The sequence below is a fragment of the Cetobacterium sp. genome (assembly GCF_977044495.1).
Genome location: NZ_CDRRQU010000016.1, coordinates 1 through 50545, shown reverse-complemented (window position 1 = coordinate 50545; position 50545 = coordinate 1). Strand labels below are relative to the sequence as shown.

Annotated in this window: 43 protein-coding genes and 7 tRNA genes; 11 read left to right on the top strand and 39 right to left on the bottom strand. The window is 31.4% G+C overall.

All coding sequences use genetic code 11. From position 1 onward, the window contains the following. Positions 1–254: 254 nt before the first annotated feature. The 9 genes from pyrE to ACWI69_RS05595 form a co-directional block, all read right to left on the bottom strand. On the bottom strand, positions 255–878 hold the full coding sequence (gene pyrE / locus ACWI69_RS05635; RefSeq protein ID WP_448820866.1) for an orotate phosphoribosyltransferase: 624 nt from the start codon (positions 876–878) through the stop codon (positions 255–257). Next, the gene (locus tag ACWI69_RS05630) at positions 871–2076 is read right to left on the bottom strand and encodes a dihydroorotase (RefSeq protein ID WP_448820865.1); all 1206 of its coding nucleotides are present in this window, start codon (positions 2074–2076) and stop codon (positions 871–873) included. Before ACWI69_RS05630 ends, pyrE begins: the two co-directional genes overlap by 8 nt. Then, positions 2067–2795 carry an orotidine-5'-phosphate decarboxylase gene (pyrF, locus tag ACWI69_RS05625; RefSeq protein WP_448820864.1) on the bottom strand — a complete coding sequence of 243 codons (729 nt, stop codon included), beginning with the start codon at positions 2793–2795 and terminating at the stop codon, positions 2067–2069. The genes ACWI69_RS05630 and pyrF overlap by 10 nt, the downstream gene beginning before the upstream one ends. Positions 2796–2818: 23 nt before the next feature. Continuing rightward, positions 2819–3736 (bottom strand): dihydroorotate dehydrogenase, encoded by a 918-nt coding sequence (locus ACWI69_RS05620; RefSeq protein ID WP_448820863.1) that lies wholly within the window; start codon positions 3734–3736, stop codon positions 2819–2821. Between the two features lie 13 nt (positions 3737–3749). Beyond that, positions 3750–4553 (bottom strand): dihydroorotate dehydrogenase electron transfer subunit, encoded by an 804-nt coding sequence (locus ACWI69_RS05615; RefSeq protein ID WP_448820862.1) that lies wholly within the window; start codon positions 4551–4553, stop codon positions 3750–3752. Between the two features lie 30 nt (positions 4554–4583). Next, positions 4584–5648, bottom strand: a complete 1065-nt coding sequence (gene pyrB, locus ACWI69_RS05610; protein ID WP_448820861.1) for an aspartate carbamoyltransferase — start codon at positions 5646–5648, stop codon at positions 4584–4586. A gap of 209 nt (positions 5649–5857) precedes the next feature. Continuing rightward, positions 5858–6985 carry an aminotransferase class V-fold PLP-dependent enzyme gene (locus tag ACWI69_RS05605; RefSeq protein ID WP_448820860.1) on the bottom strand — a complete coding sequence of 376 codons (1128 nt, stop codon included), beginning with the start codon at positions 6983–6985 and terminating at the stop codon, positions 5858–5860. 52 nt (positions 6986–7037) lie between these two features. After that, positions 7038–8669 (bottom strand): Na/Pi cotransporter family protein, encoded by a 1632-nt coding sequence (locus tag ACWI69_RS05600; RefSeq protein ID WP_448820859.1) that lies wholly within the window; start codon positions 8667–8669, stop codon positions 7038–7040. 223 nt (positions 8670–8892) lie between these two features. After that, entirely contained in the window at positions 8893–10089 is a 1197-nt protein-coding gene (locus tag ACWI69_RS05595; protein ID WP_448820858.1) for a dicarboxylate/amino acid:cation symporter, read from the bottom strand. 176 nt (positions 10090–10265) lie between these two features. On the opposite strand from ACWI69_RS05595, the gene hflX reads away from it, so the two are divergent. The 5 genes from hflX to ACWI69_RS05570 all read left to right on the top strand — a co-directional run bounded on the left by hflX (position 10266) and on the right by ACWI69_RS05570 (position 12488). Continuing rightward, positions 10266–12059, top strand: coding sequence for a GTPase HflX (gene hflX, locus ACWI69_RS05590; RefSeq protein ID WP_448820857.1), 1794 nt, complete (start codon positions 10266–10268; stop codon positions 12057–12059). 100 nt (positions 12060–12159) lie between these two features. Further along, positions 12160–12235: transfer RNA gene (locus ACWI69_RS05585), tRNA-Gly, on the top strand. Between the two features lie 20 nt (positions 12236–12255). Beyond that, positions 12256–12330 (top strand) — tRNA-Glu (locus tag ACWI69_RS05580). A 2-nt stretch (positions 12331–12332) separates the two neighbouring features. After that, positions 12333–12408: transfer RNA gene (locus ACWI69_RS05575), tRNA-Ala, on the top strand. A 3-nt stretch (positions 12409–12411) separates the two neighbouring features. Then, positions 12412–12488 (top strand) — tRNA-Met (locus ACWI69_RS05570). A gap of 36 nt (positions 12489–12524) precedes the next feature. On the opposite strand, the gene ACWI69_RS05565 is transcribed toward ACWI69_RS05570, so the two are convergent. From ACWI69_RS05565 to ACWI69_RS05525, 9 genes are all read right to left on the bottom strand, one after another. Beyond that, entirely contained in the window at positions 12525–15131 is a 2607-nt protein-coding gene (locus tag ACWI69_RS05565) for a cation-translocating P-type ATPase (protein ID WP_448820856.1), read from the bottom strand. A 256-nt stretch (positions 15132–15387) separates the two neighbouring features. Further along, positions 15388–18594, bottom strand: a complete 3207-nt coding sequence (gene carB, locus ACWI69_RS05560; RefSeq protein ID WP_448820855.1) for a carbamoyl-phosphate synthase large subunit — start codon at positions 18592–18594, stop codon at positions 15388–15390. Between the two features lie 40 nt (positions 18595–18634). Beyond that, entirely contained in the window at positions 18635–19687 is a 1053-nt protein-coding gene (locus ACWI69_RS05555; protein WP_448820854.1) for a carbamoyl phosphate synthase small subunit, read from the bottom strand. A gap of 9 nt (positions 19688–19696) precedes the next feature. Continuing rightward, the gene (locus tag ACWI69_RS05550) at positions 19697–19879 is read right to left on the bottom strand and encodes a hypothetical protein (protein ID WP_448820853.1); all 183 of its coding nucleotides are present in this window, start codon (positions 19877–19879) and stop codon (positions 19697–19699) included. Between the two features lie 144 nt (positions 19880–20023). Further along, entirely contained in the window at positions 20024–21532 is a 1509-nt protein-coding gene (locus ACWI69_RS05545) for a SpoIIE family protein phosphatase (protein ID WP_448820871.1), read from the bottom strand. A 3-nt stretch (positions 21533–21535) separates the two neighbouring features. Then, positions 21536–22468 carry a hypothetical protein gene (locus ACWI69_RS05540; RefSeq protein ID WP_448820852.1) on the bottom strand — a complete coding sequence of 311 codons (933 nt, stop codon included), beginning with the start codon at positions 22466–22468 and terminating at the stop codon, positions 21536–21538. Positions 22469–22472: 4 nt separating this feature from the next. Beyond that, complete coding sequence (gene uvrC / locus ACWI69_RS05535; RefSeq protein ID WP_448820870.1) at positions 22473–24239, bottom strand: excinuclease ABC subunit UvrC; 1767 nt, start codon at positions 24237–24239, stop codon at positions 22473–22475. Positions 24240–24248: 9 nt separating this feature from the next. After that, entirely contained in the window at positions 24249–25118 is an 870-nt protein-coding gene (gene rapZ, locus ACWI69_RS05530; protein ID WP_448820851.1) for an RNase adapter RapZ, read from the bottom strand. Between the two features lie 108 nt (positions 25119–25226). Then, the gene (locus ACWI69_RS05525) at positions 25227–25610 is read right to left on the bottom strand and encodes a GrdX family protein (RefSeq protein WP_448820850.1); all 384 of its coding nucleotides are present in this window, start codon (positions 25608–25610) and stop codon (positions 25227–25229) included. Between the two features lie 190 nt (positions 25611–25800). Here ACWI69_RS05525 and ACWI69_RS05520 point away from each other — a divergent pair, with 190 nt between their 5' ends. The 6 genes from ACWI69_RS05520 to clpB all read left to right on the top strand — a co-directional run bounded on the left by ACWI69_RS05520 (position 25801) and on the right by clpB (position 33214). After that, a complete protein-coding gene (locus tag ACWI69_RS05520; protein ID WP_448820849.1) occupies positions 25801–27321 on the top strand; it encodes an ABC transporter ATP-binding protein in 1521 nt (506 codons plus the stop codon). Continuing rightward, positions 27314–28363: an ABC transporter permease gene (locus ACWI69_RS05515; protein WP_448820848.1), complete on the top strand. Its 1050-nt coding sequence runs from the start codon at positions 27314–27316 to the stop codon at positions 28361–28363. The genes ACWI69_RS05520 and ACWI69_RS05515 overlap by 8 nt, the downstream gene beginning before the upstream one ends. Before the next feature lies 1 nt (position 28364). Further along, positions 28365–29246 carry an ABC transporter permease gene (locus tag ACWI69_RS05510; protein WP_448820847.1) on the top strand — a complete coding sequence of 294 codons (882 nt, stop codon included), beginning with the start codon at positions 28365–28367 and terminating at the stop codon, positions 29244–29246. Between the two features lie 21 nt (positions 29247–29267). Then, positions 29268–30176, top strand: a complete 909-nt coding sequence (locus tag ACWI69_RS05505) for a DUF1385 domain-containing protein (protein ID WP_448820846.1) — start codon at positions 29268–29270, stop codon at positions 30174–30176. Between the two features lie 131 nt (positions 30177–30307). Further along, positions 30308–30610 carry a cysteine-rich small domain-containing protein gene (locus tag ACWI69_RS05500; protein ID WP_448820845.1) on the top strand — a complete coding sequence of 101 codons (303 nt, stop codon included), beginning with the start codon at positions 30308–30310 and terminating at the stop codon, positions 30608–30610. Between the two features lie 33 nt (positions 30611–30643). Further along, positions 30644–33214 (top strand): ATP-dependent chaperone ClpB, encoded by a 2571-nt coding sequence (gene clpB / locus ACWI69_RS05495; protein WP_448820844.1) that lies wholly within the window; start codon positions 30644–30646, stop codon positions 33212–33214. Between the two features lie 31 nt (positions 33215–33245). Here clpB and ACWI69_RS05490 read toward each other — a convergent pair whose 3' ends face one another. The 21 genes from ACWI69_RS05490 to ACWI69_RS05390 form a co-directional block, all read right to left on the bottom strand. Beyond that, positions 33246–33554 carry a cell division protein SepF gene (locus ACWI69_RS05490; RefSeq protein WP_448820843.1) on the bottom strand — a complete coding sequence of 103 codons (309 nt, stop codon included), beginning with the start codon at positions 33552–33554 and terminating at the stop codon, positions 33246–33248. A 36-nt stretch (positions 33555–33590) separates the two neighbouring features. Next, complete coding sequence (locus tag ACWI69_RS05485) at positions 33591–34532, bottom strand: DHH family phosphoesterase (protein WP_448820842.1); 942 nt, start codon at positions 34530–34532, stop codon at positions 33591–33593. A 12-nt stretch (positions 34533–34544) separates the two neighbouring features. Continuing rightward, a complete protein-coding gene (locus ACWI69_RS05480; RefSeq protein ID WP_448820841.1) occupies positions 34545–35438 on the bottom strand; it encodes a YitT family protein in 894 nt (297 codons plus the stop codon). Positions 35439–35454: 16 nt separating this feature from the next. After that, entirely contained in the window at positions 35455–37377 is a 1923-nt protein-coding gene (gene hprK / locus ACWI69_RS05475; RefSeq protein ID WP_448820840.1) for an HPr(Ser) kinase/phosphatase, read from the bottom strand. Positions 37378–37388: 11 nt separating this feature from the next. Next, on the bottom strand, positions 37389–37577 hold the full coding sequence (locus ACWI69_RS05470; RefSeq protein WP_448820839.1) for a hypothetical protein: 189 nt from the start codon (positions 37575–37577) through the stop codon (positions 37389–37391). Beyond that, positions 37577–38812, bottom strand: a complete 1236-nt coding sequence (locus ACWI69_RS05465) for a bifunctional folylpolyglutamate synthase/dihydrofolate synthase (protein ID WP_448820838.1) — start codon at positions 38810–38812, stop codon at positions 37577–37579. The genes ACWI69_RS05470 and ACWI69_RS05465 overlap by 1 nt, the downstream gene beginning before the upstream one ends. Positions 38813–38834: 22 nt before the next feature. After that, complete coding sequence (locus ACWI69_RS05460; protein WP_448820837.1) at positions 38835–39530, bottom strand: 5'-methylthioadenosine/adenosylhomocysteine nucleosidase; 696 nt, start codon at positions 39528–39530, stop codon at positions 38835–38837. A gap of 9 nt (positions 39531–39539) precedes the next feature. After that, on the bottom strand, positions 39540–40415 hold the full coding sequence (locus ACWI69_RS05455) for a lysophospholipid acyltransferase family protein (protein WP_448820836.1): 876 nt from the start codon (positions 40413–40415) through the stop codon (positions 39540–39542). 100 nt (positions 40416–40515) lie between these two features. Beyond that, positions 40516–41700 carry a L,D-transpeptidase family protein gene (locus ACWI69_RS05450; protein WP_448820835.1) on the bottom strand — a complete coding sequence of 395 codons (1185 nt, stop codon included), beginning with the start codon at positions 41698–41700 and terminating at the stop codon, positions 40516–40518. Positions 41701–41710: 10 nt separating this feature from the next. Beyond that, on the bottom strand, positions 41711–43156 hold the full coding sequence (gatB, locus tag ACWI69_RS05445) for an Asp-tRNA(Asn)/Glu-tRNA(Gln) amidotransferase subunit GatB (RefSeq protein WP_448820834.1): 1446 nt from the start codon (positions 43154–43156) through the stop codon (positions 41711–41713). Then, on the bottom strand, positions 43156–44601 hold the full coding sequence (gene gatA, locus ACWI69_RS05440) for an Asp-tRNA(Asn)/Glu-tRNA(Gln) amidotransferase subunit GatA (protein WP_448820833.1): 1446 nt from the start codon (positions 44599–44601) through the stop codon (positions 43156–43158). Before gatA ends, gatB begins: the two co-directional genes overlap by 1 nt. Positions 44602–44622: 21 nt before the next feature. Beyond that, a complete protein-coding gene (gene gatC / locus ACWI69_RS05435) occupies positions 44623–44913 on the bottom strand; it encodes an Asp-tRNA(Asn)/Glu-tRNA(Gln) amidotransferase subunit GatC (RefSeq protein ID WP_448820832.1) in 291 nt (96 codons plus the stop codon). A gap of 19 nt (positions 44914–44932) precedes the next feature. Further along, the gene (locus ACWI69_RS05430; RefSeq protein WP_448820869.1) at positions 44933–45637 is read right to left on the bottom strand and encodes a pseudouridine synthase; all 705 of its coding nucleotides are present in this window, start codon (positions 45635–45637) and stop codon (positions 44933–44935) included. Then, a complete protein-coding gene (gene scpB, locus ACWI69_RS05425; protein WP_448820868.1) occupies positions 45624–46157 on the bottom strand; it encodes an SMC-Scp complex subunit ScpB in 534 nt (177 codons plus the stop codon). Before scpB ends, ACWI69_RS05430 begins: the two co-directional genes overlap by 14 nt. A 14-nt stretch (positions 46158–46171) precedes the next feature. Continuing rightward, a complete protein-coding gene (locus ACWI69_RS05420; RefSeq protein ID WP_448820831.1) occupies positions 46172–47668 on the bottom strand; it encodes a hypothetical protein in 1497 nt (498 codons plus the stop codon). Between the two features lie 11 nt (positions 47669–47679). Continuing rightward, positions 47680–48726: a rod shape-determining protein MreB gene (gene mreB, locus ACWI69_RS05415; protein WP_448820830.1), complete on the bottom strand. Its 1047-nt coding sequence runs from the start codon at positions 48724–48726 to the stop codon at positions 47680–47682. 22 nt (positions 48727–48748) lie between these two features. Beyond that, the gene (locus ACWI69_RS05410; protein ID WP_448820867.1) at positions 48749–49327 is read right to left on the bottom strand and encodes a Maf family protein; all 579 of its coding nucleotides are present in this window, start codon (positions 49325–49327) and stop codon (positions 48749–48751) included. Then, on the bottom strand, positions 49257–50147 hold the full coding sequence (locus tag ACWI69_RS05405) for a hypothetical protein (RefSeq protein ID WP_448820829.1): 891 nt from the start codon (positions 50145–50147) through the stop codon (positions 49257–49259). Before ACWI69_RS05405 ends, ACWI69_RS05410 begins: the two co-directional genes overlap by 71 nt. Before the next feature lie 127 nt (positions 50148–50274). Continuing rightward, positions 50275–50357: transfer RNA gene (locus ACWI69_RS05400), tRNA-Leu, on the bottom strand. Between the two features lie 2 nt (positions 50358–50359). Then, positions 50360–50435, bottom strand: a tRNA-Thr gene (locus ACWI69_RS05395). Positions 50436–50460: 25 nt separating this feature from the next. Next, positions 50461–50537: transfer RNA gene (locus ACWI69_RS05390), tRNA-Asp, on the bottom strand. Between the last annotated feature and the right edge of the window lie 8 nt (positions 50538–50545).

Sequence of the window (50545 nt, the reverse complement as noted above, 5' to 3'; positions counted from 1 at the left end):
TCAGAAACAATTCTTTTTCTTGCCATAAAAAAACCTCCTAGATTTTAATGATATTACATCATTAATCTAGAAGGTCTGCAATTATTATTTACACAAAATTATTTATACTCCCAGAGGATGCAACAGAACTTGTGTTAAAACAAGCTAAGGTAATGTGTGAAGAGAGTGTAATGTAGGAATAAAAGCCAGCGACTCACATCTTTAACCGCTCAATAGAAATATGTGCCTCATCGCTGGCTCCTCCCACCTACCTCTTATCTTCCCCAAGTATCAGGATTTTTATTCCACTTTAAAGCTATTTCCGCCTCTGCTGAATCTATGTAGTTTTCCTCTGTCGCAACATTGATTAAGGAAGCAAAATTTGAAAGTGCTGTCCAAGGGATATGATCTTGTTCAAAATTCTTATATGCCTTTTCAAACTCATATGAGAATATTGCTAGCACTTCAACATCTATAGCTCCCGCTTCTCTTGCAGCTGCTACAGCTTTTATTGAACTTCCACCTGTCGATATTAGATCCTCTATTATTATTACCTTTTTCCCTTCAAATTCAGCTCCCTCAATTTGTCTTCCTGCACCGTGAGCTTTCTTCTCTCCTCTGATATAAGCCATTGGTATATTCATCTCTTGAGCTATAAAGGCTGCCCATGGAATCCCTGCTGTTGCTGTTCCAGCTACAATATCAAACTCTTTTTCTTTTAAAATTTCTATAAAAGCATCTACTACAACTTGTCTCTCTTTAGGAAATCCTATCATTTTTCTATTATCACAATAGATTGGACTTTTTATTCCAGACACAAAAGTGAATGGATCCTTTACACTTAATCTAACTGCCTCTGTTCCCAACAATGATTTTGCTATATTTTTTTCTCTAGACATTTTTATATTTCACTCCTTCACCAATTTTTTCTATAAAATTTTCACCATTATAAACAATATGACCTCTCACCATAGTCAATAGTACTTTTCCCCCTCCTACTATTCCACTATAGGGTGTCCATCCACATTTTGATACTACATTCTCATTTTTTATAGTCTCTTTATTATTCAAATCTACTACAACCAAATCAGCGTCATATCCAACTTCAATCTTTCCTTTTCCAATAATTCCAAATATTTTAGCTGGATTTTCTGACATGACTCTCTGTAAAGTTTTCATATCTATTTTTTTATTCAACTCTTTCAACATAAGTTCTAAGGAGTTTTCCACTCCCGGTATACCATATGTGGTTTTAGAACTTTTCTCCTCTAAAGTATGCGGTGCGTGATCAGTTCCTATTGTATCAATAGTTCCGTCCTTTAATCCTAACCACAGAGCTTCATTATCCTCTTTACCTTTTAATTCTGGCTTCATTATAAGCAGTGAATTTGCCATACTTGAATCTAAAAATAGGTGATGTGGTGCTACTTCTCCATATATTTTTAACCCCTCTTTTTTTGCAGCTCTTAGCTTTTCAACTTCACTCTTTTTAGAAAGATGGCATAGATATAGTGGCTTTTTAAATTTTCTAGCTAAATCTATAGCTCTATCCACCATATCCTCCTCTGCGTGAACTGATATTATTTTAGATTCTTTAAATAAATTTTCCAGAACTTTTTCCTCTTCAACTAACATATCACCTGTTGACATATTCAGAAATATTTTAGTTGAAGCTACTCGATCTCTTACTTTTCTTATCTCTTCACTATTATCTAATCTACTTCCCCCAAAGTGAAATCCGTAGTCCACATAGCTTCTATTTTTAGAATTACTCTCCTTAGTATCTAAAATCTCTTTTGTCGTTGTGTTTGGAACTGTATTTGGCATATCTATAAATGTTGTTACTCCACCTTTAGCACACGCTTTACTTCCAGTTTCAAAATCTTCTTTATGAGATAGCCCCGGATCTCTCATATGTGTATGTACGTCCATCACTCCCGGTAAAACCCAATTTCCACCTACATCTATAATCTCATCTATATCTAACTCTTCTACCTCTGAACAACTGTAAATTTTGACTATTTTTTCTTTTTCTATTAAAATATCTTTTATATCCTCTTCCCCATGATATAAAATTCTACAGTTTTTTAACAACATAGGCTTCCCTCTTTTACTCCCTCCTCTATTTCAGCTAATACTTTTTTAGCTGCTTCTACAGGGTTCTCATTTTTAGTTATTGGTCTTCCCACAACTAGATAATCACATCCGCTTAATATAGCATCTTTAGGAGTCATTATTCTCTCTTGATCATTAGCGACTGACCACTTAGGTCTAACTCCCGGACACACAGTTTTAAAATTTTCTCCACATAACTCTTTTATAGCTTTTGCTTCCCATGGTGAACACACAATCCCATCCATTCCAGCTTCCTTTGTCAATTTAGCTAAATTTAAAGCTAACTCTTTTAATGTTAATTCACTTTTAAAAGTTTCTTTTAATCCCTCTTCTGAAAAACTTGTTAAAACTGTTACTGCAATTGATAGTATTTCTGGATTTATCTCTTTTACTCTCTTTACAACTGATTCCATCATAGTTCTTCCGCCACTCGCGTGTACATTGAACATAAATACATTCTGTTTAGCTGCAAATAGTGATGCCATTGTAGTTGTGTTTGGAATATCATGAAACTTTAAATCTAAAAATACTTTTTTACCTTTTTGAGTAAGATACTCTACCATCTCTCCCTTTGAGTTTAAAAACAGCTCCAAGCCTACTTTATAAAAAGAAACTGTTTCTCCTAAAATTTCAACTATATTTTTAGCGTCTTCCATATTTGAGTAATCTAATGCTATTATTAATCTATCTTTAATATTCATTTTTCCTCCATTATTCTTATCTATTAGTTGTGTGCTGTCCCTACAATCTCTTGTATATTTTCCACTCCATTCTCTTCACAAAACTTCTCTAGCCCACCTTTTATTTCAACTGGTAAAATTGGATTTGAGAATAATCCCGTTCCCAATGACACCATAGTTGCTCCTGCCATCATAAACTCTATTGCATCCTCAGTGGAAGAGATTCCTCCCATTCCAACTATTGGTATATTTACATTTTTATATACTTGGTAAACCATTCTTAATGCTACTGGCTTTACTGCAGGTCCAGAAAATCCTCCAAAAGTATTTCCTAATACAGGTTTTCTCTTTTTGATATCTATTGCCATTCCCAGAAGAGTATTTATTAACGATACTGCATCTGCACCATTCTCTTCTACAACTTTTGCTATATGAACTATATCAGTTACATTTGGTGATAACTTCACAATCAAAGGTTTTGTTGTTACTTCTCTAACAGCCTTTGTTACAGCTCCAGCTACTTCTGGCTTAGCACCAAATGCCATTCCTCCATCTTTTACATTTGGACATGATATATTTAACTCTATCATATCAACTTCAGGAATATTCTCCACTCTTTTAGCTATTTCGACATATTCCTCAATAACTTTACCATTTATATTAACTATTATTGGAGATTCAATACCAGATGCTTTTATATTTTTTACAATTACATTTTCAAAGTAATCAATTCCCGGATTCTCAAGTCCAACACAGTTTAACATTCCCCCTGGAGTCTCTGCTATTCTAGTTCCATAGTTCCCATCTCTAGCTTCCATTGTTATTCCCTTTACTACAATTCCCCCTAAAACATTTGGGTCAAAGTAATCTTTATATTCCAATCCAAAACCAAAACATCCTGATGATGTCACCATTGGATTTTTAAACTCTTTTCCTAAAAAATTTGTTTTCAATCTATTCATCTTTTCCACTCCCTTAGTTTCCACAGCTACACCCTATATTTTCTTTAGGATCTATATCCAATATTATTTTTGAATCAAAAACTGGTCCATCATGGCAAACTTTTTTCATTCCATCCAATGTTTTTATTGAACATCCAACACACGCTTTAACTCCACACGCCATTCTCTCCTCTAAAGATACTTCACAAAACACATTTTCTTTTAATGCTACCTCTGCTACCGCTTCCATCATTTTATGTGGTCCACAAGTTTGAACCATATCTATTTTTTCATCAGATAAAACTCTACTTAAAACAGATATTACATTCCCTTTTTCACCTAGAGATCCATCATCTGTTGTTATATATGTTTTTATTCCTTCTAAATTCAAATTTTCTAATATATTTAGAGCTTCTTTTTCTCTTCCACCAGCTATAAATATAACTTCATTTTGTTTTTTTAACTCATCTATTAGTAATTTTGTTGGTGCAATTCCCATTCCTCCACCAACAATAACACACTTTTTATCCTTTACATCTGTTGTAAACCCTGCTCCTAAAGGTCCTTGTATATTTAAGATTTCTCCAGCTTCAAGTGTAGCAAACTCCTTTGTTCCTCCACCTTTTACCTCATAATAAAACTCTAAAATCTTTTCATCTTTATCCACATAATGAAGACTGATTGGTCTTCTTAAAATTCTTATCTCGTTTTTCAATTTTAACATAAAAAATTGTCCAGCTTTCGAGTGTTGAGAAGCTTTCTCAGATTTTACCTTTATCAAGTAGTAGTTTTCTCCAATTTTACAATTCTCCAATACCTTACAGTCCTCTAAAAACATCTTTTCCTCCCAAATCTATCTTAAAATATTTTATTTTTTTATCTCTCTATTACAGTAGTAACAATATTCCTGTTCTTTATCTACAACATACTTGTTTTCTGTTTCCTCAAATTTTGTTATACACTTTTCATTGTTACAAATAACCTCTTTTGATTTCTTAATATCTTTTTCTATTACGTTACTTTTCTCTATTTTTACTAATCCCAATGCTATTGAAAAAATCGCCTCTCTTGTTGGGACTCCATTTGCTGCTTGCTCAAAATATTTAGCGTGCTTTGTTTCATCTAAATCTATTTTTATTTCATCTACCCTAGGCAATGGATGTAAAATTATCATGTTCTCTTTACATCTATCTACAATACTTTCTTTATCTATGATGTAAACTCCAGCTACTTTCTCATAATCCTCTTGACTATCAAATCTTTCTTTTTGTATTCTTGTCATATACAGTATATCTATCTCTTTTAAAATATCTTTATAGTCATTTAAAATATGGTATTTTATTTCTTTTTTCTCAAGCTCTCTTATAATATATTCTGGTATTTGGATTACTTCTGGTGCTATAAAGTAGAATTCGCATTTAAACATCTCTAAAGCTTTTGTCAATGAATGAACTGTTCTTCCATACTTTAAATCTCCCACAAAAGCTATCTTCTTTCCCTCTATACTCCCAAACTCTTTTTCAATTGTATATAAATCTAAAAGAGTTTGACTTGGGTGTTCGTTTGTTCCATCTCCAGCATTTATAACAGGTACTTTTGCTATATCTGCCGCAAATCTAGCTGCTCCATCTCTATTGTGTCTCATAACAATTACATCTGAGTATGCTTCTGTCATCTTTATTGTATCTCTTAACGATTCACCTTTTTTTAAAGAGGTTGCATCTGGAGAATCAAATCCTAAAACTTTGGCTCCTAATCTATAAGCTGCTGATGTAAATGACAATCTTGTTCTCGTTGAAGGTTCGAAAAATAAGCTTCCAACTATTTTGTTTTCCAAAAGTTTTTCATTTTTTTTCTCTAACTCTTTTGCTACTCTTAAAACCTCTAAAATATCTTCTTTTGTAAAATCTTTCATTGAAATAAAATCCCTCATTTTTCCTCCTCAATAATTTTAGTTAAAAAAAAAGGAATAGAAATTACAAATTAATGTAACTTCTATTCCATATATTAAAATTAAAAGATAAAAATAATGAAAATAATGTTTTTTTCTTTTTTTCTTTTTTCAATCCAAAAATACTTAACAGTTTTTTCACTCTCTATCCTCCTTATTTTTTTACACTTTTGAAAGTATATCACACCTCTTTAAATTTGTAAAGCTATATTTTTTAACACAGATAGTACAAACTCAATCTCTTTATATGTATTGAAATATCCAAAAGAAAATCTTACCGCTCCCTGTTCATAAGTTCCAATAGTTTTATGAGCTAGAGGTGCACAGTGAAAGCCAGACCTCACAAAAATACCAAACTCTTCATCTAAAATTTGAGCTAAATCCCCACTATCAACTCCATCTATATTTAAACTTATGACAGGCCCTTGCTCATTTGTTAAACTTTTATAAACTTTTATTTTTTCTATATCTTTTAAACCACTTAAAAATCTTTCACTCAATCTATTTTCGTGCTCTCTTATTTTATCTAGTCCAATTTCATTTATAAAGTCTATTCCAGCTCCTAAGCTCATTATTCCCGGAGTATTTAACGTTCCTGCCTCCAAAAGTTCTGGCATCTCTTTTGGTTGTCTTAAAAGTTTTGAAAAACTTCCTGTTCCTCCTTCTAAAAGTGGTCTAATTTCCACTCCATCTTTTAAACAAATTGCCCCTATTCCCTGTATTCCAAAAAGTGATTTATGTCCTGTTAAACACAATATATCAATATTATATTTTTCCATATCTATATATGAATATCCTGCACTTTGAGAAGCGTCCAATATAAATAAAAGACTATATTTTTTACATATTTTTCCAATGACATCTATATCTTGTACTGTTCCATTCACATTGGATATATGGTTAATTACAACAGCTTTTGTCTCTGAAGTTATATTTTTTTCTATTTCATCATACGTATTAACAAAAGTTAATTTTACCTCTTTCTCATCTCGCATATAAAATAGCGGTCTTAAAACAGAGTTATGTTCAAAATTAGTTGTTATCACGTGTGATTTTTCAGGAATTCCTCCCTTTATTGCAAAGTTTAAAGCTTCTGTTGCATTCGCTGTAAATGCTATATTTAAACTGTTTTTTACATTAAAAAATTGTGCTATTTTCTCTCTCACTTCATAGATTTTTCTTCCAGTCTCTACAGCTTTTCTATGCCCTGCTCTTCCTGGGTTTGCATTGTACTCTCTTACACTTAAATCTAAAGCCCTTAAAACTCTTTCTGGTTTCGGCGAACTTGTTGCTGAGTTATCAAAATAATATGTCTTCATACATTTCTCCTCTTAAAAAATAATAAAGAGAGGATTCCTCCTCTCTCTTATCTTAGTTTATTTTTGCAAAAACTTCAACTATATTGTACAGATGATCTTTTATCCTTCTATAGTTGTTTAAGATATCCATATATCCTGTACTTAGCATAGCTGGCATTATATTTTCTGAAACGTGTTCTAAGTGTTCCGCTCTTGCTCTTTTATATTCTTCCTTTATAAAATTACATTTTTTTATTGTCGCCATAAATAAATCTCTATCTCTTAGTTCATAAGCTCTATTTATATCATCAAACAACTCTTCAACATTATTGTGTAATTCATTCAACGTGGCTCTCTTATATTCGCTCAACTCAATTCCATTGTCCTGCATTTTTTTCATTGTCTTTGCAATTCTCAGCAAGTAGTCACTCACAGTTTCATATTCATCACAAGTTTGCAGATTTTCTCTAGTATCTTCAGCATTTGTATAATCCAACGTTTTACTTAAAATATGGAAATTTACATCCGATATCTCTTTTTGGAATAAATCTAATGTGTCTTCTAGCTTCTCTATTTTTCCAACTTGATTATCTATCTTCTCTCTTCCCGCAAGAACATTGTCCAGTTTGGTAAATATATCTTTTATATGAGTTCCCATAATTAAAATCTCTTTTTGTGTCTGTTCAACTACTACTGATGGTGTATCCGCCATCAAAATATCCAAATGTGTTACTCTCTCCTTTGCAATTGGAGAATCTGACTTTACAACTTTACATAAAAAGTCAGCTAAATATCCTATAAATGGTATAAATAAACACACGTTAAGAATATTAAACATTGTGTGAGCTGTCGCGATAGCTGCTGTCAAATTATTATCAGGATCTAAAATATGTTCTAAGAATCCTAAGTAAAATCTAAATATTGTTGTCGCCCATAAAACTCCCACAATATTAATTATTGTATGTGCATAGGCTGCTCTTTTCGCATTTGCTGTGGCATTTAATGATGCTAATAAAGCTGTTATTGTTGTTCCTACGTTCTCTCCTAAAACTAGTGCTACCGCAGTTGGATAGTCAATTAGTCCCTGTACAGCTAACGTTATTGTAATTCCCAATGTTGCGGAAGAGGATTGTACAACTGCTGTAAGTAAAGCACCAACTGCTGCTGCTTTTAATACTCCAAAATATGTATTTGCTGTAAATGCGTGAAAAAGAGAGACGAACTCTGGCAGTGATCTCAGTGGTTTTAGACCATCACTCATCAATTCTAATCCAAAGAATATAAGCCCCAATCCCATAATTGCCATTGCTCTTGTCCTTGCCTTTTCGCTTGTAAAGAACATTGTTGAAATTGCTGCTGCTCCAGCCATTGGAAGCCCGTATATTCCTATTTTCAAAACTAGTATCCATCCAGTTATTGTCGTTCCTATATTTGCTCCTAGTATTACCCCTAGTGCTTGTTTTAAAGTCAATAGCGACGCGTTAACAAAACCTATCGTCATTACAGTACTTACAGATGAAGATTGAACTAGTGCTGTTACAAATACTCCCATTCCTATTGCCATAAAACGGTTTGTTGTCAGCATAGCAAGAATTTTTTTCAATCTCTCTCCTGCCATTTTTTGCATTCCTTTAGACATGTTCTCCATTCCATATAAAAACAGACCCAGTCCTCCTAGAACCTTAAAAAAGATATCTAAGTACATTTTTCCTCCTAAACTTCTACTTTTTTATTTTAATTTTTTGCTTAAATAGTCAATCTGATAAATTCTAACACGTATTTTAATAAATGTAAAATAAAAAACCATTTTTTAACTTAAAATTTACACGTTTTTTACATACAAAAAAATTTTTATAATATAAAAAAGAGGTGTTTTTTTCAACACCCCTTCTAACTCATACTTTTACTGAAAATTTCTTTTTTAGATACTAAATATTATCGAAAATTTCTTTTGAGTTTTTCTCAAGTTTGAATCCTGCAATTTTATTTACAATAATAGCTATCGCTCCATCTCCAGTTACATTACAAGCGGTTCCAAAACTATCTTGTGCCAAATAAAGAGCTATCATTATAGATGTCAATGTTGGTGGGAATCCTAGCATTGTTTCAATAATTCCCAATGCGGCCATAACTGCTCCTCCAGGAACTCCCGGTGCAGCAACCATTGTAACTCCAAGCATCAATATAAATCCAAACATTGTTCCAAAAGCGATAGTCATTCCATTTAGCATCATTATTGCCATAGCACAACTTACCAAAGTTATTGTACTCCCTGAAAGATGTATTGTTGCACAAAGAGGCACAACAAACTCTGCAATCCCCATATTTACACCATTTTCTTTAGTTTGATTCAGTGTTACAGGTATAGTAGCAGCTGAGGACTGTGTTCCAATAGCAGTAAAATATGCCGGTAACATAGTCTTTAATAGTTTAATTGGGTTTGCTCCTGCCATTCCTCCAGCAATAAAGTAAAGTATTAATAAAACTGTCAGATGTAGTAAAATAATTACACCAAACACTTTAGAGAATACTGTCAATATTGTTGCAACTTGCCCAGCATAAGTCATATTTGCAAATATTCCAGCTATGTGCAATGGTAAAAATGGAATAATTATACTTTTAATAATTGCTTCTACAACTTTTTGAAACTCATTCATTACGTTTCTCATTGCATTCCCTTTTACGATTGCAATTCCTATTCCGATAATAAAAGCTATTAACAGTGCTGTCATTACATCCATTATCGGTGGCATATTTATTGTTAAATACCCTGATAACAACGCGTGCTCTGGATTATCCGCTGTTTCTAACATTGAACCTGTTTTTAAAAGCATCTTAAATACTCCTGTATTTACAAAATATGTAAATGAGCCAGCTAAAACTGTCGATATGTACGCTATTCCTGTTGTAATTCCCAATAGTTTACCCGCTCCAGTTCCTAATTCACCAATTCCCGGTGCCACAAATCCAACTATGATAAGTGGTATTGAAAATTTTAAAAAGTTTCCAAAAATACCATTAAATGTAGCTAATGACCTTATTGGTACCTCCATACCTAACATACCTACTCCAATACCAATTATAATTGCTAAAATCAGTTTTGGTAAAAGACCTATTTTTCTCATTTTTTCCTCCCAATTCTTAACCTTGTTTATAAAGTAATCAATAACATAATTAATACTACATTTTCACCAGATTTGCAACTGTTTTTTGCATAAATGCCATTAAATTTGTATTTTTCATATATATGTAGTAAAATTAGTGTGAAAATTTAATTATATTAAAATCAAGGATGTGAAATATGATAAAAGGTAATGTTGAAGGAGTTAGAGATTCTATTTTAGCAGAATTAAACACTATTTATAGTATGACTGTTGAGAAAGGAAAACTTGTTAGCCCTGAAATTGTTGCACTTATGGCTGATATAACTAGGATGATAAATCGTGAAATTAGTGTTTCAATTGATAGAAAAGGAAAAGTATTGGAGGTTGCTATTGGAGACAGTAACAGTGTTGAACTCCCTATTTTAGCAATCTCTAGTAAGAAATTGAGTGGAGTTAAGGTTATTCATACTCATCCCAATGGATATTCTAAACTTTCTATGATTGATATTTCAGCTCTATTAAAATTAAAATTGGATGCTATATTAGCTATCGGTGTTGGAGAAACAGAGATAACGGGAATAAATATAGGATATTGTAAAATAGAAAATCAAGAACTTACTTACGAAGAGATTGAGAATTTATCTCTAGATAAAATTATGCCAATAGATTATTTGGACAAAGTTTTAGAAATTGAATCCGACCTCAGAAAAAGTGATGTTGTTGAGGATGATAGTGAATATGCTATTGTTGTTGGTGTCGACTCTGAGGAAAGTTTAGATGAACTAGAGGAATTAGCTAGAGCTTGCGACGTTAGTGTTGCTGGTCGAATTTTTCAAAAAATAAAAAAAATTGATAATATTTTCTATATCGGTAGCGGTAAAGTCAGAGAGTTAGCTCTGTTAAGACAAATTAAAAATGCTAATTTAATAATTTTTGACGAGGAGTTAAGTGGGGTTCAAATCAAAAATTTAGAGGCCGTTACAGGTTGTAAGGTTATTGATAGAACAATACTTATCCTTGAAATTTTTGCTAGAAGAGCAAGGACTAGAGAAGCTAAAATACAAGTCGAATTGGCTCAACTTAAATATAGAAGTCAAAGACTTATTGGTCTAGGAAGTATTATGTCTAGGACAGGAGGAGGTATCGGTACCAAAGGTCCCGGAGAAAAAAAACTGGAAATTGATAGACGAAGAATCAAAGATGAAATTTTTGCTCTTAAGCAAGAGTTGGAAAAAATCAAAAAGATACGAGCTCTTCAAAGAACTAAAAGAGAGGGATCAGGTATACCTAGAGTCTCTCTGGTTGGATATACCAATGTCGGAAAATCAACCCTTAGAAATCTCCTTGTAGAAATGTATCCAAGTGACAATACAGTAAAAAAGGAAGCTGTGTTTGCCGAAAATATGCTTTTTGCCACTTTAGATGCAACTACTAGAACTATGATTCTTCCGGACAAAAGAATCACTGCTTTAACTGACACTGTAGGTTTTGTTAGAAAACTTCCTCATGATTTAATTGAGGCTTTTAAATCTACACTGGAAGAAGTTATTTTTTCTGATTTACTTGTCCACCTAGTTGATGCTTCAAGTGATACTGTTGTTCAACAAATTAAATCTGTTGAAAATGTTTTAACAGAATTAGGAGCAATTGATAAACCAACTATACTTGCTCTAAATAAATGTGATATAGCTACTGAAGAACAAATCAGGAGATTAAAAGAATTGTATAACTATATGGATATTGTCGAAATCAGTGCTAAAAATGAGATCAATATTGATTTACTGATGGATAAAATCACAACTTCTCTGCCTAGAACTATGAAAAAAGTAGAACTTTTAATTCCATATTCAGATAGCTCTGTCAATGCCTATCTACATAGAAATGCTGTTATCGAAAGTGAATCTTATGAGGCTGATGGAACACTAATCGTTGCTACTGTCAGTGATGAAATCTACAATAAATGTGTCAACTTTATTATAAAAGAAATTTAAACCATATATTTCAAATAAAAAGCCAAAACCATTGGCTTTTTATTTTTTAAAAAATTGCATTGACATTTTTTTTAGATTATGATACTATACTTTTGTGATTGCGGGAGTAGCTCAGTTGGTAGAGCGTCAGCCTTCCAAGCTGAATGTCGCGAGTTCGACCCTCGTCTCCCGCTCCAACAAAATAATTGGTACACCTGCCCCGTTCGTTCAGTGGTAAGGACAATAGATTTTCACTCTATAAACAGGGGTTCGATTCCCCTACGGGGTACCATTGGGGATATAGCTCAGTTGGGAGAGCGACGCACTTGCACTGCGTAGGTCAGCGGTTCGACTCCGCTTATCTCCACCATTTGCCTAGATAGCTCAGTTGGCTAGAGCACTCGGTTCATACCCGAGCGGTCGAAGGTTCGAATCCTTTTCTAGGCACCATTTGAATTTTAACACCCTTATTAAAAGGGTGTTTTTTTATCCACCATATTTTATATATTTTGATACTTGAATTATCAATGTTGGTATAAATGCCAATACTGTTATTTCTCCAAAGTTCATAATACTTAAATCTGATATTGCAAACATTTCATGAAATGATGGAATCAATAGAACTATATACAGTAATATGGCTCCCATTAAAAACGCATATATACTAAACATATTACTTGTTATCCCCAGTCTTATCACAGAACCATTTCCTCTACAATTAAATCCATGAAACAACCTTCCTAAACATAGTGTTGAAAACGCCATAGTACTCCCCAAACCAATATTTTCCTTCGTATATCCTAAATAAAATGCTATCATTGTTACGGTTGCAATCAATATCCCCTCCATTAAAATTCTTCCAGACAATTTTTTATCTAATAACGGCGCATTGGCTTCTCTTGGTTTTTCATCAAGCACATCTCCATGTGAAGGTTCCATTCCTATAGCAATCGCTGGTAAACTATCCGTTAATAAGTTTATAAACAACAGGTGAACTGGGGCAAATATCGCAGGCAATCCTACCAATGAGGCATAAAATACTGCCAAAATACCTGCCGTATTTCCTGATAATAAAAATCTTATAGAATTTTTTATATTTGCATACAAATTTCTTCCCGTTACAACCGATTTTATTATTGTAGAAAAATTATCATCAGTTAATATCATAGAGGCTGCATCTTTTGAAACTTCTGTTCCTGTTATCCCCATAGCTATCCCTACATCTGCTTTTTTTAGAGCTGGTGCATCATTCACTCCATCTCCTGTCATAGCACAAATTTTACCCAATTTTTGCCACGCTGAGACAATTCTAATCTTATGTTCCGGCGATACTCTAGCATAAACTGATACTCTTTCAACGTGTTTCATAAGTTCTTCATCATTCATTTTTTCAACTTCAACACCATTTAATGTTTCATCACCATCTTTATATATCCCTATCTCTCTTGCAATAGCTTTAGCTGTAACTTTATAATCTCCTGTTATCATAACAGGTTTTATTCCCGCTCTTACACAACTTTTTACAGCCTCCTTTGACTCCTCTCTAGGTGGATCAATCATACTAATTAATCCTATAAATATAAAATTACTTTCATCTGAAAACTCTAATTCTCTTACCTCATTCATCCCTTTCATTGCAAAAGCTAAAACTCTCAATCCATGTTCTGCAAAACTTATATTTGTCTTTTTAATATTTTCTATATCTGTCTTTAATATCTCTTCAATATTTCCATTTTTTCTTAAAATATACTTGGCTTTTTCTACAATAATATCTGGTGCTCCCTTAGTTATTAAATAATTTTTCCCTTCAATCTCATTTAAAGTACTCATCATTTTTCTATCTGAATCAAATGGCAATTCCTTCAATCTAGGATATTTATTCCTAATTTCAACTTCCTTCAAATTATATTTATGACCTATATTTACTAGTGCTACCTCAGTTGGATCTCCAATCTCTTGTCCATTATTATTTACTGCATCACTACACAAAATAGCACTTCTTAAAAGTTCAGTTTCCACTTTTGAATTCAAATCAATCTCTCCAGTTTCAATCACTTCATCCCCAACATAAAGTTGTCTAACTGTCATTTTATTTTGTGTCAATGTTCCTGTTTTATCAGAACAAATCACAGAAATACACCCCAATGACTCTACTGAATGAAGTTTCTTTATAATAGCGTGTTCTTTTGCCATCTTTTGAGTTCCAATCGCTAAAACAATTGTTACTATGGATCCCAAGGCCTCTGGAATGGCAGCTACTGCTAAAGCTACAGCAAACATCAATGACTCCAATATATTTACCCCTCTAGCTACACTCATAAAAAATACAACAATACATAAAATTATTATTGCTATCGATAATTTTTTTCCAAATCTTTCCAATGATTTTTGAAGCGGTGTCATTGTTTCTTTAGTTTCATCTAGTAGGGATGCAATCTTTCCTAATTCTGTTTTCATTCCTATCGCTGTCACTAAAACTTTTGCTCTTCCGTAAGTCACTAAACTTCCTGAGAAAACCATATTTTTTTGATCTGCTATGGTTAAACCTGATATATCAATAGCTTGGCACACTTTTTCAACATTATCGGATTCACCTGTTAATGAACTTTCATTGACCATCAAAGAGTGTGTTTCTAAAACTCTCCCGTCACTAGGAACAATATCTCCTGCCTCTAGCAATACTATATCCCCCGGAAGTAGCTCTGATGAGTCTATCTCTCGTTTTTCTCCATCTCTTATAACTTTAGCCTTCGGAGAAGACATTTTCTTCAGACTCTCTAAGGATTTTTCTGCCTTCAAGTGTTGAACAGTTCCTAAAATAGCATTCATTACTATAACTGCTAAGATAACTATCGTACTCTCTCTATTCCCAGAAATAAACGAAATTGCCGCCGCAACTAACAAAATTATTACTAAAAAATCCTTAAATTGCTCTAAAAAAATTACTAGTGCACTTTTTTTCTCTTTAGCATTCAAGATATTTTCCCCATACTTCTCCCTTAAATTTTCCAATTCTTTTTCTCCTAACCCCTGTTCAGAAGTATCAAAATATCCAAATAGTTCATCTTTACTTCTCAAATAAAAATCCTTCATAAATTTCCCTCCATATACTTTTATACTTTTAACTATTTACTGACTTAATACACATTTTCATTTTTCAAAAAAAAAGACTTTCAGTATAGGTTAAACCCTACACTAAAAGTCTTGTCACCTTTTTTAGGTGTATAGTACCAGATTCTTTCAAATCGAGATGTTGATACCATACTTTTGACTACTCCCTTTGAGTATATCTTTATTTTCATATTGCTTGATATGAGTCTATACTTTTTTTCTAGAATTGTCAACTTTTTTATATTTGTCCAATGTCAAATATATCTAAATCCATCTTGTCAACATTCAATTCTTGAACTTTTATTATAGCATTCAGAGTATCTATCGAAGTTAGTACCTCTACTCCATACTCAATAGCCGTTCTTCTTATTTTAAAACCATCTCTTTGAGCATCATTTGCCTTAGTTGGAGTATTCACTAACAAATCTACCTCTCTATTTTTTAATAGATCTAAAATATTTGGCGACTCTTCATTTATCTTTCTTACAGCTACTGCCTCAATTCCCTTCTCTGCTAAGTACCTTTGAGTCCCTTCTGTTGCAAACAGTTGACACCCTAAATTTTTTAATGATTTTGCCACTGGTAAAAATTCATCTTTATCCTTATCTCTTATTGTTAGAAGTACCTTTCTGTTTCTTACATTCTGAACTCTTCCACCACCTAAAAGACCTTTAAATATAGCTTCATCTGCTGTATGTCCAACTCCTAAAACTTCTCCTGTAGATTTCATCTCAGGTCCCAATGAAACTTCAACTCCTGATAATTTCTCTGTTGAGAATACCGGAACTTTAACTGCAACTACAGATGGCTTTTTATAAATACCTGTTCCAAATCCTAGGTTTTTAAGTTTTTCTCCCATTATAACTTTTGTTGCTATATCAATCACTGGAACTCCAGATATTTTTGCTATATAAGGGACTGTTCTTGATGACCTAGGATTTACCTCAATTACATACAATTCATTTTCATACGCGATAAACTGAATATTCATCATACCCTTTATTTTTAATTCTTTTGCTATTTTCCTTGTAATCTCTTCAATTTTCTTTTCTGTTCCCTCGTATAAGTTTTGTGGAGGGTATATTGTTATTGAGTCTCCAGAGTGTATTCCCGCTCTTTCCAAGTGCTCCATAACTCCAGGTATTAAAATATCTTCACCGTCACATATTGCATCTACTTCCACTTCAATTCCATTTAAATATTTATCTATTAAAACTGGATTTTCAGGATCTCTTTCAAAAGAAGCTTTTAAATAGTTAACAAGGTTATACTCGTCATGACAAATCTCCATCCCTTGACCACCTAATACATATGAAGGTCTCACCAAAACAGGGTACTGTACTTCTGTAGCTATTTTCTTTCCAGCTTCAATATCCCACACTGCTCTACCTTTTGGTCTTTTTATATCCAACTTTTCCATTATATCTTCAAACTTTTCTCTATCTTCTGCAGCATCAACCATCTCAGCTGAAGTTCCAAGGATTGTAACACCTCTATCTCTTAGATCATTAGCTAATTTTATAGCTGTTTGTCCTCCAAATTGAATAATAACACCAGCTGGTTTCTCTTTGTCAATAATATTCATAACATCCTCTGTCACCAATGGCTCAAAGTAAAGTCTATCCGCAGTTGAGAAGTCTGTAGATACTGTTTCTGGATTATTATTTATAATAATGCTTTCTATTCCCATATTTCTTAAAGTTTTTATTGAATGAACTGTACAATAGTCAAATTCGATTCCTTGCCCTATTCTTATTGGACCAGACCCTATTACTATAACTTTCTTTTTATCTGTTACATCCACTTCATCAAACTGATCATATGTTGAATAAAAATATGATGAATCTGCAGCAAACTCTCCTGCACACGTATCAACCATTTTATAAACTGGTTTAATACCATAGTTTCTTCTTTTTCTAGCAATGTCTTGCTCTGTCACATTCAATAATTGAGCTATTCCTTTATCTGAAAACCCTTTTTTCTTGGCATTTTTTAAGAATTTTTCATCTAAATCTTTAAGTTCCATCTTTTTCATTAGCTCCTCTTGTTTTACGAGCCATTCCAATTTCTCCATAAAAAACTTATCTATTCCAGTTAACTTCTGTAATTTCTCTTTTACATATCCTCTTCTTAACATCTCAGCAACAACAAATATTCTCTCATCATCAGGTCTTACGACAATTTCCTTTAACTCTTCCATTGTCATTTTTTTCACCACAGGATGCTCTAAATTGTACCTTCCAATCTCTAGTGATCTCAATCCCTTTAAAAATGCAGCTTCAAAGTTATTTCCAATAGCCATAACCTCTCCAGTTGCCATCATCTTTGTGCCTAATCTTTTATTTGCTTTTTTAAATTTATCAAATGGCCATTTTGGAATTTTTACAACTATATAGTCTAATGCTGGTTCAAAACATGCAAAAGTTTTTCCAGTTACTTCATTTACAACTTCATCTAGTGTATATCCTAAAGACAATCTTGTTGCAACTCTTGCTATTGGATATCCCGTAGCTTTTGAAGCTAATGCAGAGGATCTAGAAACTCTTGGATTTATCTCAATAATTGCATATTCAAATGATTTTGGATGAAGAGCAAACTGAACGTTACAACCTCCAACCACTCCAATCTCATTTATTATTTTCAATGCTGATGTTCTTAGCATTTGATACTCTCTATCTGAAAGAGTTTGAGATGGTGCAACAACTATGGAGTCTCCCGTATGGATACCAACTGGATCTATATTTTCCATGTTACAAACAGTTATACAGTTTCCATCTTTATCTCTAATTACCTCGTATTCAACCTCTTTCCATCCTAAGATTGATTTTTCAATCAACACTTGTCCGACTCTTGATAATTTCAATCCTTTTAATAAAATATCTTCTAACTCTTGAGGATTATCTGCAATTCCCCCTCCTGTTCCCCCCAACGTATAAGCTGGTCTCACAACAACTGGATATCCAATCTCTTTTGCAACTTTAAATCCATCTTCTAAAGTCTCAACTATTTTACTCTCTATTGTAGGCTCTCCAATTTTATTCATAGCCTCTCTAAATAACTCTCTATCTTCTCCTCTTTTTATAGATTCAATAGACGTTCCTATAACTCTTACATTGTATTTCTCAAGTATTCCTTTATCATTTAATTCAACTGCCATGTTTAGTGCTGTTTGCCCACCCATTCCAGCTAAAATAGAATCTGGTCTCTCTTTTGCAATTACTTTTTCCACAAACTCTGCTGTGATTGGCTCTATGTATATTTTATCTGCTACTGCTTTATCTGTCATTATTGTTGCTGGGTTAGAATTTATTAATATAACTTCTATCCCCTCTTTTTTTAGTGTCTCACACGCTTGAGTTCCTGAATAATCAAACTCTGCCGCTTGTCCTATTATGATTGGTCCCGATCCTATCACCAGTGTCTTTTTTATTGATTTATCTAACATTATACGCCTCCTACAAACTCTCCTTAAATGTCCTCAAAAATTATCCCTCTATTACTTTTAAAAAATCATCAAATAGATATTCTGAATCAGCTGGCCCTGGCCACGCTTCTGGGTGATACTGTACACATAAAATTTTATGCTCTTCACTTCTCATTCCTTCAATGGAGTTATCGTTTAAATTAATGTGTGTCACTTTCATTGATTCAGGCACTTTATCTACAACATAACCATGATTTTGTGATGTTATAAATATTCTATTTTTTTCTAAATCTTTAACTGGATGGTTACATCCTCTATGTCCATACTTCAGCTTTGTTGTTGTTCCACCCAAAGCCCAAGCTAGCAACTGATGCCCTAAACATATTCCAACAATAGGCAGTTTTCCAACTAATTTTTTTATTTCATCTATAACTCCAGTTAGTTCAGCAGGATCTCCCGGTCCATTTGATAAAAACACAGCATCTAAATCATGAGATAGTAACTCTTCTGCTGTCACATTCCAAGGAAATACAATTTGATGAACTCCTCTTTTTTCAAATGATCTTAAAATATTTCTTTTAACACCAAAATCTATAACCCCTATTCTTTTTCCTGTTCCCGGAATCTCGTATATCTCTTTTGTACTCACTTTTTCTACAGCATCACTATTATTAAATTTTGCAAAATGCTCATCTATTTCTTTTTGAGTTAAATCTTTTGAAGTTATCAGAGCTTTCATTGCTCCTTGTTCTCTTATTATTTTAGTTAGATGTCTCGTATCCACACCTTTAAAACCAACTACATTGTATTGTCTTAAAAATCCATCTAATGTCATTTCACATCTAAAGTTATTTGGAAGCTTTGCGTCCTCTTTAATAATAAATCCTTTTAACTTTACGCCATTAGATTCCATATCCTCTAAGTTTATTCCATAGTTTCCAACCATTGGATAAGTCATAACAACAATTTGACCATAATATGATGGATCAGTAAGTAACTCTTGGTACCCTGTCATTCCTGTATTAAACACAAGCTCTCCAACGCTTTCACCTAATTCTCCAAAAATTTTCCCATCAAAACTCATTCCGTTTTCAAGAATTAACTTCCCCTTCATCTAAACCTCCTAAATTTTTTGCATAAAAAAAGGAATATGAAAATCATATTCCTTGTCTATATAAATATTAAAATTAAAAACTAAAAAATTAAAAAATATAAATAAATTATTAATAAATGAAATAAATAAATTTAAAAATGACAAACAGTTTTTCTTTTTTTTCTTAATTTTCGTGCCATTTTTAAAAACCATACTTCATCCTCCTTTTTTTGCTCTAGGAGAGATTATATACTAAATCTAAAAAGTTGTCAATTTTTATTTTTTATAAGTTTACAACAAGATTAATACTAGTCAATCAATAATATCCATATATTTTAAATTTTTTCATACTCTTTATTACTCTTCTCTTTTGATTATAACAAATGTTATATCGTCATTTTGTTCACAACCATTTTGAAATTTATTAATTTCAGATAGCAAATTTTGCTTTATATCTTTTGAAGAAAGATGAGAGCTTTCAAGCAAAATATTTTTTAGTCTTTCTATTCCAAAAAGTTCTTTGTCTTTATTTTCAGCCTCAGTGATTCCATCAGTATAATAGATAACAATATCGCCAACATTCAATTGAATCTTTCCCTGCTTATAACTGTAGTCATCTAAAAATCCAATTGCTACCCCTTTTACAGAATGTGTTTCAATCTCTTTCGTAAAACTATTATACATAACTAAAGGATTGTGTCCTGCATTTGAATACGTAATAATTTTGGTACTATAATCATATTTACTATGCATCATTGTTATAAACATATCCTCCGTTATATCTGGATAAATAAGCTTATTAAGTTTTCTAACATTACAACATGGTTGCTCTCCTTGGAGTTCCAAAGTTTTTAAAACAGACCTCCCCAAAGCCATAAGAAAGGCTGCTGGAACACCTTTTCCACTGACATCCGCTATAGTAATACTAAAAGTATTATCATCTAAAAGCGAATAATCATAATAGTCTCCCCCTATCTCTTTAGCAGGTTCAAAAAAAGTTGCTACATCAAGCCCTAAAACTTTTTTTATCTTTTTTGGAATAATTCTTTTTTGTATTCTTGATGCCACCTCAAGTTCTTGAGACATTCTCTCCTTAATAACCAAATCGGAATATATTTGTGCGTTATTAATGGCAATGGCAACTTGGATAGTTAAAGCTGAAATGGTTTCCTCATCACTTTTGATAAGTTTTGATTTATCTTCGATTATAAAAATAACTCCAAGCTCCTTTCCTTTTACTGTAAGTGGAGAAGCAATTATTTTTTCATCTGGTGTAATAGAAAAACCTTTTAACATTTCATTATAAATTTTCTTATAATCTTTCCGAGTAAATTGAGATAAAATTTCTTCAGGGTAACTTAATTCCCCCCTAAAGTGTATCTCCCCCTTTATTCTTTTATTGATTAATTTGCCATCCTCCCATAAATAGAGTGAGATTCTTTTAGCTCCAGTTAAAACAAAATAAGCATCAAGAATAGTGGAGATTATCTTATCTAACTCCATTATAGACAAAACAGTTCTTGAAAGAGAGTTAATATTAGATAAACTAGCAACTCTTTGCTCCAAAACTTGATTACTGTATTCTAATTGTTTTGATTTAGTCAGAAGGGATTCATAAGTAACTTCGAGTTCTTTTTTATATTCTCTAAGTTCTTCAATAGAATTATCTAATTCCAAGTCTTGTTTTATAATAGCTCCCGTCGCTCTTTCATAGTCATTTTTTAAATCTTCAGATATATCATTTAAAAATTCTTTACTGACAAAACTTTTAAGAATTTTACTCGTTTCTTCAAAGTTTTTTTTCTCTTGTTTCTTCAAAATCAAAAAAAATATAAAAAATAAAATAATAAAAGAAGAGTATATAATCAATTAGTTACCCTCCCATGTGGAAAATTTTTTTTCTAAAGTTTCATCCGTTATATTCTTTTGCCATTCTTTTCTTTTCCATTTTAAAATTTTAGAAACTCCCATCGAATTTCTAGAGATATCTTTTAACTCATCTAAGGATATTGGAGTTACAATCTTTGCAGTCAATTCATAGTCTTCAGTTGAATTTAATTTTTTCCCATTTCCAACATAAAGAATTAAATTATTAGAAAAAACTTTAAACCCAGACTCTGTAGATGATTTTTCAAAAATAACAGGATTACTAGAAAATTTATTTAAATTTAGATCAGTAGTCGGTGAATATAACGGAACATTTGGTCTCTCATCAGTTGCAAAATATATAAAGTTCTTTTTAATTCTACTTAAATTCTCAATTAAAGATTTTCTATTTAATAGTACAGTTTCCATTAGAATGCTTTTATCAAGTTCAGTATACAAATACTCTGAATTATACATATTTTCACTGTCGGTAAGTTGTAGTAATAGGTAGTACTGTCTATTTAAAAGTTTCTGTAAGTTTCCCGCATTTTCGGGTGTAGTAATAGCTAAAGTATTTAAGTAATCGATGTCTTCTCTTGTAAGATCTTCAACTACTTTCATTCCAATAATTTCCTTATCGAACCATCCAGTATTTAAGATCGATACGAAATCTTGATTCATCTCATTTGAAACAAGAATATTCAGTCCATTGATTTGAATATCATTTAAGTCTTCCAAATTTGAATTTAATTGTTTGAAAAATAATATTTTTTCATTATAGTTTTGAGGATAATTTAGAGAAACAATTGTGAAACCATATTTTCCTTGAGGTATTGAGTTTTGAAATACGATATTTTGGCTTTGATCTTTTCTACTGGAGAACTGAGAACATCCCACAAGAGTTATTAAAGAAAAAAGTAAAATAATTTTTTTCATAATATTAAATCATCTCCTTTATTTTTAAGGCTAGGTGTCTTGGGACTATCTCTTCAAGCTCACCTAAAGTAGCATTTTTTATTTGTTTAACAGAACCAAAAGTTTTTAAGAGAAGTTCTTTTCTCTTCGGACCAATCCCCGGAATACTATCTAATTCACTAGAAATAACCCTTTTGTTTCTAAGTATTCTATGGTAAGTGACACCAAATCTATGAGCTTCATCCCTAACTCTTTGCAAAATTTTTAAAGCTTCATCACTTTTAGAGAATATATATGGTATATTTTCTGTATATTTATAAATTTCCTCTTCTTTTTTTGCAATGCTTAAAAGTTCTGAAATTCCACCTTTTCCAATCCCTTCTAAAATTTTACCGACTGCATTGATCTGTCCAAGTCCACCATCAATCAATATAATATCTGGAAACTCCTCAGTAGGAAGTTTGCTATATCTTCTCTCTATGACTTCCCTCATCATTTGAAAATCATCTGGAGTATCCTTAGTTGTAATTTTAAATTTTCTATAAAATTTCTTAGCTTTCCTACCTTCCACTGAGACACTCATTGATGCAACAGCATCTTTTCCTTGGATATTAGAAATATCAAAACACTCAATTTTAAATGGAAATCTTTTTAGTTTCAGTTTTATATAGAGATCATTTAATCCTTTTTCAACAATGGATTTTTTATTATAAAAATTATCCATGTCTTTTTTTAAATTGAGTAGACCCATATCTAACAGCTCTTTTCTTCTGGATTTAATTTTAGGGAAAAACAACAACAACTTTTTATTAAAAATACTTTGAAATAGGTTATTAATTTTATCCTGATACATCTCTAAGTTTTCTTGAAAAATAATATTTTTAGGAATAGGAAATTTAGAATAATAAGCCATAAGAGTTTCTTCTAAAATATCGTCATAAAATTTTTCTTCTAAATTGATAACATGGAAATTTTTTCCTAAAATTTTACCATCTCGAATATTTAAAATACATAAAAAAATTTTACTATCCTCTAAATTAAATATAAATACATCTTCATCAATAGCATTATTCGCATCACTTATCTGAGTTTGAATATTCGTTTCAATCTCCTTTTTTTGCTCTCTAAGGAAAATAGCTTTTTCAAATTCCATATTTTCTGCAGCGACAGACATCTGATTGTGGAGCTTTTCCAGTATTACTTTGGTGTTTCCCTTTAAAATCTCTTTTATATCTTTTATATTATCTTGATATTGAGAAATAATAGATTTATTAATACATGGACCACTACAAAGTTTCATATAAAACTTTAAACAAGGTTTTGGATAAGTTTTTTCCATATCTCTATTGCAGTCTCTGATTTGATAGAATTTTGAAAGAGTTTTTTTTAAGTTCCAAGCACCATGGGGATATGGACCAAAGTAATCCCCTAAATTAGGATTTAATTTTTTAGTTGTTCTAACAATTGATATCTTTGGAAAATGTTCGCGTGTAATTAAAAGATACGGATAAGTTTTCTCGTCTTTTAAGCTAATATTATACTTCGGAGAATATTTTTTTATTAAATTATTTTCTAAAATTAGGGCATCTATCTCTGTATTACAAATTATAAAATCTAAATCATCAATGTTCTTAACAAGTTCCCTCGTTTTTTCATCTTGATGCTCTCTATTAAAATAAGAGGAGACTCTTTTAGATAAATTCTTAGCCTTTCCCACATATATAACTTTAGAACTATTTTTCATTAAATAAACTCCAGGATTATCTGGAACCTCTTTATTAAAAATCGTTATCATATTATTTTACCAATTTCCTCTCTCATTTTCTCTATGAATAGAAAAGACATTAACTTCATTCAAATTTTTTAAATCATTCTCGAGTTTTCTAACAAATGAAACTGACCTATGTTTTCCGCCACTACACCCTATTCCTATCGTCAAGTGTCTTTTTTCATCTTTTATATAACCTGGAATTAAAAAAGTTATTAAATCTAAAATTTTACAGTATAGAACTCTAGAATTTTCAAAGCTCATAACATATTCATAAACTTCCTCATTCAAACCAGTTTTTTCTCTTAGTTCCTCTAAATAATAAGGATTTGGAAGAGTTCTAACATCAAAAATCATATCCGCATCAATAGGAACACCGTGTTTAAAACCGAAAGATTGCAAATGAATATTTAAAAGAATATTTTTGGAAAAAGACGTTACAGCTCCCTCGATTTTTCTAGACAACTCCTTAGCACTCAAAAAACTAGTGTCTATAATCAAGTTAGCTTTATCTTTAATATCTTCCATAAGATAAATTTCGTCTTCTATACTTTGCAGTAAAGTCTCTTTCGTTAAAGGATGTTTCCTTCGAGTCAAATTATATCTGTTTAAAATAGACTGTGTTGACGCCTCTAAAAAAATTATTTTATAATCAATATTTAAGTTATCAATTTCGTTAAAAAAAGTATTAAAATCATTTTCATTGATAATTGTTCGAATATCTAACCCTAAAGCAATTCGTTTCACACTTTTATCTTTGATAGAATTTTTCAAATCTTTTAAAATTATACCTGCAAATCTAAATGGAATATTGTCCATTGTAAAAAAACCTAAATCTTCCAAAGTTTTTAAACCAGTAGACTTTCCAGAGCCACTAAGTCCAGTTAAAATGATTAGCTCCATAACACCCTTCCTCCAAATATGTTTTATTTTATTATACAATAACAAAGTTTAAAATTATATAAAAAAATAAAAAATGGACAGGAATCTATTCTGTCCATAAAAATTTACTTATAACAAATTAATTTTTGCTATACTATCTCTAATTAAATTTAAATCCACAAATCTAAATTCTTCTAAAGAAATTTCATCCTGCATCTCTCTAGGTGTAAAGTTGACCTTTTTAATAATATCTAAAACCCCCACAATTATCTTAATTGAGTGAGTATTATCTTCAAGTTGTTTATCCGTTATTAAAATGGATTTAAAAGGATTATCTAAATTTTCTAAATTATATAAAATAGGATCACTTAATAACCTATGCCCCTCTAAACATTTTTGTTCAATAAAATGTAAAACTTTTTCAATACTATATCCTTCCAAATAGACTACACTGTCTGTCTCTTTAAAAAAATTAAAAACTTTATTATTATTAGTAATAATTTTATAATCCATAAAAACCTCCCGTTTTATCTATGTGATTTTTTCAGTAGTAATATTACAACGTAAACTACAATATATCAAGAGCAAAAAATAATAATTGTAAAGAGAACAACAAAAAAGTTGACTAGTTTAATATAACATAATATAATTTTATAAGGTTATTTTTTAAATTAACCTTGAATAAATTTAGGGAGGATTCTAAGTGAATAATTATATCTTAGAAATGCAGCATATCAGAAAAACTTTCTTAGATGGAAAAGTTATCGCTAATGACGATATCACTTTAAAAATCTTAAAAGGTGAGAAACACGCTATTGTTGGTGAAAATGGAGCAGGAAAGTCAACACTTATGAAAATGTTAAATGGTCTTTATACTCCAACTTCTGGTAAAATATTTTACCACGGGGAAGAAGTGCAAATAGATTCACCTAGCAAAGCTGCTGAATTAGGAATTGGTATGGTTTATCAACATTTTATGTTAGTTCCTACTTTAACTGTTGCAGAAAATATGATTTTAGGTGTTGAACCTAAAAAAGGTTTATCTTTAGACATCAATAAAGCAAGGCAAGATGTTATCGAAGTTTCAAAAAAATATGGTCTAGCTATTGATCCAGATATGTTAATTTCAGATTTATCCATTGGTATGCAACAAAGAGTAGAAATTTTAAAAATACTTTTTAAAGGAGCAAATTTACTAGTATTTGACGAACCTACTGCTGTTTTAACTCCCCAAGAGATTAAAGAACTTTATAAAATTATGGATAATTTAATCGCCGAAGGAAAAACTATTATCTTTATCTCTCATAAACTCCAAGAAGTTTTAGATATCTCTGATAATATTACTGTTATTAGGAGAGGTAGAGACGTTGCAAACTTTCCTACTAAAGAAGCTACTAAAGAAAAAATTGCAAATGCTATGGTAGGAAGAGCTGTTCTTTTTACTACTGAAAGACCTGAAGTTGAAATTGGTGAAGTGGTTCTTTCTGTAAAAGATGTGAGTGTAAAAGATCAATATAATGTCACAAAAGTTAGTAATGCTTCTTTCGAAATAAGAAAAGAAGAAGTCTTGGGTATAGCTGGAGTTGAAGGAAGCGGACAAACTGAATTAATCGAAGCTATCACTGGACTTAAAAATATTTGTTCTGGGATTATAACACTTGATGGTGTCACCCTAAATAATAAAACACCTAGAAAAATATCGCAACTTGGTCTAGCTCATATCCCAGAAGATAGACACAAAAGAGCTGCTGTATCTGAATTTACTGTAATGGAAAACTTTGCACTTGGTGTTGAAAGAGATGAGTATTCCAAATTTGGACTTTTAAATTTTTCTAAATTAAGAAAAAATGCTGAAAAATTTATGGAAAAATATGATGTCAGACCCAGGAGTGTAGATACTGAATTTGGCAGACTCTCTGGAGGAAATCAACAAAAGATTATAGTCGCTAGAGAATTGGAAAAAGTAAATAATAATCTTATTATTGCTGGACAACCTACTAGAGGAGTTGATATTGGCGCTATTGAATCAATTCATAAGCTAATTTTAAATGAAAAAGCAAAAGGAAAAGCTGTTTTAGTTGTTTCCTCTGAACTGTCTGAAGTTTTAAATCTTTCGGATAGAATTGCAGTTATGTGTGCTGGAAAGATAACTGGAGTTCTTTCTAGAGAAGAAGCAAATGAAGAAAAAATCGGAATACTTATGGCGGGTGGTAAACTTGATTAAAAACAAAGGAGTTTTAAATGTCCTTGTACCTATTGTAGCAGTTCTTTTAGCGTTATTGATTGGTGCTGGTATAATCCTATACATGGGTGAAAATCCTATAAAAGCTTATTATTTCTTATTTAGTGGTGCCTTTGATGGGCTTACACCTATTGCAAGAACCCTTTTGGAAGCAACTCCACTTATTTTTACTGGGCTTGGAGTTTTAATTGCATTTAAAGGTGGTATGTTCAATATCGGTGCTCAAGGACAGATGACTATGGCAGGTCTTACTGCTGCTGCCCTTGGTGGTTTTGTTGCTAATATTTTTATAAATAATGTTTTTGTTATATTGCTGATTGGTGGTTTTGCTGGTTTTCTCTGGGCAGGTATCGCTGGTTGGTTAAAAGCTAAACTTGGAGTTCACGAGGTTATATCTACGATTATGCTTAACTATATCGCTGTCAGTTTTGAACAATACTGCCTAAATTATCCTCTAAAAGCTCCTGGTTTCAATCCACAAACTCCTGCAGTTGTTGAAAGTGCAAGACTTGGGAAATTACTAGATGTCAGAGTCCCTCTAAACTATGGATTTATTCTTGCTTTAATCGCAGTGTTCATAGTTTGGTTTATTTTAGAAAAAACTGTTTTAGGATATCATATTAAAGCTGTTGGATTTAATCCTACTACAGCTGAAAATAATGGAATAAATGTGAAAAAAATTATTATTTTGACTCTTGGTATATCTGGATTCCTTGCCGGTCTTGGCGGAGTTGAAAGAGTTTTAGGCGGAGTTGGACAATATGCGTATAAAACAGGACTTACCGCTGCTTATGGGTTTGATGGAATCGCAGTTGCTCTTCTTGGAAAAAATACACCTGTTGGTACTTTACTTGCTTCTATTCTATTTGCTGCTCTTAGAGTTGGCGGAAGAGCTATGCAATTTAATACAAACATTCCAAGTCAAATGGTTATAATAATTCAAGCTATAATTATACTATTGATTGCTGCTGAAAATATGATTAGATTCTGGTTAGAAAAACTTTCAAAAGAAGGAGCTGAATAGCATGGTAAGTATTATTATAAGTTTAATTTTAGCCACAATCCGACAAGCTGCTCCAATTCTTATAACAGCTGTTGGTGGAATGTTTTCTGAAGTTTGCGGAGTTGTTAATATCGGTCTTGAAGGAATGATGCTTATCGGTGCTTTTTCTTCAGCTGTTATATCATACTATACAGGAAGTTGGTTTCTTGGTATTCTAGCTGGAGCTATATCAGGTGGATTTGTTGCCCTAATTCATGCTATAATAAGTATAAAATATAGAGGTAATCAAACTGTATCCGGTATTGCTATTAACCTTTTTGCTTCTGGATTCACTATTTTCATGCTGAGAGTTCTTTTTGAACAGGCATCTAATAGTCCTGCTGCAACAAGTATTCCGTTATTATTTCACTCCTCTTTGTTAATTTATATTATCTATGGATTGGCTATTTGGTCTGCTTATTTTTTATACAAAACAGTTACTGGACTTAGAATGAGAGCCGTTGGAGAATACCCCTTAGCTGCTGATACCGTTGGTGTTAGTGTCGCTAAAATTAGGTATTTTGGTGTTATCATGTCTGGTGTATTTGCTGGACTTGGTGGAACATACTTAGCTATTGGAGCTCTAAATCAATTTTCAAAAGATATGTCAGCTGGAAGAGGATTTATCGCTCTAGCTGCCCTTGTTTTTGGAAAATGGACACCTAAAGGAGTTTTATTTGCTAGTTTGTTATTCGGATTTGCTGATGCAGCTCAAACTGTTATTCAGCAATATGTAACATTCATTCCTCCACAGTTCATTCAGATGCTTCCATACTTATTAACTCTTCTAGCTCTTGCTGGAGTAGTTGGAAAAGCAGTCGCACCAAGTGCTTCTGGTAAACCCTATGACAAATATACAATCTAATTAAATTTATGGATGGTGACAATGAGTAAAGAAAAATTTTCAAGTGTAGGTGGACAAGCAGTTATAGAGGGGGTTATGATGAGAAATGCAGACCTTCTTGCTACAGCTGTTAGAAAACCTAACGGTGACATAGTTTATAAAAAAACAAAAATATCAAAAAGTAGAAATAAACTTTCTACAATCCCTTTTATCAGGGGGGCAATAACTTTATTTGACTCTTTAGTATTGGGAGTTAAGGAACTTACATTTTCAGCCAATCAAGCTGAAGTGGAAGAGGAACAACTGTCTCAAAAAGAAGCTGTTATGACTACTGTTGTTTCTTTAGCTTTAGGAATTGGACTTTTTATTGTTCTTCCCTCTGTTATAAGTAGTTTTTTATTTAGAGATAATAAGATTCATAGTAATCTTTTAGAGGCTGGTTTAAGGCTTTCATTCTTTGTTTTATATATTTTTTTAATCTCTTTTTCAAAAGATATACAAAGAGTTTTCCAATATCATGGTGCTGAGCATAAATCAATTTATGCTTATGAGCAACATTTAGAATTAACTCCGGAAAATGCAAAAAAGTTTACAACTCTACATCCTAGGTGTGGAACTAGTTTTCTATTGATTGTTATGTTCATTGCAATTATTGTTTTTACAGCTCTTGATTTTATACTTCCTCCACCCACTAGCTTCGCGACTAAGCTTTTTACTAAAGTTATTTTAAGAGTTCTTTTTATGCCTTTAATTGCGGGGATATCCTATGAGCTTCAAAGATATACTAGTAATCATTTAGATAACTGGCTAGTTAAATTAGTTGCTACTCCTGGAATGGTCCTTCAAAAGATAACGACTAAAGAGCCTGATCTTCAACAGCTAGAGGTCGCTATTGTAGCTATAAAAGTAGTTTTAAACGAACCAGTTGAAAATGCCGTAGAAGTATATTAATCATATATATTAAATCTTTAAAAATGGTCTAAATAAAAAATTTAGACCATTTTTTTGTTTATTCACCTTGATTTAATTATTTAGAAGTAGTATATTTAAAATATGAATTTTTTATTTATTTGGGAGGTATTATGAATTATAAATTTAATCAAAATAAAAATTGTGAGTTTTTCCCATGCCATAAAATGGAGAACACTGAGAACTTTAACTGTTTATTTTGTTATTGTCCACTTTATATGCTAGGAAATGAGTGCGGAGGTAAGTATAAATATACAGCTGGCGGAATTAAAGATTGTTCTGACTGTATTCTTCCTCATATTAAAGATGTAGGTTATGACCATATACAAAAGAAAATGATGGAGGTCATTGAAATTGTTAGAAATGAACATCTAATAGAAACTGGAGAAGAAGACAAAATAATCAGCTTAAAATAATTTAATTATCTTTAATATTGAGAGGTGATGTTTATGAATCCTAATAATTTTACAGAAAATTCAATGCTCGCATTGACTGATGCTCAAGCTATTGCTCAAACTTATATGCAGCAAAGTATTAAACCTGAAATACTAGCACTTGCTTTAGTGGCTCACAAAGATGGTCTAATTGTTAGAGTTTTAACAAAAATGGGAGTTAACACAAATTCTTTACAAAATAGCTTGGAAGATCTTTGCAATAAACTTCCAAAAATTCAAGGAGCTACTAATACTTCGATTGGATTGGACGCTAAAACAAATGAGATTTTAATGGAAGCACAAAAACTTATGCAGTTGATGGGAGATTCCTATATTAGTGTAGAACATATTTTTCTCTCCTTACTTGATAACACTAACTTTTTGGCAAAATTAGGAATTGACCGTATTCTATTCGAAAAAACTATTTTAGAAATTAGAGGTAATAAAAAAGTTGATTCTCCTAATCCTGAAGTCAAATACGAAGTTTTAGAAAAATATGGTCGAGATTTAGTTGAATTGGCTCGTCAAGGTAAAATCGACCCTATCATTGGACGAGATAGTGAAATTAGAAGAACTATCCAGATTATATCTAGAAGAACAAAAAATAATCCTGTGCTAATAGGTGAACCTGGAGTGGGTAAAACTGCTATCGCTGAAGGATTTGCACAGAGAATATTAAATGGAGATGTACCTGATTCTTTAAAAAATAAAAAAGTATTCTCTTTGGATATGGGCTCTTTAATAGCTGGTGCTAAATTTAGAGGGGAGTTTGAAGAGCGTCTAAAAGCAGTTTTAAAAGAAGTAGAAGACTCAAATGGTGAAATCATTTTGTTTATAGATGAGATACATACAATTGTTGGTGCTGGAAAATCTGATGGTGCTATGGATGCTGGTAACTTATTAAAACCTATGTTAGCTAGAGGCGAAATCAAAGTTATTGGTGCTACAACTTTAGATGAATATAGAAAATATATTGAAAAAGACCCCGCTTTAGAAAGACGTTTCCAAATTGTTATGGTTAATGAACCAAGTGTTGAAGATACAATTTCTATCTTAAGAGGTATCAAGGAGAAGTTTGAAGTCTATCACGGTATCCGAATAAGTGATGGTGCTATCGTTGAAGCTGCTGTTCTTAGTAATAGATATATCCCAGATAGACAACTCCCAGATAAAGCCATAGACCTTATTGATGAGGCTGCAGCTATGATTAGAACTGAAATGGACTCTATGCCTGAAGAGTTAGATCAACTAACAAGAAAGGTTATGCAGTTGGAGATTGAAAGAGAAGCGTTAAAAAAAGAAACTGATCCATATTCCAAAGAGAGGCTCGAAATATTAGAAAAAGAACTCTCTAGTTTAACAGAACAAAAATCTCTTTTAAAAGCACAATGGGAAAATGAAAAACATGATTTGAATAAAGTTAAAGATATAAAATCTGAAATTGAAAAAGTAAAACTTGAAATTTTAGAAGCTGAAAGAAAATACGACTTGAATAGATTAGCTGAACTAAAATATGGTAAATTGGCTACTCTTGAAAAAGAACTTATTCAAGAGCATGAACGTCTTGAAGAAATCCCTATCAATAGACTCGTTAAACAAGAGGTTGGAGTTGAGGAGATTTCTGAAGTTATATCTAAGTGGACCGGTATTCCACTATCTAAACTTATGGAAAGTGAAAAAGAAAAACTTTTAAAATTAGAAGATAATCTTAATGAGCGAGTAGTTGGACAAGAGGAAGCTGTTAAAGCAGTATCTGAAACTATTTTAAGAGCTCGTGCTGGTCTTAAGGACCCTAATAGACCTATTGGTTCATTCATATTTTTAGGACCTACTGGGGTAGGTAAAACCTATTTGGCTAAATCCTTAGCATATTTTCTATTTGACAACGAAGAAAATGTGATTAGAATAGATATGAGTGAATACATGGATAAGTTTTCAGTCACTAGATTAATTGGTGCTCCTCCAGGATATGTTGGATATGAAGAGGGTGGACAACTAACTGAAGCAGTTAGAAGAAAACCATATTCCGTTATTCTTTTTGATGAAATCGAAAAAGCCCATCCTGATACATTTAATATTCTTCTACAAGTTCTAGATGATGGTAGATTAACTGATGGTCAAGGTAAAATTGTAGATTTTAAAAATACTTTGATTATAATGACTTCTAACATTGGAAGCCATTTAATTCTAGAAGATCCTAGTCTAAAAGAAGAAACTAGATTTCAAATTCACCAAATGCTTCTTTCAAATTTTAGACCTGAATTTCTAAATAGAGTTGATGAAACTATTATATTTAGAGGTCTTGGACTTAAAGAGATTAAAAATATTGTTCATCAACTTTTAGGAGCCTTAGAAAATAAATTAAAAGAAAGAAAAATCCATTTTAAAATCACTGATGGAGCCGTTGAGTTCTTAGCGAAAACTGCATATGATCCACAGTTTGGTGCTAGGCCACTTAGAAGATATATTCAAAAGTATATTGAAACTGAAATAGCTAAAATTATCTTAAAAGGTGAGGTTAAAGAGAGGGAAACTGTTGAAGTTGACTATAAAAATGAGAATCTTATCTTTAATATCCTCAATTAGAAAAAGGGACTATTTAAAGTCCCTTTTTTATCTATCTTCTATGGTATCTTGGAATAATCTCTTCCTCTTCATCAAACCTTGGATTTGATAAATCTTTATAATCTAGCTCGTATGATTTATTTTTAGGAATTGAACAATATATTTTGTCTCCAGGATTAATTACTTGCCCCTCTTGTATATGTACAGCTCCACTAATAAAGTCTAAAACTCTTTGCGATTTTTCAGAATCTAAATCACATAAGTTTATATGAACTATTTTTTCAGATTTTATGTGTTCTACACATTTTAAACAATCCTCAAATCTAGTGGGTTTTAAAAAAATTATATCGATATCTGCCATTTATATACCCTCCTTTTTTATAAAATTATACACTATTTATAAATTTTCTACCACTTTTTTTATAATTTCCTGTGGTGAAAGTTCAGTTGTAAACCCTGCTGCTTTTATATGACCTCCACCACCAAAAATTCCTGCTATTCTATTTACGTCTATATCGTGCTTACTTCTTAAGCTACCCTTTATTTTTCCGCTCTCTTCCTCTCTTAAAAATAGAGAAACTTCACTTCCAGCATAGTTAATTAACTCTTCTACGATACCTTCTGTATCATCTTTTACAGCATTTAACTCCTTTAATGCTTTATCAGACAAATAAAAATACATTAATTTTTTTTCCTCTACAAAAACCATCTCACTTAAAGCTTTTCCTAAAACTCTCATCCTTTCATAGGATTTTGTCTTAAAAAAATCATTTACAATCTTATTATTATTTACGCCAAGTTTCATCAACTCAGAAGCAACCAAAAATGTTTTATCAGTTACATTACTATGAGCAAAATTTCCAGTATCATTAACTAATCCTAAATAAAGAGCCTCTCCCATCTCCAAACTAATCTCTATATCTAAATCTTTTAACAATGAATACATTATCTCCGAAGTTGATGATATATCTTTTACAACGTTTATATCTCCATATCTAGGATTACTTATATGATGATCTATATTTATTTTAAATATATCTCCTATCAGTTCCATAACTTTTCCAACTCGCTCTGTTGTAGCTGAATCTACAAAAATAGCCAAATTATAGTTAGGAGCTATGATATCCTCTATTTTTTTTATTTTATCACACCCTTTTAAAAAGGCAATATTTTTTGGTACATTATCTTGTAATACAAAATCTATTTTTTTGTCTGGATATTTTTTTTCAAGTCCTAGTAAAAGAGCTAAGCCTGCTCCTACAGTATCTCCATCTGGATTTACGTGCCCAACAATAACTATACTATCGCTCTGCTCTATTTTTTCCTTTATCTCCTTCATTCCTTTTCCTTCCTATTTTTTTAAAGTGGTACTACCTATATCAAAAGTATAACCTCTCCCTAATACTTCGTGCACATCTGAGACAACAACAAACGCCTCTTTATCAACCTCTGTTATAAGTTCTTTCAATAAAAAAATCTCTCTATTTCTAAGAACTGTTGTCACTACATCCCTTCTATTTTTCGAATACAGTGCTTCCGCTTGATAATAATTCCCTGTTTTTCCTAAATCTTCTACGATTATCTTTCGTACTTTTTCAACCTCAGAGGTAACTATATACGCCATTTTAGCATTTCCTAAACCATCTATTAATTTATTTATAACAATCCCTGTCGCATACAGATTTACCAAAGCATACAACGCTTTTTCTGCACCAAAAATATATGCTGCCAATAAAACTACTGTTGAATCTATCAATATTAGCGCTTGACCAATTGGAATTCTAAAAAATTTATTCAATATTCCCGAAATTATATCACTTCCACCAGTCGTTCCACCATTTTTTATAACAGTTCCTAACCCAACACCCATCAAAAGTCCTCCGTATAGAGTCCCTAAAAATATATTACTCGGATTTGTAAAATCTATTATCTTATCTACCTCTGGTACAACCTTCTTCACCAATTCAACATTCAGAGATAAAAAAGAGATTCCCGCTAACGTTTTAAGACCATATGATTTTCCAAATATTTTAACCCCTATTATAAATAGAGGTATATTTATAACAAATATCAAAGCTCCAACAGAGATCCCTGTCATATAGTTTATTAAGATTGAAAGACCAGTTGCTCCACCAGGTGCCAAATTAGATGGTACTAAAAAAGCGTTTATTCCTATTGAAGCAATTAATGTCCCAATATAGATATATATGTACTCTCTCAAAATCTTAAGTTTTTTTCTTTTCAATTTAATCCCCCGGTTCTCAATCATTATAATTTTTATTTTTTAACTCTTTTAAATAAATCTCTTCTGAATTGTATCCCATTCTTTTAGCCATAAGGTTCATAACAGCAATCTCCACCATAGCTGCCGCATTTCTTCCAGAAGATATATATAATTTTATTTTAGAAATCTCATTTCCTAGCAAAACCTCTGTTAGTTCTTGATAGTCCATAGCTGTCAAATAATCCTCACTTTTTAGCTCCTGAAGTTCAATTATCATATCTAGTCTTTTGCTGATTCTGACTGCTCCAACACCGTATAAAGCTTTAACATCTATAATACCTAGCCCTCTAATCTCCATAAAATATGGCAATTTTGATGCTCTTCCTGTTATATCACCTATTACACCTTTTTCAAATCTAACCGAATCATCAGCTATTAACCTATGCCCTCTATGAATAAGCTCTAAAGCTGTTTCACTTTTTCCAATTCCACTTTTTCCCGTCAGTAAAACTCCAAAACCATATAATTCTACAAAAACTCCATGAACAGATGTTGAAGGTGCAAAATAATTTTCTAAATAAGCACTAAAAGTGGCCACAACATGACTTGGTCTATCCAGCTTCGTCTCTAATAAAATTATTTTTTTTTCAATAATTTTATTTAAAAAATAATCTGGAATATCTTTCACTCCTGAAATTATAATCGCTGGAAAATCTTCATCCAAATATCTTTCTAAATTTTTCTCCTTGTCAACTGCTGGTATACTATCTAAATAGTTAAACTCAGTTTCTGTAAATAGTTGTAGACCTTTGTATCCCTCTTCGCCATACATATCAAAATAACCGGTAAGAGCTAGAGATGGTCTATAAACCCCCGTTGTCGTAATGTACCTATTATCTAAAAATTCCTCTCCATTTAAAACGCTTAAATTAAATCTAGATTTTATATATCTAACTGGCATACTTGTTTTATCATTCACAACTAAACCTCTCTTTTTATTTTCTCTATTTTCTTCAATCAATCTTTTAGACTCTTTCCAAAAATACTCTGCCGAATTTACACCCGTTTTTTTTAATCTATAGTTTATAGCTGCCGTTTCAATTATAATCGCCAAATTTCTTCCTTTTCTTACAGGAAGTGTCACCTTTGGAATTTTAAAACCTAAAAATTCTTCATAGACCTCATCCAATCCTAATCTATCATAAAATTTTCTTTCATCCCATTTTTCAAGTTCAATCAATAAGGTAATTTTTTTTCTTTTTCTTGTACTTTTTATTCCAAAGTGTGTCGTAACATCTATATCATTCCCATCTTTTCCAAAAAGATAGAAATGGCTATCCCCACTCTCCTTATCTGATGTATTAGAACCTAATATAAATCTGTTAGCTATATTTTGAATCTTTAATCTAGTATCTGTTATAAACTTATGTCCTCTTTCTAGAAGTTCAACTGTTGCACCAAGCCTAGCATCCTCATACCCTTTCAAAAGTATTCCAACTCCATATATATCAAGAAGTATACAATTATCAATTATCATCTCTTCAGCTAATACTTTTTGTAAATAAAATTTAGCATTTCTAATAAATTCAATAGTTTTATTATTTGATTTTAATATAGGCTTTTTATATTTTTTACCTATCTCAACAATTTCATCTACTATACTATTTTCTACAGTCACAATAAGGGCTGGAAAGGGGTAACTAAGATATTTTTCAAGTGTCTCTCTTCTCTTTTGTTTTTCCACTCTTTCTAAATATCCAATCTCTTTTCTACCTAAAACATTAATGTTACTTTGTAACTCCTCTCCCTCTGGAAAGAAACCACTCAATTCATAACCAACTCTATAAATACTTTGAGTTCTTATCTCTTTTTCCATATCTACATCTAATAGTGGAATCAATCCTAAAACATCTGCTAAATCATTAACTTTTGGAAATTTTCTTACTATAACTCTTTCCATTTTAAGCTCCTCTAGTCATTTTTATAGAAATCCTTATCTCTTTCTTTATATGTTTTATCGATTTTTTCTAAAACCATGCTTTTATGTTGCTCTCTTTTTATATACTCATTTTTCAAAATAATTATGTGTTCGTATAAAAAATATCCAATCACTATAGTTATTATAAATGTAAAAATTTTAAAAAGAATTTTACCTCTCATTACTTTAATACTTCCTCTTTAAATTTACTCAATAAATAAAATGACCCACAAAATAAAATAGCCTTTTTATTCTCTGCTTTAGCCAAATTGAATGCTTCTATTAGGTCTTCTCTATAATCTTTATCCTCTTTATTGGACTTCTCAAACAACTCTAAAGCACTTTCTCCCCTCATGTTTTCAGATAGGGATGTAAAAATAATCTTACTTACATTGTTTTCTAAAATTTCCAGTATTTTTTTAGAATCTTTATCTTTTAATATTGAAACTACCGCTATAATTTCATCTTTTTTAAATCCTGCTCTTAAAGTATCGCAGAGGGTTTGCATCCCATCTTCGTTATGTGCTCCATCCAATATAATCACATTTTTATCTGTCACTATTATTTCAAACCTACACTGCCATTTTACTTTCTCCACACCTTTTTGTATCACTTTTTTCTCTATACCTAACTCTTTTAAAACTTCATACGCACATAAAAAGTTTTTGTATTGATAATTTCCAAACAGTGAAAAATTATATGTAGTATCCTCTATTTCAATGATAGTCTTATAACTTTTAAAATCTAAAAAGTATCTAGATTCTTTATATTTTTCAAGTACATTTATATAATTTTTACTTTTTTCCTCAATTCCCTTTAAAAATTCTAAATTTGAACTACCCACTATCACTTTAGATTTTTTCTTTATTATTCCAGCTTTTTCACAAGCTATTTCATAAATATTTTTTCCCAAAAAATCAGTATGGTCTAAGCTAACATTTGTTATGACACAAATGTCTCCATCCACAATATTAGTGGCATCATACCTTCCACCCATACCTACTTCAATCACTGCATATTCAATTTTTTTATCCGAAAAATATTTAAACATCATAGCTGTCGTAACTTCAAAAAATGTTGGTGTTAATTTTAATGCTTCTATTATTGACTTTACATAAGAATAGTAATACACAATCTCTTCATCACTTATTTCAATACCATTAACTGATATTCTCTCATTAAATTTTAAAATATGAGGGGATGTATACTTCCCAACTCTTCTATTATCTTCTATTAAAACCTGTTCTATTGTTGTTGATGTTGATCCTTTCCCATTTGTTCCAGCTACATGAATTATTTTATAATTCTTTTGTGGATTTCCCATAGCTTCACAAATATCCTCTATATTTTTTAAACCCAGCTTTATTCCATGCAGTGAGTAGGAATATAACTCGTTTAATAATTTTTCCATATTCATTTTTTCCACCTTAGTATCTGTTTTATATTAGCTCTAACATTCCTTCTATTATTATTTTTGAATTTTGTGCTGCTAATTTTACAAATTCATCAAAATTCATATTTGCATCATGATTAGCTTTATCTGATATTGATCTTATAATTACAAATGGTTTTTTCAACACGTAACAAACATGAGCAACTGCCGCTCCTTCCATCTCTGTACATTCAGCTGTAAAAGTTTCTCTTAGCCATTTAATTTTCTCATTTGAAGCTACAAATATATCTCCACTGACAATTCTTCCAACAAATACTTTTTCTTTTCCAAAATTCTTTTCAGCAACTTCTTTAGCTAATTCGATTAAAACTTCATCCGCTTTAAATTTAGAATTTTCCATTCTAGGTATTACACCATAATCATAGCCAAAAGCTGTACAATCAAAATCATGTTCTATTAAATCTGTCGACACCACTATATCCCCAATATTTATCTCTGGATTCAACCCTCCTGCCACGCCAGTAAATAGTACTTTATCCACTTTAAATTCCTGTATTAATAGTGTTGAGCATATCGCAGCATTTACCTTTCCTATTCCACATTCAACCAATACAACTTCTTTTTCTAAAAGTCTTCCTCTATAAAATTTATATCCTCCCAATTCTTTAGTTTCATTTAGGCTCATTGCCTCTCTTAACTGAACTACCTCTTCATTCATTGCTCCAATTATACCTAATAACATTTTTCCCTCCTAGTCTTTTAAATTCTTGTCTTTTATTTTTTTATAAAGTTTCCATCTGTCATGAAACCACATCCATTGATTTGGATAATTTCTTATTATATTCTCTATAACATTCATCATAAGTTGAGTATTAACTCTAACATCATTTTTAAATGAATTTGTTTTAATCAGCTCCAACTCTTTTGTAAAATATGTTGTACACGTATTATCCTCGTGCATTACATTATAAGCTATAACTAGAGGTAATCCATTTTTTAATGCTATATTTATAACCCCTGTTGGCGAAACTGTTTCCTCACCAAAAAACTCAACCTTACTCCCTTTATCTCTATGATCTGTAAACAAAGCAACAACATTTTTTTTCTCAATCTCCTCTAATAATTCTCTAGAAGTTTGTTTAGATTTTTTTAATAATGTCACATTTAATTTTTTTCTCGCTTCTGTTATGAAATTGTCTATATACGGATTCCTCTGAGTTTTTGCCACAGTTACAACTTTATATTTTTCTCCAGCTTTTAAACTAGCTTCCATATTTCCCATATGAATAAGTGCTACCACAATCCCATTTCCCCTCTCTTTTATTGAGGCTACTCTATCAAAATCTTCTAAATCTACATTTGTTTTTAAATAATCCTCAAACCATAATGTTGAAAGAAAAGCTTTTGCCATTATTTTATATGATTCTTTTGCTATTTTTTTTCTCTCTTGAATTGTTTTTTCTGGAAACGCTAACTCTAAATTTGCTAGAGCAATCATTCTTCTTTTTTTTATAAGATAAAATCCTATAATTCCCAACTTCTCAGCAAACTTAAATCTTACTTTCTCTGGAAATAAAAGTAAAATATAACGAAAAGTTTTAAATATAAAATATTGAATTTTATACATTTTTTATCACCTATCTCTATTAATTTAACAAATTTATTATATCATAGAATAGAAAGTTATGCTATTTTTATAAAAAGGGTGAGCTTTCGCTCACCCTTCATCAAAATACTATAACCATTACATTTTCATCTGGTCTTTGTTCATTAGATTTTCTATTAACTTTTCCATTTGTTACCCAATCAAAAAGAAATTTAATATGTGATTCCATATTTCTAATACATTTTCTAGTTCCTTCAACTGTACCGAGTGTCCCATCTTTTTCACCTAAAAAGAAATCTCTATTTATATTTTCTTCAAAATTGATCGGTGTTCCATGAATATATCCACCACCTGAAAAACGAATTGCATATTTTGCCATCCCAGCTGCATTATTATATTCATCTCTATAAGCCATCTCATATTTTAATACAGGAACTATGAAGTATCCTTTTGGTGTTTCAAATCCCAATGTACTCTCCATTCCTGTTTTATTTAATGTATAGGAAATCAGTTCCCATTGACCTTCAGAATTCTTCTGGAAAATACCTTGATTTTCATTCTCTAAATCAATTACAATAGCTTTTCTAAAGTTTGCATCAACTGCTGGATATCTCGTTATCACATTTTTACTTACTTTCAACGGCTTTTCTGCTATTGAAAGCGCATTTACATAGACATCATTTCCCTTTATAGCTTCTATTGACATCAATGATCTATCTGGAATAAATATTGTTTCTCCATTGTAGCTTGCTTTAGCATTTTGATCTGCTGAAACTCCGTATTTATCTTTAACTCTACTCATATTTTGATTGCTAGGATTAGGAACATATGTGTTAATCGATACTAGCTCCTTTCCTTTTTCTGCCTCTGATTGTAAAAATTCTGATAATTTATGTACTCTACTGTTCATCTCTTCAAATTTAAACTGCCTCAATGTTACCAACATTGCTGAAATATATCCTTGAACTTTATTTCCATTTCTATCTTTTAATTCTACCTTATACCACTCATTTCCATTCGATTCAACTTTTTCTAAAACTTTTAATTTTGTATTAAACGGAAATCTTACAATCTCTTTAGAATATATTGATGACTCTTGTCTAATAGGGGCATCTACACTTTTTATAAAAACATAATTTAGATATTCAGGCTCAGCCTCATTATTCATTATATTTACATGAACACTCATTGGTATTATATTTTCGTACTTCTCTTTTAACGTTTTAGCAACAGCATGAAGTGGTTGTGATAAAAAAGTAAGTCCTAAAACCATAATCCCTAAAGAGATTAATTTATTTTTTTTCATTATAACCCACCTATTTTAATTTTGATTCCATTAGCTCTGTAACAATCTTAGGATTTGCTTTTCCTTTAGATAGTTTCATAACTTGTCCAATTAGTCCCTTTAAAACTCTTGGTTTTCTTCCCTCATCTGAGTTTTTAAAGTCCTCTACCATCTTAGGATTTTCTGATAACACTTGATCTACTATTCCTTCAATCTCTCCTAAGTCAACAACCTGTATCATTCCTTCCTCTTTTACTATAACTTCTGGGTCCCTACTATCATTTAATTTTATAGTAAAGAGTTCTTTAGCTATTTTGGAAGAGATAACCTCTTTTTGAATAAGATTTATTATTTTTCCTAAATCCTCAGAGTTTATTTTTGATTCCTCTATCGTTTTCCCACTTTCTTTTAGCTCTCTTAAAACCTCTGTCATTATCCAATTTGATGAAAGTTTGGGATTATTAGTTATCTTTAATACTCTTTCAAAATAGTCAGCTAACTCTATTTCATCTGTCAATATATTTGCATCATATTCTGGTAACCCGTAAGTTTCAATAAATCTTTTTAACTTTTCTGATTTAGATTCTGGCATTGACTCTCTTATTTTTTCAATCTCTTCATCTTTTATGATAAGTTTTGGAAGATCTGGCTCAGCAAAATATCTGTAGTCCATTGCGTCTTCTTTAGTTCTCATTATTCTTGTCACTTGAGCTTCGTCGTCCCAAAGTCTGGTTTCTTGATTGATTATTCCACCATTTTCAATTACTTCAATTTGTCTTCCAATCTCGTAATCAATAGCTCTTGCAACTGCTTTAAACGAATTTAAGTTTTTTACCTCTACTCTTGTTCCAAAAACTTTACTTCCTTTCTCCATTACAGATATATTTGCATCACATCTTAAGGATCCTAGTTCCATTGATACATCACTTATTCCAGTATACTTTATTGTACTTTTTAAAAGATTTAGATACTCATAAGCCTCCTCAGAGCTTCTTAAATCTGGTTCAGATATTATTTCTAAAAGAGGCATTGAGGCTCTATTAAAATTTATTAACGATTCAGACCCTGCGTGTATTGATTTTCCAGCGTCCTCCTCTATCTGTATTCTAGTGATTCCAACGGTGAACTCTCTACCTGAATTTAATTTAACATCTAGATATCCTTTTTCACAGTAAGGTTTTTCAAATTGAGTTATCTGATAATTTTTGGGAGTATCTGGGTAAAAATAATTTTTTCTATCAAATCCACTTATATTATTAATTTTACAATTTAAAGCTAATGCAGCTTTTACTGCATATTCAACTACTTTTTTATTCAATTTTGGTAAAGCTCCCGGATGTCCTAGACATATCGGACATGTATGTGTATTTGTTGGTGAATTATCGTAGTCCGTACTACATCCACACCAAACTTTTGTTCCTGTTTTTAATTGAAGGTGTACCTCAAGTCCTATAACTGATTCCCACTGTCTCGCCATTACACTCTCTCCTTTATCGCTTTTTCAAAAGCATCTCCTGCTTTTAAGATATCTTTTTCTCCAAACGCTTTTCCTAATAGTTGTATTCCAACCGGCAACCCTTCAGTTGTTCCAGCTGGTATCGAAATACCCGGTATTCCTGCCAAATTTGCCGGTATTGTAAAGATATCCTCTAAATATAGTTCTACTGGAGTCTTTTTATCATCCAATCTAAAAGCAGGTCCCGGTGTCACAGGAGTGAATATAATATCAACTTTTTCAAAAGCTCTATCGAAATCATTTTTTATCAACCTTCTAACTTTTTGAGCTTTTTTGAAATAGGCATCAAAAAATCCTGCACTTAATACGTATGTTCCTATCATAATCCTTCTTTTTACCTCGTCTCCAAATCCTTCGCTTCTTGACTTTATGTATAGTTCATCTATATTCAAAGCATTCTTAGTTCTACGTCCATACCTAACACCATCAAATCTAGCTAAATTTGAACTAGCTTCTGCTGGAGCCAAGACATAGTATGTTGGTGCTGCATACTTTGTATGTGGTAAAGATATCTCTATTATCTCTGCACCTAAAGATTTAAAAGTTTCTAAAGCTTCATCCACAACCCTTTTTACCCCTGGATTTAGTCCCTCTATGAAGTATTCTTTCGGCACACCAATCTTCATTCCTTTTATATCTCCAGTTAAATAGTCTAAGTAATTTGGAACCTCTACCTCTTCAACCGTAGAATCATAATCATCCATGCCTGCCAGCGTATTTAAAGCTAACGCTACATCTTTAACTGTCTTGGCGAACGGACCTATTTGATCTAAAGATGAAGCAAATGCCATAAGTCCATATCTAGATACCCTTCCATAGGTCGGTTTCAATCCTACCACTCCACAAAATGATGCTGGTTGTCTTATACTCCCACCTGTATCTGATCCCAAAGATATATAACATTGATTTGCAGCAACTGAAGTTGCTCCTCCTCCACTACTTCCTCCTGGAACTCTCTCTAAATCCCAAGGATTTTTAGTTATTTTTTCATATACAGATGTTGTTGTTGTTGATCCCATAGCAAATTCATCCATATTTGTTTTTCCAATTATTATTGCATCCGCATCTTTTAATTTTTTTACAACTGTAGCATCATATATTCCCTCATACCTTTCTAATATTTTAGAAGCTGACTGGGATGGTTCCCCCATTGATACCATATTATCCTTTATCGCCACTGGAATACCTGCTAGTGCTCCAACCTCTTCTCCATTCTTTATTTTACTATCTACTATTTTTGCCTCTTCTATTGCTTTCTCTTTTCTAAGAGACACAAAACTTCCAATCTCATCATCTGTTTCTTCTATTCTATCAAAAATAGCTCTAACAACCTCTTCAGATGTTAGCTCTCTATTCAGTATTTTTTCCTTTATTTCAAAAGCTGTCAATTCGTATATCTTCTTCACAGAAAAATCCTCCTTTTAAATTTATTCTCCAACCACTTTGGGTACTATTAGTGCTCCGTCCTCTGAAGCAGGTGCATTTTTCATAGCCTCCTGAACAGTTAAAGATTCTCTTACGCTATCCTCTCTCAATTTAACTCCAGTTTCATGAATCTGTACCAATGGTTCAACATTGTCAGTATCTATCTCTCCTAAAATATCTATATATTCCAATATATTATTCAAATCTGCTTGGAATCTTATAATTTCCTCTTCATTGAACTCCAATCTCGCTAATTTAGCAACATTTAGAACCTCTTCTCTTGTTAAAGACATCTATCTTCCTCCTATTATTCTATAATGATTTTAAATAATTTATCTCCTGTGATGTTAATTTTCTATATTTTCCTAACTCTAAATCTCCCAAATTGATCTTCCCAATCGCTTCTCTTCTTAAGTACACCACCGGATGTTTTACTGCATCAAACATTCTTCTAACTTGGCGATTTTTCCCCTCTCTAATAGCTATTATAACTTCGCTTCTCCCTTGAGCTCTTTTTAATATCTTGGTTTTAGCAGGAAGAGTTAGCCCATCCTCTAAGTTTATACCTCTTGCTAATCTCGAAAGATCTTTATCTCTTATCTCTCCCTTTACAATAGCAAAATATTCTTTATAAATCTCTCCTTTTGGATGTATAACTTTATTGAAAATATCCCCATCATTTGTCAAAATTATAGCTCCCTCTGTATCTGAGTCCAGTCTTCCTATCGGATAAAGTCTCTCTTTTGTGTCTATTAAATCAACAACTGTCTTTCTACCTCTATCATCTTTTGAAGCACTCAAAACTCCTTTTGGCTTATTCAATAAAAAATAGACCTTATTTTCAGATTTCGGTTTTTCAAACAATTGCCCTTTTATATAGATTTTATCTTTATCTGTAACTTTTTGTCCCGGTACAACATTCTCTCCGTTAACTTTTATATCACCATTTTCAATAAGTTTATCTATCTCTCTTCTTGAGGCATAACCACTTTGGGCTAGGTACTTATTTATTCTCATTGCTTCCATTTAATTTCTCCTTCATATCTTCATATTGTGGTAGCTCTTCTACCGCCGAAATTCCTAAGTACCCTAAAAACTTATCTGTTATCTCATACAGATTAGGTCTTCCTGTAGTTTCTTTTTTTCCACATATTCTTATAAATTTTCTTTCCTCTAAAGTTTGTATCACTCTGTCTGTAGAAACACCTCGTACTGCTTCTATTTCACTTTTAGTTATCGGCTGACGATAAGCTATTATCGACAGTGTTTCCAAAGCTGCATTCGATAACTTTTTAGGCTTTATATCTTGTTTAAAATACAGATTGACAATTTCTCCACATCTGGGATTTGTTATTAAATATACAATTTCTTGGTCTATTTCGATATTTATTCCTGTGTCAAATCGTTCCTTTTTTAACTCCTCTAAAATTTGTAAAATTCTCTCTACTGGCATAGAAAAAAATTTACACAAATCCCTTATTTTTATTTCATCTCCACCCAATAAAAGTATCGATTCTACCTGCTCTTTCATTCCAATTGTTTCTTTATTAATCATATTAATCCCCTGTATTGAATATTTATAAAATACAAATATAACTCTTCTAAATCTATCTTATCGTATTTCTCTTCGTTATTGATAAAATAATCTATACTATAAAATATTTTATCACTTTCTACTAAATAATTATTTTTATATAATAATATTGCTAAACTTAAGTTTGCCCCACTATCTATAGTATCATCTTTTTTCAATAATCCAATCAAATTATTTGTGCCTTTTAATAACTCATTTATATTTTTTACTTGATTTTCTTGAGAGAGAATAGTTAAATATTTTATATAATCATTATTTTTTATAATTCCAAAAGAATTTACTATCTCTTTTTCTGTTTTCCTGCTTATATCCTCTTTCATTAAATGTATTTCATTGAGTAGTGACTCATCTATTTCTATTTTTTCCATTTCCGACAAAAAATTATAGAATATAAGACTATTGTCCAACCAATCGCCCTCTTTATTTATTATACTTTTATAAGACTCCTGAATATCCTTTTTCACTTTTTCTAAATTATTTTCTATTAGCCTTTTAGCATCCATATTCCCCTTTATACTAGATAATCTCATGTAATAGTAGTATGTAAACATATTTTGGATACTATCACTTCTATCAAAATTAAACTCCGGAATCAAATTTTCTTTATTTAATATAGCACCTAGGTATATAATCTTCAATTGCTCCAGATACTTCGCTCTACTCATGCTCATATTTAAGTTTTTTTGAACTCCAAAAGACACCAAATAAAATTTTTTTATTTGATTAATAACATTTTCTCTTAAATAATAATATTTTTTATTAAAATTCTTCCAAAATTTCTCCTCTCTATCTATAATTTCCTTAAAAGAAAAATCTGAAAACTCTGGTTTTTTCCTACTGAACACTATTTCTAAAAAATCATCTTTTTTATTTTCAATATCCTTCGCTATATATATCCGTTCATTTAGTCCCTTCAACAAAGTTGTTTCCAATAATCTTACTTTAAAATTTTCAAAATCTTTTTCAGTTGCCACAAAAACATGAGTTCTTTCACTCTTAGAAAAATTTAACATATCATATTTGTAGTATTCATCTCTGCTTTCAATATTTCCCTCCAAAATTAAAGGAGAAAATTTATAGATTAACTTGTAGGGTTTATCCCATTCAACTCCATTCAAATTGGTGTATATAAGCATACTATTTTTATTTTCATTAGATAAAACTATATAGGATTCGACCACATTATTATTTATATTATATTTCATATAAAAAATATTTTTACCATTTATAAATTTTGTCTCCGTATAATAGTCTCTTGCTCTATATATTTTATAATCTTTTACCAATAATATTTGTAAATTTGATAATATATCCTTACTAAACTCTTTAGCCTGTATATTTGTTAAAATATTATTTTTGCCATCATAAAAAAGAGCTATCTCACCATTTGTGATGAGATAGTTCGCTCTCAATATTGAAGATATAAATAAAATTAATAATATTATTCTCTTCATAGCGCCTCTTCTTAATAGTCACTTTCAGGAGAAATTAAAACTTTCTTATATTTATCAAACTCTTTTAAAAGTTGTTGAATCCCATTTACAACTGCATTTAAAGGATCTTCCGCAACAGTGACTTCTAAGTTTAAACTTTCAGCTATTCTTTTATCAATTCCTCTCAATAAAGCTCCTCCGCCAGCCAAATGAATCCCTTTTCTTTTTATATCAGATGATAGCTCCGGTGGAGTTTTTTCAAGAATACCCTTCATCTCCTCTATTATTAAAACTACCGCTTCTTCCAATGCTTCAGCTATTTCAGATGAATAAACTTTCACATTTTTAGGAAGTCCGCTCAGTGCATTTCTTCCGCTTATTTCAGTGAAAATATCCTCTTCTAAATCTGTTACTGCTCCAACAGCAATTTTTATCTCTTCAGCTGTCTTTTCCCCTATAAATAGATTATGCTTTTGTCTAATATAGTCTATAATTAGAGAGTCAAATTTATCTCCCGCTATTTTTAAAGATGATGTCTTCACTATTCCCGCCAAAGATATAACTCCGATTTCAGTAGTTCCACCACCTATATCGACAACCATATTTCCTTCGGGCTCAAATATATTCAATCCAATTCCAATCGCTGCAGCCATAGGCTCTTCTATTAAATAAGCTTCCCTTGCTCCTGCCTCTCTTGTTACATCCATAACCGCTCTCTTTTCTACCTGTGTCACTCCAGCTGGAACACATATAATAACTCTTGGACTAGATAAACTTTTTCCCTTATTCACTATTTTATAGAATTCTCTTAACATTTTTTCTGTTATCTCATAATCTGCTATAACTCCATTTTTTAATGGTCTTATAGCTTCTACTGTGTGCGGAGTTCTTCCAATCATCTGTTTAGCTTTATCTCCTACCTCAAAAATCTCTTTTGTCTTTGTATTTATTGCTACAACTGATGGCGCATTCATTATAATACCCTTATTTTTTATACATATCAATGTATTTGAAGTTCCTAAATCTATTCCTAAATCATCCGAAAATATACCTAAAACTTTTCCAAATATTTTTTTCATCATAACACTCCTTAACTTAAATTTATATTTTATCTAAACTTTCTATTGGTATTTTTAAATCGTTTAAAGTTTTTATAAAATGATTTATTGGAAACCCCATAATCGCAAAGAAATCTCCATCTATTTTATCCACAAAAATTGATCCTAATCCTTGAATTCCATACGCTCCAGCCTTATCCATTGCTTCTTCGCTCTTTATATACCATTCTATTTCTTTATCACTTATCTGTTTAAAATAAACCACACTTTTTACAGATTCAGTTATCTCTATATTTTTTTCTAAATTTATCAGTGTATACGCTGTTATCACCTCATGACTCCTTCCAGAAAGAGATTTCAGCATTTTTTTTGCATCTTCTTTATCTTTAGGCTTTCCCAAAACTTTCCCATCTATTACAACAACTGTATCAGCTCCCACAACAAACTCTTTTGGATTTTCTACAGCCACCGCCATAACTTTTTTTAATGAAATTTCTTCTATCTGTTCTACAATATCTATTTTATCGCTTATTTCCTCAACATCTTTACTTTCAATTTGTAATTGAAATCCCAGTTGTGCTAATATCTCTTTCCTTCTCGGAGATTTTGATGCTAATATCATCTTTTTCATCTGTCCTTTCTACATCATCTACTCTACTATCTTCAATTCTTACAGTCATACTTTCTATATTCTCTTCTATATCTCGAAAAATATTCTCTTGTAATTGTAAAATTAAATCAGTTTCTAAAGTTTCTTCTTGATTAAACTCTTCACTTTCTAGTTCTAAGCGATCTTTTTCTTGATAAATTTTTTGAATATTACATATTTCATCATATATCTCTTTTTCCAATTTGGCTTGTTTTTCCAGTCGAATCATCTCTTCTTTCATTCTTCTTTTCTCTTTAATTCTAAAAATTTGAGCTCTGAAAAAATTGATAACTGATACAATTAATTTTCTTATCATTTTTCCACATATTATAATCACTGAAAGAAAAATTACAAAAATTAAGCTCCCTACAAATACATCAGTTCGCACTCTAGAAAAAATTTCCAAAAATGTATATAGTTCAATATATCCTAAATTTATATTCAGTAACCCCACTTGAATAATAAATTGCTGAACCAAATCTGCTGACCTTTCAACCTGTTCCTTCAAACTATCCAATAAATAAAGATATCCTATAGCTATTCCTAAAATAATCATAAAACATAATCTTGTTTTTAAAATAACCCTTTTATTTGGATTTTTCATAAACATTGAAAAGCCATATCCAGCTAAAAATATCCATAGCAGTTTTTCATATATTCCAAAATACTCTTCTATATATAGATATATATTGTTTACTTGTAAAAAATTAGGATAAAAATATCCTAAAAAAAAGTAAATCAATGAAATTATATATACATATCTAAAATTAAATAACCATTTTATTTTTTTCATTCGAGCACCTTTTTATTAAACTTTTTTCATATTATTGTACCATAGAGCCATATAGTTTTCAAGCAATTAAGATTTGGGTATAAAAAAAGTAGACTCCTTTAGAAGTCTACTGTTATCTGTCATAAAGTGGTGCGAGAGGAGGGACTTGAACCCTCACGTCGAAACGCCAGATCCTAAGTCTGGTGCGTCTGCCAATTCCGCCACCCTCGCAGTGGTGCCGCTTATCGGAGTCGAACCAATCACCTACTGATTACAAGTCAGTTGCTCTACCAGATGAGCTAAAGCGGCATCTATTTACTTTATAAAAAATTAATGGCGGGAGTGACGAGGGTCGAACTCGCGACCTCATGCGTGACAGGCATGCGCTCTAACCAACTGAGCTACACCCCCAATAATGG

Bases quoted from the DNA above. Each gene is read 5' to 3' on its own strand.
- ACWI69_RS05565 (WP_448820856.1), bottom strand. From the start codon at position 15,131: ATGAAGGATTTTTATTTGAGAAGTAAAGATGAACTATTTGGATATTTT.
- pyrE (WP_448820866.1), bottom strand. From the start codon at position 878: ATGTCTAGAGAAAAAAATATAGCAAAATCATTGTTGGGAACAGAGGCA.
- ACWI69_RS05525 (WP_448820850.1), bottom strand. From the start codon at position 25,610: ATGGATTATAAAATTATTACTAATAATAATAAAGTTTTTAATTTTTTT.
- ACWI69_RS05405 (WP_448820829.1), bottom strand. From the start codon at position 50,147: ATGAAAAAAATAAAATGGTTATTTAATTTTAGATATGTATATATAATT.
- ACWI69_RS05630 (WP_448820865.1), bottom strand. From the start codon at position 2,076: ATGTTGTTAAAAAACTGTAGAATTTTATATCATGGGGAAGAGGATATA.
- ACWI69_RS05430 (WP_448820869.1), bottom strand. From the start codon at position 45,637: ATGAGAATAAATAAGTACCTAGCCCAAAGTGGTTATGCCTCAAGAAGA.
- ACWI69_RS05505 (WP_448820846.1), top strand. From the start codon at position 29,268: ATGAGTAAAGAAAAATTTTCAAGTGTAGGTGGACAAGCAGTTATAGAG.
- ACWI69_RS05600 (WP_448820859.1), bottom strand. From the start codon at position 8,669: ATGTACTTAGATATCTTTTTTAAGGTTCTAGGAGGACTGGGTCTGTTT.
- pyrB (WP_448820861.1), bottom strand. From the start codon at position 5,648: ATGAGGGATTTTATTTCAATGAAAGATTTTACAAAAGAAGATATTTTA.
- ACWI69_RS05410 (WP_448820867.1), bottom strand. From the start codon at position 49,327: ATGATATTAGCATCAAAATCTCCGAGAAGGAAAGAGATATTAGCACAA.
- ACWI69_RS05455 (WP_448820836.1), bottom strand. From the start codon at position 40,415: ATGTATAAAATTCAATATTTTATATTTAAAACTTTTCGTTATATTTTA.
- clpB (WP_448820844.1), top strand. From the start codon at position 30,644: ATGAATCCTAATAATTTTACAGAAAATTCAATGCTCGCATTGACTGAT.
- ACWI69_RS05470 (WP_448820839.1), bottom strand. From the start codon at position 37,577: ATGAGAGGTAAAATTCTTTTTAAAATTTTTACATTTATAATAACTATA.
- ACWI69_RS05605 (WP_448820860.1), bottom strand. From the start codon at position 6,985: ATGAAGACATATTATTTTGATAACTCAGCAACAAGTTCGCCGAAACCA.
- ACWI69_RS05490 (WP_448820843.1), bottom strand. From the start codon at position 33,554: ATGGCAGATATCGATATAATTTTTTTAAAACCCACTAGATTTGAGGAT.
- ACWI69_RS05450 (WP_448820835.1), bottom strand. From the start codon at position 41,700: ATGAAAAAAAATAAATTAATCTCTTTAGGGATTATGGTTTTAGGACTT.
- ACWI69_RS05595 (WP_448820858.1), bottom strand. From the start codon at position 10,089: ATGAGAAAAATAGGTCTTTTACCAAAACTGATTTTAGCAATTATAATT.
- hprK (WP_448820840.1), bottom strand. From the start codon at position 37,377: ATGGAAAGAGTTATAGTAAGAAAATTTCCAAAAGTTAATGATTTAGCA.
- ACWI69_RS05460 (WP_448820837.1), bottom strand. From the start codon at position 39,530: ATGTTATTAGGTATAATTGGAGCAATGAATGAAGAGGTAGTTCAGTTA.
- pyrF (WP_448820864.1), bottom strand. From the start codon at position 2,795: ATGAATATTAAAGATAGATTAATAATAGCATTAGATTACTCAAATATG.
- ACWI69_RS05620 (WP_448820863.1), bottom strand. From the start codon at position 3,736: ATGAATAGATTGAAAACAAATTTTTTAGGAAAAGAGTTTAAAAATCCA.
- ACWI69_RS05510 (WP_448820847.1), top strand. From the start codon at position 28,365: ATGGTAAGTATTATTATAAGTTTAATTTTAGCCACAATCCGACAAGCT.
- carB (WP_448820855.1), bottom strand. From the start codon at position 18,594: ATGTTAGATAAATCAATAAAAAAGACACTGGTGATAGGATCGGGACCA.
- ACWI69_RS05550 (WP_448820853.1), bottom strand. From the start codon at position 19,879: ATGGTTTTTAAAAATGGCACGAAAATTAAGAAAAAAAAGAAAAACTGT.
- ACWI69_RS05465 (WP_448820838.1), bottom strand. From the start codon at position 38,812: ATGAATATGGAAAAATTATTAAACGAGTTATATTCCTACTCACTGCAT.
- ACWI69_RS05540 (WP_448820852.1), bottom strand. From the start codon at position 22,468: ATGAAAAAAATTATTTTACTTTTTTCTTTAATAACTCTTGTGGGATGT.
- ACWI69_RS05420 (WP_448820831.1), bottom strand. From the start codon at position 47,668: ATGAAGAGAATAATATTATTAATTTTATTTATATCTTCAATATTGAGA.
- gatC (WP_448820832.1), bottom strand. From the start codon at position 44,913: ATGTCTTTAACAAGAGAAGAGGTTCTAAATGTTGCTAAATTAGCGAGA.
- ACWI69_RS05500 (WP_448820845.1), top strand. From the start codon at position 30,308: ATGAATTATAAATTTAATCAAAATAAAAATTGTGAGTTTTTCCCATGC.
- rapZ (WP_448820851.1), bottom strand. From the start codon at position 25,118: ATGGAGCTAATCATTTTAACTGGACTTAGTGGCTCTGGAAAGTCTACT.
- ACWI69_RS05615 (WP_448820862.1), bottom strand. From the start codon at position 4,553: ATGTTTTTAGAGGACTGTAAGGTATTGGAGAATTGTAAAATTGGAGAA.
- ACWI69_RS05485 (WP_448820842.1), bottom strand. From the start codon at position 34,532: ATGAAGGAGATAAAGGAAAAAATAGAGCAGAGCGATAGTATAGTTATT.
- ACWI69_RS05555 (WP_448820854.1), bottom strand. From the start codon at position 19,687: ATGAAGGGGAAGTTAATTCTTGAAAACGGAATGAGTTTTGATGGGAAA.
- hflX (WP_448820857.1), top strand. From the start codon at position 10,266: ATGATAAAAGGTAATGTTGAAGGAGTTAGAGATTCTATTTTAGCAGAA.
- mreB (WP_448820830.1), bottom strand. From the start codon at position 48,726: ATGAAAAAAATATTTGGAAAAGTTTTAGGTATATTTTCGGATGATTTA.
- gatB (WP_448820834.1), bottom strand. From the start codon at position 43,156: ATGGCGAGACAGTGGGAATCAGTTATAGGACTTGAGGTACACCTTCAA.